This window comes from Companilactobacillus nuruki, assembly GCF_002872255.1.
GTDB lineage: Bacteria > Bacillota > Bacilli > Lactobacillales > Lactobacillaceae > Companilactobacillus > Companilactobacillus nuruki.
Genome location: NZ_NIPR01000005.1, coordinates 173,015 through 220,801 on the forward strand (window position 1 = coordinate 173,015; position 47,787 = coordinate 220,801).

Below are 47,787 nucleotides of genomic sequence, written 5' to 3' on the forward strand. Positions count from 1 at the left end.
TCCAATAGCTAAGAGGATCAATCCCATTATTGCTTGAACAGTTTTCAAAGCGCCGTTACGTTTAATTTTAACTGGCTGACTATCGCGCTTTAATAAAGTCAAAACCTTGCTGCGACGTAATGAAATAGAATTTCTAATAGCTGAGAACATGAAGATAATGATGAAGAATACGAAAGTCCAAATTAAAGCGGGTAAATAGAAACTGTTGAAATGCTTGACTTGCATATCTAGAGCACCAATCAACCAATGACCAACAAACCCTGTTGCAACTATTCCAATTGCACTACCAATTACAGTAGAAATGGCACCAATTGCAAATGTTTCAACGAAAATCATTCGTGAGATCTTACTACTTTTAGCACCGAGCATCATGAACATCCCATACTCTTTTTGTCTCATACTTAGTAAAAAGGTGTTGGCGTAATTCACATAAACGATAGTAATAATTGCTAGTAAAACAATTCCAAAACCAAAGATAAATGCCGTTGCTGCAGCTGGTGAGTTGGCACTTAAGAAGGATTTATTGGTAGCTAAAGACATGAACATATAGAAAATGGCTGAAGCAATCATCAATCCTGAGAACAACACACTATAGTCACGCAAACGATGTTTTATTCCACTTAAAGCTAATTTATTTAACATGTTGCTCCCCCTATTCTACAAATGTACCTAGTGAATCTAGGATTTCTTGATAATATTCTGAACGATTGGCATTTTCTTTTTTCAATTCTTGACCAATTTCACCATCTTTAATAAAGAGAATACGATCACAAAAACTAGCTGAAAAAGGATCATGTGTAACCAACAAGATTGAAACTTTATCTTCACGATTGATCTTAGTTAAAGTATCCATTAAAGCTCTGGCACTCTTAGAATCAAGTGCTCCAGTTGGTTCATCACCAAAAACAATTGAAGGTTCATGAACCAACGCACGGGCAGCGGCGACACGTTGCTTTTGCCCACCTGATAATTCTGTTGGATAATGATTCAAGATTTCTGTCAAACCAAGTTTCTCAGAAATACCCATAACCGCCGGTTTAATTTCCTTAGTAGGGCGATTTTGTAAAGCTAATGGTAAAGCAATATTTTCGTAAGCTGTTAAATTCTCTAAAAGATTGAAATCTTGGAAAATAAATCCGATCTTATTGGCTCTAAAGTCCGCCATTTGATTATTATTTAGTTTAGTAATATCTTGATTAGCAATTTTAACTTGTCCACTTGTTGGCGTATCAAGTGTCGATAAAATATTTAAAAGTGTCGTTTTACCAGAACCTGAAGCACCCATAATTCCTACGAATTCGCCGGGTTTAACTTCAAAATTAACATCTGACAAGGCCTTGAATTGTTTTTCTCCGGCCTTTCCATAAATTTTCTCAACATTTTGTACTTCGACGATTTTTTGCATCTGTTAATCCCTCCACGGAAACGAATACTTGCTTCGTTCCTAATTGATATATCAATCATAACTGGTTGATCATTTTGGGTCGTTGGATTCTCCTTACATTTTCTTACATTTTTGTAAGTCTTCGTTATATTAAGCGATATAATAAAATTTGGACATAAAATCACAAAGATGTCCTAATTTAATCACCAAGGGGTGTATTTCCGATGGGGAAAAATTTGCCAGATATTGACAGTAAAAAGTCATATATTAGTTGGCCTGTTGTTGCTTTAATGGATTTCGTTACCGTTATTGGTTTCGATGATATTGTTTACAATTTCCATAATCAAGGTTTGGGAATTGTATTCACTTGGATCGTTATGTTATTCGTATTCGTTGTGCCTTATGAGATGATGGTTGGTCATCTAGGTTCAACATTTGATACTGAAGGTGGTGGAGTTACCTCTTGGGTCCGTGCCACTGGTGGTAATGTTTGGGGATATATTTGTGCTTGGACTGTTTGGGTCTCAAGTCTTCCTTATATCGTTGATGTCGCTAACTCAACGTTGATTTCATTTGGTTGGTTGATCAACGGAAATAGCTCGATGTCAGATAAAATGAGCAATTCAATGTTTGCTTTATTGACAGCTGTTATTTTTACAATTTTTATTTTTATTCAGCACTATTTAAGAAATTCCTTACAAATTCTAAGTATTATTGGTGGTGGTGCAATGTTCATCGTCACGATCCTTTATGTGATTATGACCTTTGTTTACCTTGGAAAAGGCAACATGCCACATACACAACCATTCACTGTCAAATCATTTATTCCTAAATTTGACATGCATTATCTCTCCACATTTGGACTCGTTATCTTTGCTATGAACGGTTCTGAATTTGCCGCTCCATACGTTACAGAAATGAAGGATGGTAAACGTGACTTTCCTAAAGCTATGTGGATGTTAGCCATTATGACTGGTTTTCTAACCGTACTAGGCTCGTTTGCTTTGGGTGTCTTCTTCAATGCTCACCACTTACCTAATGATTTGAAAATGAATGGTTCCTATTATGCTTTCCAATATATGGGACAAGAATTTGGTATGGGAAAGTTCTACCTATATCTATTTGCCTTTACCCAGGCCATGTACATGATGGCTCAATTGGCGGTCTTACTTGATGCAGGTACTAGAATGTTCTTATCAGATACAGCTAAAGAATATCTACCAAAAGGGTTAACTAAGACTGATAAACGAGGACTACCAATCAACGGTTATTGGTTAACTACCGGAATTTGTACAATTATCATGGTCATGAGTGCCACATTGCCTAATATGAACTCGATTTTTAATCAACTATTGAATCTAAACGGAATTGTTTCACCTTATACAACTTGTTTCTTATTTAGTTCCTTTATTCTAGTCAGATTACATGATGATAAATTTAAATCTGATTTTGTTTACATTAAGAATAAGTATTTGGCTATTTTAGTTGGTGCTTGGTGTTTTGCAATTACTTTCGGAGCCGCTACACTAGGTATTTTCCCTACAGACGAAAAACCAGGTACAGCTGCTTGGACTCATGTTTTGAGTTTGAACATTATTGAGCCACTTTTAATGATTGCTATTGGAATAATCTTGCCATTAATTGCTCGTTATCAAAGACGAAAAGAACTCAATTAGTCCAAAAAAGCATTTTATATTGACTTATATAGGCTTTAACAGTTAATTTGATATTAATGACAAAACACTTGGGGGATTTGCTTATGCTTGAAGATATTCAAAAAGAGATCGAAAAATACGAAACAATTATTATTCTCAGACATCAAAATCCTGATCCTGATGCTATCGGCTCACAAGTTGGTTTGGCTACTATTCTTCAAGAAGCCTATCCTCAAAAGAAAATTTATGTTTCAGGTATCGACTTACCAGTTTTAGACTGGATCGGTCATATGCAAGATGTTTCACCTGAAACATACCGCAATTCTTTAGTGATCGCCGTTGATACAGCTAATATAGAAAGACTCGATAATCCCGGATTCTATAAACAAGCCGGTATGGTTATCAAAATAGATCATCATCCTGATGTTGATCCTTTTGGTGATATCAATTGGGTTGAAGATTCATTTTCTAGTTGTGCCGAAATGATCTACATAATGACTGAAAAAATCAATCATCTTAATATTTCTAAAAAGAGCGCTTATAGTCTTTATTCAGGGATCGTTGGCGATACCAATCGCTATCTGTATGGAGAAACAAGTTATTTTACTTTAGACGTGGCTGCTAAACTGGCAAAAACCGGTATTAATATTTCCGAAATCAGTTTACATGAAGATGAAATGTCTCTGCAGGTTGCACGACTAGAGGCATACATTTTAGATAACCTTCAAATTACCGAGTCAGGCTTTGGATCTATCGTTATCCGAAAAAATACTTTAGAAAAATTTCATTTAGCCGATGGTGAAATCGATCACGTCGTACCACTAATTGGTCGAATCAATACTGTCAATAACTGGATTGTTGTTAGTGAAAAGGTTCCAAACCGTTTCCGAATCAATCTCCGTTCTAAAAAAATTGCCATTAATGGCGTAGCCGAAAAATTTGGTGGTGGTGGACATCCGCTTGCCAGTGGCGTTTACGTTGGTAGTATGGATGAGGTTTTCGCTCTGATGAAGGATATGGATGCGTTGAATAAGCGTAACTAAATCAATATAAATTTGCGGCAAAACCCAAAAATATGTTTCACTTAAAAAGAAGGACCAGCAATCTATTTTGATTACTGGTCCTTCTTTATTTTAATTTTAGTTCTCTTTCAAATATCTTCTTCAATTTTTTCATTATAATAAACGATCTTAGGTTCAAACTTTTCACCATCAAAATGAACTTTAGTCAGCGATAAATTTCCTGGCTCAACCTTATCCAATAAAAATGGCGCATAAGTATTTACCAAAGCCGTTAGAATTGCACTATGCGTGACCACAATTACCGGTTTTGTTTCTTTTTGTAGTATCTGTTCTATCCCTTTAGAAAACCGATTCCAAAATTGTTTACTTGTTTCAGCCAAATGATTTGGATCTAGTTTAGCCAATTTATCTTGAATTTCATTTGCACTCATTTGTTTTAAAGTTTCTTCTTCTGATTTTCCAGAAATCTTACTATACGTTTCTTCTTTAGATTGCCCCTCAAAACTACCATAGAATTGTTCCCTTAATTCAGGCATAGTTACCATCTTAAAAGGTTTTCCGCCTGCAAATTTAAAACTACTATTCAATTCAGCGACTGTTTGGACTGAGCGATTCATATCACTACAGTAAATCGTTCCAGACAAATCCCCCAAATTACCTAAAGTTCTACCCATTTTGTAGGCTTCCTCATGACCAGATTTCGTTAGTGGAGTATCTGACCATCCCTGCATCTTGTTTAGTCGATTGAAATAAGTCTCACCATGTCGAATAAAGTAGATATCCATAATTTTCACTCCTTGTCGCTACACTTCATGAGAAGTGTAGGCTTATTGGGAATAAAAGACAATTTATCGGATTTATTTAACTATTTAGGCTATTATTAAAGTACTTTTATTAGATATCTATTTGGAGATTATATGGAATATACAATGAGTGAAGTATGCAAAAAATTTAACATTTCAGAATACACGATGAGATATTATGACAAAATTGATTTAATTCCTGGGGTTTACCGTAATGAACAAAATAGACGTATCTTTACTGATGATTCTGTTGGATGGATAAGATTTGTCATCGCACTTAGAAGTACCGGTATGCCTATCGCTGATGTAAAAAAGTACATCGATCTAACCGCTGTTAATAATAATACTAGTATCCAAGCACGTCTGGATATGTTAGAAAAACAGGCAAATAATGCCGACAAACAATTGGCAGACATTCAAAAACAGCATCAAATAATTGCTGATAAAATTGAGCATTATAAACAATCAATGCAGAAATCACCAGACTTAACAAAAAAGCCATACCAACGATGGGTATGACCTTTTTTACATATTGCCAGTTGATTCTGTTAATTTGCGGTTAAGCTCATCATTTTTGGCTAATTCTTTTGCATGTTGTTCGGCCGCTTGTTCAGCATCTTTACCAATCAATAAATGTACTGGTGCTTGTTTCATTTCACTCAAAGTATAAATTGCTTCTGCAACCTTTTCAGGCTCACTAATATATCTTTCACCATAAGCATGCCATTGATCGTGAATCATATCAATTGCCTGTCCGACAGTATCTTTATAAATATCACTTCGAGCAGCATCCATAGAGTCACCACCCCATTCGGTTCTCATACCTCCAGGTTCAACAGTTGTTACTTGAATACCGAATGGTTGGACTTCATGAGACAATACCTCACTAAGACCATTTACCGCGAATTTGGCACTCTGATAAGCCCCTAATCCAGGTCCACCTATACGACCACCTATAGAACTAATATTAATAATTCTTCCAGACTTTGCCTTTCTCATTGCTGGTAAAACGGCCTTGATTGTATAAAGTGTTCCGTAAAAATCAGTATCCATTTGTGATTTGAATGTATCCAATGACATTTCTTCAACTGAATCCATATCAGCAAATCCGGCATTATTAACCAATATATCAATTGAGCCAAAATGCTCAATGGCTCTTTGGATGGCTTCATTAACGTCTTTGACATCTGTTACATCTAACGAAATTGGATATATCTGATTACCATACTTTTCAAGTAAATCATCAAATCTTTTAGTATTTCTAGCAGTTGCTACTACATTGTCTCCATTGTTCAAAGCATTTTCAGCAATAGAGCGACCCAAGCCTCTAGAGCTACCTGTTATAAACCAAGTTCTTGTCATTATAAATGACCTCCTATTTCTTGTTCATGGGAGATTATAGTTTATTAGAGTAACTCTAGGTCAAGCAATTTTAAAAAAAATTATCTTACTCTAATAACTTTTAATTCATCTAAATCCACTTAAAAATAATATCAAAACACAGAAAAATCAACATTAATCCAAAGATAGAAGCATACCACATGGCAAAACTAATCAACTTAGGTATCTTCTTTTTTTTCATTTTTTTAAAGGCCTTAAATATAACAAAGATCTCTGTACATCCTAAAACAAACAGACTCACTGCAATTACATATGGCATAAGAATCACTTCTTCCTGTACAGCTTTTCTTAGCCATATAATACTTGCTTTAAGAGCAAATAAAAAAGGAATCAAGCACAGACATCCTGTCTACACTTAACTCCTCTATGAGAAATATTTTGAAAAATTAAAGATTGAACTTATTAACGAGACAACTCCAATAACGACTACTATTAAAGAAAAAATACCTTTAACCGTACAAATATTATTCCATGGTACATTTACCATAAATGAAATTCCTAAAATTCCTATCCAAAAATACTTTCCTTTATAAAAATCGTCATTAAACTTCACAAGTATTTCCTCTCTTTAATATTATTATTCTGATAATACTCCCAAAAGTCATATTTATGCCAACTCAATCATTAACGTCCATTTTTTGGTCATGAACGTAGAATTTCATTAACGAATCGTTTCAACCCATCTCTTTTGAAGATAAATATTGATAGCAGAAATAATTACTATCCAAGCAAAAATTACTCCTAAGCCTATCCAAGTTACTGCATTAAATTGACTCAAACTACTAATTCCTTGATTTAAGGTACTATTAATCATTTTAAAAATACTCTCGGTTATAATTCTGAAAACATATACTCCTGCCCATATTACGATCAAATACAAAATAAACTTAACAAATCTCTGACTACCAAATGGTAGAAAACCACTGATAAAACTAATTAATAAATGAACTAACGTTATTGCTGACCAAATTAAAAATGGTATTAAAACGATCAATAAGATCATTTGTACCAATGTTCCGAAATTAATTGAGCCGCTCATATTAAGATAAGATTCAATATCTTGTCCAGCTAATAAATAAATAATTGCATTAATGATACCCTCTAAAATTTGTAAATAAACAAAAACCAAGAAGGTCGTTAGAATATTACCTAAATACAATTTAGTATCTGTTGAAGGTATTAAACGATAATTGTTACTTGTCAAAATACGTTCATTAACACGTGATAACATAATAAAACTTATGAAATTAATAATAGAAAAGCTGATAAGTGTTGTTCCAATAGCGGTATTACTATCAAGATTACCTTTAATCAACATCCATAAACAAATTCCTATTAGGGCAATTAGATCAATACCCAAAATCCAATTTACCAACTTCCATTTTTCCCAAATCAGATTTTTACTCAATCCTACAAAATCACTCATTTGAAACACCTCCCTCATAAACTTGTTCGTAATACTCCTCTACACCTAAGTGATATTTCTCTTGAATACCTTCAACTGAACTAACTTGATAAATTGTCTTATCCTTAATAATAACGACGTCATCCAACAAACTAGCAATCTCAGTAACATAATGATCACTGATAATAATTGTTGAATCATCGCTCTTCCAACGAATAATACTGCTGATAATCTTCTTACGAGACATACTATCAATTCCGCTTAATGGTTCATCCAACAAATAAAGTTTTGTTTCTCTAGAAAGAGCCAGCGCAATTACTAATTTTCCTAATGTTCCGGTTGAAAGATTTGATAATCTTTGTTCTTTATCAAGGTCTAAATACTCGGATATTTCAGCATATTTTTTACTAGAAAAATCAGGATAAACGTTGAGATAAAATTTTTCAATATCCTTTATTTTTGTGTTTCTTCCAAAACCATTCAAATGATCACTAAAACTAATTTTTTCTTTAATTTCAGCTTTTTTTGCAGTTCCATCAACCGTTATAACGCCCTCTGGCAAAGAATTAATTCCAGCAATCAAACGCATTAAAGTCGTTTTACCTGCTCCGTTTTCACCTAATAATCCAATGATTTTGCCACTATCTAAAGATAGATCAATATTTGTTAAAATTTTTTTATTGTTCTTTTTATAATTCAAATTACTTATTTTTAGTATTTCCGCCATAATATTCTTCCTTTCTTACTTAGTTGTTTCTGACCATCGATTCATTATATATAAATTAGTACTTACAAAGACCAATATCCAAACTATAACAATGACGATTCCCATACTAAGCAAATGTATCTCATCAGTAAAAGTATTTCCTGCATTACCAGTGGTTAAAATATCAAAAATATTTTCTGTAATAATTTTAAATGGCACTGAAAGAATCCCAACTACTATAACTTCTAAAATGATTTTTCCAATACTCTGATTTTTAAAAGGAAGAAAACCATCAATCCAATCAATAACCAAATGTAATAAGCTGATACCCGCCCAAATCAATAAGACACCTAAAATGAAAGTAACCAAAATTTCAAATTTAAAAAAGTATTGTTGAACAGAATTAAAATGCCTTATCATAAAATCATCATACGGATTAGGAAAAATTTTCACGGCTACACTATAGATAATCAATTCACCAATTATTAAATAAATTAAAGAGATTAAGGCTGTCATCATGTTACTAAAGTAAAGTTGCGTATCACTAATTGGAATCAAACGATACTTATCACTGCTGTAGGTATTCTCAATTGCAATAGCCAACAAGATGATCCCAACAATCATTATTATTACAACGCCACCTGTGAAACTAGTAATATCTGAATTATGAAAAATAAAATCATAAATTTGTGCCGCCACAATTACGAAGATATGAAGGACCAATAGAATCGTAACTAGTCTCATACGATACTTGATTAAATTCTTACTAACACGTCCAAAACTACTCATTGGAAACTCCTCCTTCATAAATCTGTTCATAATATTCTTCAACACCCAAGTGATATTGAGTTTGAATATCCTCAACAGGAATTGTTTGATAAATCTGCTTATCTTTTAGAATGATCACCTCATCCAACAAACTAGAAATCTCTTTCACATAATGTGAACTAATGATAATGGTTGAATTATCATTCTTCCACTGCAAAACACTTTTAATAATTTTCTTACGTGTCATGATATCAATACCGTTCAATGGTTCATCTAACAAGTAGATTGGTACTTGCCGGGCCAAAGTCAAAGCTATCATTAGTTTTTCACCACTCCCAGTTGAAAGAGAGTTTAATTTATCATCACTATTTATCCCCAAGAACTTTGCCATTTCTTGATATTTTTCAAAAGAAAAATCAGGATAGATGTCCAGATAAAATTGAATAATATTTTTTACCTTAGTTCCTGCACTTATTCTGCTAGGGCTTTTTTTGAGACTATCTAAGGAATAAGTCATACTAACACAAGACTTAATACCAGCTTTGGTATCTATACCTGAAACAATTACTTTTCCAGAATTTTTAGCGTTCACTCCAGAAATCAAGCGCATTAAAGTTGTTTTACCTGCTCCATTTGCACCCAATAAACCAATAATTTTGCCACTATCCAGAGTTAAATTAATATTATTTAGTATTTGTTTGTTGTTCTTTTTGTAATTCAGATGACTTATCTCCAAGATTTTACTCATGGTTTACCTCCCGCTGTTTTACATAATTATTGAAGCTTTCCATTATCTCATTATCGTTCATATTAAGTGAATGTAATTTCTCATAAGTAGCATCAAACATTTCCGCCACAATATGGCTTTTTAGCTTTTTCACGATTGTCACATCCCCTGTCACAAAGTTTCCCTTACCCCGTTGTGGGATAATCACATTTTCGTCTGTCATTTCTTTTAATGCCTTTTGAACCGTATTGGAATTGGCCGAAAATTGAACAGCTAGTTGCCTAACTGAGGGTAATTGAGAATTCAATTCATATTCGTTACTGATAATCTTGCGATATAAAATGTCCTTTATTTGGAGATAAATTGGAATGTTATCAATATATTCCATCTTTTCACCTTCTTACTGTTCTAGTACACTAACACAGTAATATATATATCCTCAAAAAGCAACTTTTTTTGACATTATTAATAAAAAATCTTGTACTACAATGAAAGAAGAGAGAGGAAAAACATAACCCGTTTTTCCTCTCTCTTCTTTTTACCTACTGCCTATCTAACTGGCATCTTTTCAAAGATACTGTAAAACTGTGATTTGTCTACTGAATTGCCACGGTAGACTCCGTTCCAACCAGCTCGCTTAGCAGCATCTCCTAATTCATTTAAATTATCATTTTCATCTTTAGATAAATTAATATTACTAAAACCGACAATATAAATATAATTTACCATCCGATTGACTAGTGCTTCGGGATTCTTAGCTGTATCCAATTTTAAATAAACTTGCGATAAAACATCGGTAATATCTAATAGAGCCGAATTTTTATCAGAATGTTCCATCAATGAATCGTACAAGTTATGAATATAATTCTTAGTTTTTTCGATATCCATTTTGATCCTCCTAAAATGCGTTCAGTGTCAAGGCTATCCCTAATAGAGATATCCCTAATCCAAAGGCAAAACTATACCAGACTGCGTAGCCGACAAAACTAGATGTCGATTTGTTGCCATGCTTTTGAATCATTTTGACATATTTAAAAGAATTCACCATCTGATAAATACCAAAAAATATTCCTAAAACACCAAATACATATTTCCAGATCATCATTAACGCTTCCTTTCTAGCTTCTTGACCTTAATATAGCATCGGTCTATTTAACTAAAGTGAAAACATCCTCAATGATGGGATTTTTATTCCTGAACTAAAACCAAATTGAACCGGCAATTATTGCTGACAACGCAATGGCATCGTATTTCTCCCCTTTTCCTCTGGAGAAATAATATAAGTCGATTACACTTTTAGGAAAATCCTTCTTATTCTCTAAATATTCAATTGAAATCCTTTTACAGAGTCGTGATGATAATAGATCTACATCTTCTGTTTTCTCCAATTCAGTCGCATATTCTAAGATCATCTTCTTCAGATCTGGTCGCTTATTGATATTGATATCGTTATAGGCACTATCTAAATGGTCCATCATTTCTTTAACTTTTTCAGCACGATTTTTCATGAGTTTTCTCCTTATACCTTACTGTTCTTAATAATCATCATTATTCATTAATTTTTTGAAGGCAATTATTTAATTGTCATGTATTGAAAATAACACCATTCCATATTCTTCGAAAAAATTATCCTGAATTGAGGGTTTTTCTTTCCTAAATGATTATTCAAGACTGATTTTTCCTAATTCAAGATATCTATATTTTTATTGTTCATTTATATGTGATAATTAATATATCAATTTAAGTTATTAGGAGGTAATGACATGATCTATCTTGATCCAATCGCGAATATAGTTGGACAAATTCTCTCATGGATTATCTTTTTCTATGTTTTCGAAAAGGTATATAGACCTAATTTACTTTCCCTAACCATAATCTTTATTATTACTGTTTTACGAAGCTTGTTTTTTACTGATTTCGCCTATTTAATTGTCGTTATAACGGCTTATTTAATTTTAAACCCTCATAAAAAAAGAAATCTCCTCCTAATCAATTCTTTACTTATTAGTATTCTACTTCGATTATTATCAGAGACTCTAGCCAAAACTACAGTGGTTCTTTTTAACATTAATCACATTTCAACACATAGCTTATCAGGTAGTTGCATCTTTGTTGCCATAACTATTTTGATTGAGACATCTATTGCTCTAGCCTTTGTCTATCTCTATAAAAGATTCAATCTAACATCTGCCTGGCAACTGGAAAATTCAAGTCTTTTTAGTATTTTGATTACTTATCTTTTTCTCGTGATTTTCATTTTCATGCGTATTATTCAACATTATCAAGCTTACTCTGATCTATTATCGGGAATTTTATTATTTATTCTGATTCAATGTACTTTTATAGTTATCGTTTTTCTCAAAAGTAGTCAAATTCAAAAAGAATCTTATACTCGTGAATTAGGCAAAGAACAATTGAAGAATCTTAAAATGTACACCGACCAACTTGAACATGACCAATTAAAATTACGTAACTTTGAACATAACTATAAAAACCAAATTAAAGACTTACGATCAATTGCAGTTAATGGTGATTTTGAAAAAATGAAAGTATCCCTTGTAGAACTGGAAGATTATTCTAATAGTTATTTTGACAATATTTCGATGCAATTATTTAAAGACCTCAATAATGTCCAAAATCCTTATCTCAAAAGTCTTTTAATCAGTAAACTAACACTAATCCATCAAAACAAGACTACTTGTCATTTCGAATGCCGTAATATCGTTAATGACGTTACTATTAATATTTTTGACCTAGTTCGTTTGTTAGGAATTTCGATTGACAATGCGATTGAAGAAACAAAAGGCCAAAAGAATAGTGAGATTCAATTGGCTATTATTCAAGAATCCAAACAATTATCCTTTTTGATAATCAATACAACCCACACCAAAACCAAAATAAATCAAATGATGCAAGACGGATATTCTACTAAAAAGAATCACGCCGGCTTTGGATTAGCTAATGTTCAAGATATTAAAAAGAAATATCCTAACCTCTTCGTTCAATACCGCAATGACAATAGTTGGTTCAAATTAAATATCCAAATAATCAAATAATTGAGGAAAAGATAGATGTTACTAGCAAATACGGGACCACACATTTTAAGAGTCTTACTGACCTGGCTAATTTTTTACTATGTATTAAATTTAATTTATCAACCTAGAAAACTATCACTTCAACGAAAAAGTCTTACCCTAATTGGTCTTTATTCAATATCCGTTATTTTGGACTTTGTCCTACATGGTTATTCTTACTTTTTGATCTTAATGATAATTTACTTTAGCTTTAAAACAAATCAAAGAGTAAATTACTATCTAATCAATACCAGTCTACTAAGCTTTTTAGTCAAATTTCTTTCTGTGATTATTCCATCTCGTTTATTTATTTATCTTTTTCCAATTCAAGACGTTAAATCATATTCGTTTATTCTAGTAATACTTTTCTTTCAATTTCTCTTTTCGTTTGCATTCATTTATATCTATAAGTTCTTCGATCTTGATAAAAAATTCAAATTTCAAAGAACTCCCATGACCAGTATTTTATTAGGATATTTGTACATCGTCTTGTATGCAACTATGTTATTCGTTCGTCAATTCAAATACTATCTTAATTTGGTCACTGGTATCTTAATATTTGTTCTAATTCAATGTATCTTTATTGTTTTTATCTTTATTCGTGAGAGACGTCGACAAAAAAGAATCTATCAAGATAAACTGGCTCAGGAACAAGTCAAGAACCTTAAACTCTATACCGATCAATTGGAACATGACCAGCTAAAATTACGACATTTCAAACATGATTATAAGAATTTACTCTTTAGTTTAAAAACTGTAGCTGATGAAAAAAATTACGATGCTATGAATCAAGCACTAGATAAGTTAGAAAGTTATTCCGATGATTATCTAAATAATCTTTCTATGGAATTATATAAAGATCTTAATAACGTTCAAAATCCTTATCTTAAAAGTTTATTCATTAGCAAGTTAAATACCATTAATCAAAACAATATTATTTGTCATTTCACTTGTCATACCATTTTGGATCAGCTACCAATCAGCACAGTTGATTTGGTCAAATTACTAAATAGTTCAATTGATAACGCCATTAACTTTACCAAGGATCAACCTCATGGCGCAATTCAGTTGGCTATTACTAAGGAAGACCAACAATTAGCATTTTTGATCAATAATTCCTTAGCTGTCTTACCAACAACTGATCCAGAACAAGATCACTTAGATTTCCTCCATATCAAATATCTTAAGAAAAAATACGCTAACATTTTTATTCAATATAGTAAGAGCGATAAATGGTTCAGATTTCACATCACATTAATTACCAAAGGAGATTGATTATGTACCCAATTATTATGTGTGAAGACGATTCTATTCAATTACAACAATTAAACGATCTGATTAAAAATTACATCACCTTTCACAGTAATCTTCTTAAAATAGAATTGTCTGCTACTGGTCCAAAACAAGTGGTTGATTATCTAAATAAAAATAATCCCCAACATGGAATTTATCTTTTAGATATTGATTTACAAGCTGATATGAATGGTATTCAATTAGCCGAGATAATTCGGCAACAAGACGTTCAAGCTGAAATAATTTTCGTTACAACCCATGATGAAATGGCTCCATTGACTTTGAAGCATAAGGTTGCTGCTTTAGATTTTATTGAAAAAGATCAAGAATTGAATAACTTTAGACAAGAACTCTATGATGCCTTAGGTTATGCCAAAGAACTAATTGATAAAACTAGAACCGTTCAAAAAAAAGGCTTTTCCTTCGAGGTAGGTACACAAGTTTATAACCTTGATAAGTCTGAAGTTGTTCTGGTCGAAGCCTCCGATATTCCCCATCGTTTAAATCTTTCTTCAACTAATGGTCAATTTGAATTTTATGGTAAGTTGACTGAATTAGAAGAGAAATACTCTTTTCTATTTAGAATCAGTCGCTCATGTCTAATAAATCCTGAAAATATTCATCACGTTGATTTTTCAATTCGTGAAGTTGGACTAATAGATGGATCATCCAGAAAATTTTCAATTGGTAAATCAAAGAAACTCAAAAGAATCATTCAAGAAACGCTTTAGATTCATCGTTATAACGATGAATCTTTTTTGCAACTTCCAATTGCGTGCATTATTACTGACTTTGACCATATACTTCAGGTGTAAAGGGATCAATTAAATATTTATATTTTGGAGGTAAACATCATGTTCAAATTCGGTAAAAAAGTTAATTACAGACCTATTTTAGTCAGTCTTGCATTCGCCTTAATTCCTATCATTGGTATCGGTCATTTTTATCCTCTCAGAGGTATTTTAGCCGGTCTACTTGTCTTCTTACTCGTTGTTTTAATTTACTATCTTCCAAACCTATCAATTTTGTTTAGTTACTGGCAGGCAGATAATAATGAAATAAAATTCAATGACATGTCCAACCTATCTCATCGGTTAACAATGATTCTTCTTCCATTTAAAAATCAATTATCAACTATTAAAGAAAAGGATATTCACTCAATTACCGTACTTGGCAAACTAGAAGATCCAAAAGAAATGACCTACGCAATGCAAGTTGGTGCATATTATGCTATCTTGACACCAATTATTTCCATGATTAAAAATCCTGTTTCACTTGAACTCACTATGAACAATGGTCAAAAAGTTCAATTAAGCATTTCACGTGATTATGCTTATGATCATAAGAAAACTATCGCCAAACTCGATCAATTTTTTGGTAGTTTAGACAACACTCAAATCAAAGTTAATAATTATCATAAGATAAGTTTCAGCTAAATCTAATTCGGGAATTAAAAAACACATCCCTTATAATTTAAGAGATGTGTTTTTAGTACTTAAAATGTCTATCAATGAATAAGCTGTTTCAAAACTAGTAGTACGTTGCTTAATTTGTAATATTTGTTGCCACAATTGACCAGTGTAATCATTAAATACTAATTTCTTATTAGTACGACAATCATTCACCTTATCAATAATTTGATCAACTTTCTTATCAAAGAGTGAACCACGAAATTGTTTTTCTGATAATTCTCGAATTGACTGTTTTAAAAATTTTTCCATCTCTTGGTTAACTGCTGATTCATTGATTTGATGACTAAATGATTCCTCAAACTTTATTAAGATAGATAACAGTAACTTTTGTTTTGAATATTCCATTTGTCTTTTCACCCATATCTAATATACCCGATTTCTGATGCAATAGATACATTTTCGGACTAGTGTATAATGAAACCTATACGTTTTTAATGTAACTGATGGGGAATAAAAAATGAACAAACAATTCTATAAAACTATGAATTTCTGGTATGGCGTTATCATGTTAGTCGTTGGTATTATGTTTACCGCCCATTCAACAAAATCGACTTGGGTTCTAATTGACGCAATTTTTATTATTGCAGCAGTTGTCTTTTTGTTATTGAGCCTCTTCCGCAAGCCTAAACCCAAACAAGAGAAGGAAGATCAAACTCCATTATTATAGAGTTTGATCTTTTTTAATAGAACAAATTTGTTATGCCCGTCCCTTTCCAAAAACTATCGGAATCATTTTTCATGAATTTAATCAAATCTATTATCACTCTTGGTGCTTGATAACTATGAGTTATTAAATACATTGAAAGTATGTCATCTAATTTTCTCGTAACTATCTTTATTGATTTTCCATTATCTAGTTCTTTATATGCCCACATCAACCCAGATGATAAATCTTCATCAGTTTTTACCTTTTCATCATTAGCTGCCTTATCAATTAATTCCATCAAAACTTCAATCTTCATCTTAATCTCCCGCCTTTGTTGAAAATAATTCTATCATCTGTCGATTTATCTACCCTAAAAATATCCTAAAACCATCCTTTTTTGCTCTTAAAAGCTTCAAGAAATCGTTTTCTACCTATTATATAGCGTTTAAACAACTTAAATGTTATTATTTATAAAGATTATCGAAAGGATGGTACTTTCATCATGCGCTTGAGAACAGATATCATTACAACCAACAAATAAAAAAATGGCATTATTACCCTGGGGTAACTAGTGCCACCAGGAGGATTTATGACTGAATCTAAATTAACTTTTGAAAAAACACGTGTAATCGTTGCTGGAGTTAGCCACCTACAGCCTAACTTCGAATATACGATGCAAGAATTAGCCGCCTTAGTAGAAGCAAATAACATGGAGGTAGCTGATACAGTGATCCAAAATGTTAATACCGTTAGCGGTGCTACTTATTTTGGATCAGGTAAAGTAACTGAAATTAAAGAAATTGCTAACGCTGATGATGTTCAAATCATTGTTCTAAATGATGAATTAACACCATCACAAATAAGAAATCTCGAAAAAGAAACCAAATTAAGTTTTATGGATCGAACTGAACTGATCCTACAAGTTTTCTCCAACCGTGCTCAAACTAAACAGGCCAAACTACAAGTTGAAATTGCCAAATTACAATATCAACTACCAAGAATACATCCATCAGGTAATCCATTGGACCAACAATCCGCTTCTGGCGGTTTAGCTAACCGTGGTGCTGGTGAATCTAAATTGGAACTAGACAGACGTGTAATTAGAAAACGTATCACAGCTTTGAAAAATGAGCTTAAAACAGTTGATAAAACTATTAACGTCCAAAGTAGGCGTCGAACAAATACCTCATTGCCACTAGTATCATTAGTCGGTTATACCAATGCCGGTAAATCCACAACTATGAATGGAATTCTGAATTTCAATAAAGAAGATTCCACCGATCGTAAAGTATTCGAAAAGAATATGCTTTTCGCAACACTTGATACTAGTGTTAGAAGAATCGATTTAGAAGACAATACTAGCTTCCTATTATCTGATACAGTCGGTTTTGTCAGCAAGTTGCCTCATAATTTGGTTGAATCTTTCAAAACAACCTTAAAAGAAGCTCAAGATGCCGACATCCTAATCCAAGTCATTGATATATCTGATGAACATTGGCAAAATATGATTGAAGTAACTGAAAAAACTTTAAGGGAAGTTGGTGTTGTTGATAAACCAATGATTTATGCTTTCAACAAAGCAGATCTTAAACCTGGTCAACAATTCCCTTCAATCGAAGGCGATAATATTTATTATTCAGCTATTGATAAAAATTCGATTGAAAAATTAGTTCAATTAATTAAACAAAAAATCTTTATTAACTATAAAAAGACTGAATTGCTCATACCTTATAGTGATCAGAAGATTACTGAAGAAATTCTGAAAAATTCCCAAGTACTCAAAAAAGAGTTTACCAATGACGGTTCATTGATCAGTGCTAATTTAAGTCCTGAAGAATTAGAAAGATTTAATAAATATATTCAAACAGAGATATCTAATTAAGCAGATATCTCTGTTTTTCTTTGCAATTTTATCCATATTGTATTATTATTTTATAAACATTAGAAATTTTCTAATTAAGGGTATTCACTTTTAATAATTATTAGTGTATTCTAAGAATAATATTTTAGGGAGGTTGAACAATGAATTTCAAGAAGAAGTATTTACTTGCATTGTTACCGATATTTCTATTCGCCTTAGTTCTGAGTGGTTGTGGATCATCTACTGAAAAAGACAGTAATGACACGATTTCAATCAGTGCCAGTGATGTTATCGCAACAATGGATTCATCTATGAACACTGATGTTATCGGTGCGCAAAATATAACTAATACGATGGAGGGTCTTTACCGCTATGATGGTAAAACTTTAAAACCCGCTATTGCTAAGGAAATTGTTAAGCCAACAAACAATGGTAAAACATATACTTTCCATTTGAGACATACTAAATGGTCAAATGGTAAACCTGTTACTGCTAACGATTTCGTTTATGCATGGCGCAGAACAGTTGATCCTAAAACTGCATCACAATACGCCTACATTTACACTGGTGTCAAAAACGCTGACAAGATCAATGCCGGCAAGAAACCTGTCGATACCTTGGGGATTAAGGCGTTAGATAAATACACACTTGAAGTTACATTGGACAATGCAATTCCATACTTCAATACATTGATGGCTAGTTCAACATTCTACCCTCAATACAAACCAGCTGTAGAAAAAGCTGGTAAGCAATATGGATTAAAGAGTGACGGAATGGTCTTCAACGGACCATTCAAACTAGTTAACTGGTCTGTTTCTAATAACAGTTGGACTGAAGTTAAAAACAATTCATACTGGAATGCTAAGGCCGTTAAGTTAAAGAAAGTTAAATATTATGTAGTTAAGGATGCTAATACTGGTTTGAACCTATACGATACTAACCGTATTAACCGTCTTGAAAAACTTGGTGGAGATACAGCTAGACAAGTTTCTAACTATAAGACTTTCTCACTAGATAAAATGACATCTAATTTCTATCTTGAATTTAATCAAAAGAAATATAAATTCTTCCAAAACGCTAAGATCAGACAAGCTATCTCTATGGCTATCGATCGTAAACAATTAACTGACAATGTTCTTGGTAAGACCGGTGGTGTGGAACATACCCTTGTTCCCGTTGGTATGTCATACAATCCAACAACTAAGACTGACTTTACTAAAGAAAAGATTCTTCAAGATTCTAATAAGTACACCGAATACAACCCAACTGAAGCTAAGAAACTTTGGAAAGAAGGTATCGCAGAAACTGGTCAAAAAGACCTCAGCTTTACTCTTCTAGGTGATGATACGGATAATGCTAAGAAACAAAATGAGTTCATTCAAGGTCAACTTGAAAAGAACTTACCTGGCTTGAAGATTACTTTACAAAATGTTCCATTTAAGTCACGTCTAGATAAATCTACATCTGGTCAATTTGATATTGTTGTTACTGGTTGGAACGCCGATTATCCAGACCCTGTTACATTCTTGGATATCTTTACAACTGGCAACTCACAAAATAATGGTAAGTATTCTAATAAAGATTACGATGCCTTAATTGAAAAATCTAAGACAACAGACGCTACTAATGAAGAAGCTAGATGGCAAGATCTACTAGAAGCAACTAGGATCTTAACTGATGATCAAGGAGCTGTTCCTTTGTATCAATACTATCAAGCTAATTTAACTAGATCTAACGTTCATAACTACGTAATGGCTCCAAATGGTAGTTATAACTTAGTTACTGCTTACAAAAAATAATCATAGGTGAGGGAGATTAAATAATGGCTAAATATATTCTCAAAAGAATACTTTATTTATTCTTGACCCTATTCATTATTGCTTCGATAACATTCTTCTTAATGAAATTGCTTCCTGGTACACCGTTCTCTAACCAGAACCGTATGTCAGCTGATCAATTGAAGATCGTTAAAGCGCAATATGGATTGGATCAATCAGTAGGTGTTCAATATGTTCGTTATATGGTCGGTTTGTTACACGGTAATTTGGGGACATCATTCCAATTCAACAATGAACCTGTTACAGCATTAATCGGTCAAAGACTTGCTCCATCAATGCAAATTGGTGCTCAAGCAATGATTCTTGGTACAGTACTTGGTATTTTACTTGGTGCCGTAGCTGCCATTCGTAAAAATACATGGGTTGATACACTTGCAACATTTATTTCAATCCTTGGTCTTTCAATTCCATCTTTCGTTTTAGCTGTTCTATTACAATTCTACCTAGCCTACAAATGGAAGATCTACCCAGTTGCTCTTTGGGACAATTTCCAATCAAGTGTTCTACCAACATTAGCTCTAACGGCATTGCCATTAGGTACCGTCGCCCGATTTATGAGAACCGAAATGGTCGATGTCATGAGTAGTGACTATATTGAATTGGCCAAATCAAAAGGTAATCCAAATTGGCGAGTTGTTGCAAAACATGCTTTACGTAATTCATTGATTCCAGTTGTTACCATCATCGGTCCTATGGCCGTTTCAGTTATGACTGGTTCTATGGTTGTTGAGAATATCTTCTCAATTCCTGGTATTGGTGAACAATTCGTTAAATCAATCACAACAAATGATTATCCTACAATCATGGGTCTTACAATTTTCTATTCATTCTTATTAATCATAGTTTACTTGATCGTTGATATCCTTTATGGATTAATTGATCCAAGAATTAGACTAGGAAACGGAGGTAAAGAATAATGGATCAAATCCCTCAAATTCCGAAGGAAAAATTTAAATTAGTTCATGATGAAAACAATAAAGAACAAGAAAAAATCGGTACGCCTTCACTTACATACATGCAAGATGTTCGTCGCCGTTTGTTTAAGAATAAAGTTGCCGTTGTTTGTTTGACACTACTTTCAATTATTGTTTTAATCTCAATCTTTGCCCCTGTTATCGCACCACACGATCCAAATGCTCAACAAGTTACATTGTCCAACCTTCCCCCTAAATTAGGTAACTTGAATATCCCCGGTATGAATGGATATCAAAATATGGGCGGTCACATGGTTGATGCTTATAAACAAGCTGGCGCCCCCAAAGGAACATCATTTATTCTTGGTACTGATTACCTTGGACGTGACCTGCTCTCAAGAATTATCTATGGTACAAGACTTTCATTAATTGTTGCCGTATTAGCTACCTTAGTTGACCTTCTAATCGGTGTACCTTATGGTATTGTTTCTGGTTGGAAAGGCGGTAGAACCGATACAGTTATGCAACGTATCGTTGAAATTGTTTCATCAATTCCTAACTTGATCGTTGTTATCTTAATGATGATCGTTCTAAAACCCGGTTTGACATCAATCGTTATTGCGATTGCAATTACTGGTTGGGTTACAATGGCCCGGCTGATTCGTGCTCAAACCTTCCAATTGAAAGAACAGGAATATATTTTAGCGGCTAGAACTCTTGGTGAACCATCAATGAAAATTGCTACTAAACATTTAATCCCTAACCTTTCTTCAACAATTATTATTCAAACAATGTTTACAATTCCCAATGCCATCTTCTTTGAAGCCTTCTTGAGTTTCATTGGTATTGGTATCCCAGCACCAAACGCTTCTCTAGGTACACTTTTATCAGATGGTCAAAAAGCCTTCAGATTCCTACCATATCAAATGTGGGCTCCAGCTATTATCTTGAGTATCATCATGATTGCTACTAACCTTCTTGGTGACGGCTTACGTGATGCCTTTGACCCACAATCATCAGAACACTAACTAAGGAGAAATCGAAATGGATAAAATTCTAGAAGTAAAAGATTTACATGTAGATTTTGATACCTACAACGGTACCGTTCATGCGATCCGTGGTGTCAATTTCCATTTAAATGCCGGTGAAACCTTAGCTATTGTTGGTGAATCTGGTTCTGGTAAATCTATTACCGTTCGTTCAGTTCTACAATTATTGGCTTCAAATGCCACAATCTCTAAAGGAGAGGTCCTCTATCATGGGGATGATCTTCTTCAAAAAAGTGATAAGGAAATGGATAAATTACGTGGAAATAAAATTTCTATGATTTTCCAAGATCCTATGACATCACTTGATCCTACTATGACTATCGGGAAACAAGTTGCTGAACCACTCTTGATTCACAATAATATTTCTCAAAAAGATGCTTTAAAACGTGCTGAAGAGGTTCTACGTTTAGTTGGTATCCCTAATCCAGCAGCCAGAATGAAGGATTACCCTCACCAATTTTCTGGTGGACAAAGACAACGTATAGTTATCGCAATTGCCATCGTTGATTATCCAGAAATTCTAATCGCCGATGAGCCAACAACTGCTTTGGATGTTACAGTTCAAGCACAAATTATCGATCTGTTAAAAGAACTACAACAAAAGATCGGTACCTCAATCATTTTCATTACCCATGACCTTGGCGTTGTGGCTGGAATTGCCGACCGTGTAGCTGTTATGTATGCTGGTCGCTTCGTTGAATATGGTTCTGTTGACGATATTTTCTACAATCCTCAACACCCATACACTTGGGGCTTGTTGGATTCTATGCCTACCCTTGATACAAACGAAGATGCTCGTTTGAATTCAATTCCCGGAACTCCACCTAATCTTCTTGACCCACCAAAGGGTGATGCTTTCGCTCCAAGAAATGCTTATGCAATGCAAATCGATGAAGAACAACAACCACCATTCTTCAAAGTTTCTAAGAATCATTTTGCTGCTACTTGGTTATTACATCCAGATGCACCAAAAGTTACACCACCTGCAGCAATTCTCAACCGTTATAAGAAATTTGAAAAGTTAGGAGGCAATGCTAAATAATGGCAGATGAAAGAGAAGTAATTGTATCAGTTAAAAATCTCAAACAATATTTCAACATTGGCAAACCTAACATGGTTAAGGCGGTTGATGATGTCTCCTTTGATATCTATAAAGGTGAAACCTTTGGATTAGTTGGTGAGTCTGGTTCTGGTAAGAGTACTACTGGACGTAGTATCATCAGACTTTATGATCCTACTGATGGTCATATTTTCTTCAATGGTCAAGATATCAGTAAGATCAAGAGTCATGGTCCTAAGATGAAGGAATTCCGTCGTGAAATGCAAATGATTTTTCAAGATCCATACGCTTCATTGAACCCACGTATGAAGGTTAAAGATATTATTGCTGAAGGCCTGGATGTTCACGGTTTAGTTAAAGATGAGCAAGAACGTGACAAGCGTGTTCGCAAATTACTTGATATGGTCAATTTGAATCCTGAACACATGACTCGTTACCCTTATGAGTTTTCAGGTGGTCAAAGACAACGTATCGGTATTGCCCGTGCTTTGGCAGTTGATCCTCAATTCATCATTGCTGATGAACCTATCTCAGCACTTGATGTTTCTATTCAAGCCCAAGTTGTTAACTTGATGCAAGATATTCAAAAACAACAAGGTTTAACTTACCTATTTATCGCCCATGATCTTTCAATGGTTAAATATATCTCTGATCGTATTGCTGTTATGTATCGTGGTAAGATCGTTGAGTTGGCTGCTTCTGATGAAATTTATAACAATCCATTGCATGCCTACACGCAAAGCCTCTTGTCCGCTATTCCAGTACCTGATCCTGAGGTCGAAACTAAGCGTACAAGAATTGATTTTGATCATAAGAGTCCCTTTAAAGATGATCAAAGATTGCAAGAAGTTCTTCCTGGTCATTTCCTCTATTGCAGCAATGAGGAAGCCAAGAAATATCAAAATTAGTTAAAGATGCGTGCAGACATCTTTAACCAATACATCTGACAAAAACCAAATCCAATACCAAACAAATATTATTTTAAAAATAAAACACAAAAAGCCAGTAATTAAATGATTACTGGTTTTTTTGTGTTTTTAGTAGTTAAATTTTTTTATTTTTTACCACAAAATATATAGTTACCAAAATAAGAAAAATCGGAGAAAACTTACTAAAGTAAGACATATTATAAAATAGAAAAAATATTTGCAAGATAAGCATAATTAAGAAAAAAACTCTTATTATTAAATCAAGTTTTTTATTCATTTCAATATCTCCTTATGTATAAATCAATTCACTAATAAAGAACCAAAAGGACCTCTTTACACGGAGCGGCTTCTATTAAAATATAGAATTTACATACCTATTGAGCTTCTACACTCTTATACTGACCCCTTATGCAAAAGAATTAAAGAGTTGAAATCTAAATGTATATAGCCAACTAGTATTCATTCTTTCATCCCGAACGCAAAAAGAAAGGAGCTAGCCTTACGGCCAGCTCCGATTGTATTTTTATTATTTTTCATAAGCTTTTCTTCTTTCTATTTTGTTAATTCTTCTATATCAGGGGGGAGGAGATATATTTGAAAAAATCTATTTTTATTATTTATTAATTAAATTTTCTAGTTAAGTAAAACTTTATAGTCGATTGAGTCACCTCTTTGTTAATTGACTATGCTTATATAATAGCGGGATTTTGTGAATATACGGTTAGTAATTTTAGAAATAAATCGGAATTAAATGTGAAGAAAAATCGACATATTGATTATAAGAGCCACAAAAAAACTGCCGGGGAAGGCAGTTTTTTCTTTTTGTAATATTTACGGGGAATAAATATCAAATTGTTTTTAGGAAATTAACTTTATTATCTTAGGGGGGAGATATCTAAAGTTTTTTCATATATGTGTTTATTAAGGGGATTAAACTTTTTAAAAAATAGAGTATTTATTATATAGGGGTTTATTTCTATTCATGTGTAAAGTGAGTTATTTAAGAAAATAATATTTTACAGGGGTTTTCCAATTTCATCCGGTCACCTCTCGTCTTTGTTATTTGACTATGCTTAAATAATAACGGTAATTTATGAACATACAGTTGCTAAAGTACGAATTAATTTATAACAATATATGAAGAATTTGTGATCAAAGACTTATATTTGTCGTATTGTCTGAATTTATCCTTTAATTGGAGACTAATTACCTGAATTAGATCCTAGCCTGCTTTATACTTTAAATGATTGAAATATTTATAAAGAGAGGGTTTAAAAATGAAATTAACTAAAGAACAAAAAGTCGATTTGAAAGCTGCAATAATTGCTGGAACCGCAGCCGGTATCATTTCCGGTTTTGTTAAACTAGGCTGGGAAAATGTTTTGCCACCTCGTACCCCCGCTCGTGACGCCGTTAATCCACCCCAAACCTTAATGGAACAAGCTGGATTGCCTAAGAAAATCACTCGTGGAACTTATACTTACTCTGAACATCAAATGCCTTGGGCTAGTTTTTTGATGCATTTTGGTTTCTCAACCTCTTTTGCTATCATCTATGAGGTTCTATCAGAATATAAACCTTTCATTAGAAAGGGATCAGGTGCTATTTTCGGTTTAGCAATTTGGGTCGCTTTTCATATCGGAATTATGCCAATGATGAAAACTGTCCCTTCTCCAAAGGATCAACCAACTCAGGAACATATATCTGAAGCTCTCGGTCATATCGCTTGGATGTGGACAAATGATATTGTCGGCCGCGAACTCTATCGTCGTCTGACAGAAAAATAGGAACTTTTCTTGAATAGATGGAGAACCTCCTTAACTGAACGAATCAGTTATGGCTTAAGTGATGCAGCGGATAATTTAGTTTTCCAAATGATGACTACTTACCTACTTTTCTTTTACACCGATGTTTTCGGTCTTAATGCTAGTGAGGTAGCAATTTTGTTTGTCGTAGCTAGAACTGCAGACGTCTTTGAGAGTTTAATTATCGGTATTATGATTGATAACACTCACTCAAAATGGGGTAAAAGTAGACCATTTTTTCTTTGGTACTCATTTCCCTACGTTATATTCGCTGTTTTAACTTTTGTCACTCCTAATTTCCTACCACATACTGGGAAATTAATTTGGGCTTATGTGACTTATCTAGGCCTTGGTTTCTTCTATACTGCCGTCAATCTTCCTATTACCTCTATTCTGCCAACTATGACTGACAACGAACAGGAGACAACTCTCTTAGGCGTTATCAGGCAATTTTTTGGCAGTTCGGTTCAAATTATCGTAGCCGTATTCACCATCCCACTAGTTAGTTTCTTTGGTAAAGGTGATCAGCAAAAAGGATTCTTAGGTACGATTGTTTTGTTTGGAATCATTTCTTTAGTTCTAATTCTAAATACTTTCTTCCATGTACGAGAACGCTACACTAACAAGGAAATCAGTCATCAACCTTTATCTGAGGTTTGGAATATGCTAAAACAAAACAAACCTTGGATCATCATTTCTATTGTTATTTTCTTGTATTGGCTAACAACCGCCATTAAGAATCAAACTACGATTTATTATTTCAAATATATTATTCACAATGAGAATTTAGTTTCCATTGCTAATAGCTTCACCTTCACAGCTCTCATTGGTGTTGTGGCAATTTATTTCATTTCCGCTAAATTGGGCAAGAAGAATACTATGCTTTTAGGTATCGTAACTGCCTTTATCGGTCAAGTCATTATTACCTTTGGTACTTATTCTGAAAATTTGGCTACCCTCTTTACCGGTATCTTCATCAATTGTATCGGTGGTGGCTTTATCATCGGATTGGTTTCGATCATGATTGCCGACACCATTCGCTATGGTACTGCAATGGGAATTCAAGCCGAAGGTGTTTTAGCTTCGACAGATGATTTTGGTGTCAACCTTGGTTTAGGATTGGGTGGATTAATCACTGCTGAATCCTTACAAATGTCTGGTTATGTTTCAAATAAAGCTCAAACTGCATCTACAATTTCTGCAATCAATTTAAATTATGCTCTGATTCCTTTAGCTCTGTATGTCATTATGTTCATAATTTTACTGGGATATAATGAAAGTAAGATCAAAGAGGCAATCAATTAAAGAAGGTCAACATGCAACAAGAATCGCTTTTCTCTAATCAAAATAATGATGACAATACTCCTCTAGCAAACCGGGTTCGTCCCACGACACTAGAGGATTTTGTCGGTCAAAAACATTTAATCGGCAATGGCAAAATTTTACGTGATATTATCAATCAAGATAAAATTCCTTCATTGATCTTTTGGGGACCACCTGGGGTCGGAAAAACCACCTTGGCCGAGATAATCGCTAAAAAAACTGAAGCTAATTTTATTACCTTTAGCGCCGTAACTAGTGGTATTAACGATATCAAAAAAGTTATGAAAGAAGCCGAACTCAATCGCGAGATGGGACAAAAGACAATTGTCTTCATTGATGAAATTCATCGCTTTAATAAGGCTCAACAAGATGCCTTTTTACCTTTCGTTGAAAAAGGCAGCATAACTTTAATCGGTGCTACAACCGAAAATCCATCCTTTGAAATTAATTCAGCGCTATTGTCTAGGTGTAAAGTCTTCGTTCTTAAATCTTTAACCAAAGATGATTTAGTCCAATTATTAAACAATACTTTGAATAATCCTAAAGCCTTTCCTGGATTAAAAGTTGAAATCGATAAAGATACACTGGAACTAATTGCTTCCTATGCCAATGGTGACGCCAGAATATCCTTGAATACTTTAGAAATGGCTGTTATCAACTCCGAAACTAATGACAAAACCGTTCAAGTGAATCAAGAGAACATTCGCCAATTATTGAACACCAAATCACTACGTTACGACAAAAATGGCGAGGAACATTATAATATTATTTCTGCCTTACACAAATCAATGCGTAATAGTGATACCGATGCAGCGATTTATTGGGCCATGCGCATGCTTGATGGTGGCGAAGATCCTTTGTACATTGCCAGAAGATTAGTTAGATTTGCCAGTGAAGATATCGGATTGGCCGACACTAATGCATTGAATGTGGCAATCAACGCATTTCAAGCTTGCCAATTTTTAGGAATGCCTGAATGTAACGTACATATAATCGAAACGGTTATCTACTTATCTGTAGCTCCCAAGTCTAATGCCGTTTACCAAGCGACTCTTAAAGCTCAAAAAGATATTAAAAAATATGGTAACCTTCCCGTCCCACTTCAAATCAGGAATGCACCTACTAAACTGATGAAGAAACTTGATTATGGAAAAGATTATCAATATGCTCACGATACCAAAGATAAATTAACAAATATGAAAACTATGCCTGATGAAATTCAAAATAATCAATATTATTTACCTACTGAAGAAGGCAAAGAGAGACTATTTAAGCAACGTTTAGAATATATTAAAAAGTGGCATCAAGAACATAATACTGAAAAATAGCCTGTATTGACGCAACCATGTTTTTTTAACACGGTTGATCATCAAATACAGGCTATTTATTTTGATCAACTAAAACTTACACCTTAACTAAAAACCATATTCTAGTTACTAAGTAACTTTTCCTTAATTGATTGGTATGTTTTTACTATTCAAAAGGATATTTCATACCCCATTCATTTCTAACATCATTCAAGATATGTGCTACGTCATGTGACAAGTCCAATTGACCATCATCCTGACCATTATCGATATATCTTTGCATATCTGCCACCTCATATTGAAGGGCTTTTGTGTCATCGCCTAGTTTTATTTTATCAGTAGCTTGGGTATGAGCATCGGCCGTATAAGTAATATCAGCCTCAGTTGCACGCGGATAATTACTAATTTCAATATAACCTTTAGTACCTGAGATTACGCCTCGTTTGGGCTGTTTAGCACGCATAGAGAGTGCCATAACTGCCATTTGTTCGTCATCATTCTTCAAAATAATCCCTGACTGCTCATCTACCCCAGTTTCAAAGTATTTAACAGTTGTTAAAATATTGGTTGGTTGCTTATCTAGGAAACTTCTAGCAAAAGCAGTTGCATAACCACCAATATCTAGTAATGCTCCTCCCGCTAATTCTTTGTTAAAGAATCTATTCTTAGGATCGTAATCCTTTAAACTACCAAAATTAACTTGAACTAACTTAACTTGACCGATCTTACCCTCAGCAATCAACTTTTTAACCTGAGTGTAAAGAGGCATATGTAACAAAGTAAAACCTTCTGTCAAAATTAAATGTTTTTCTTTAGCAATTTTTTGAACCTCATCAAATTGTTGTGCATTTACCGTAATTGCTTTCTCACAAAAAACATTCTTGCCAGCATTTAAAGCTTGCTTGATATATTGATAATGATAAGTATGCGGTGTAGCAATATAAATTATATTTATTTCTGGATCATTGATCATATCCGTTGGATCTTTAAATTGATGTTTAATTCCTTTTTCCTGAGCAAATTTGGCCATTTGTTCTTCATTCATATCAGAAACACCATAAATTTCTCCATTAACAGCATTTAAAGCATCAGCCATTTCATGTGCAATCCAACCTGTACCAATCATTCCCCAATTATATTTCATAATTACATTTCTTCTTTCTTAATATGTTTAACATCATTTTCCGTCGCTAATAATGCATCGGTTACTTGGTTCTTAAAGTAAGATGTTCCTATGACTCCAGTCATTTTCGATACACTCTCATCAATTTCGTCAATCATTGACCAATCATCAAAATAACAATCAAGTAAACCATTACCATTTGTTGTTCGAACCATTCCTGCCATGTCCGTTGATTGACGAATCTTAGCAATTCCGCCTAATGTCTTTATTTGACTGATCACCTGTGGAATCGCCAAATCTAAAACCTCAAGAGTTAATTGAACTTTTGGATTCAAAACTTCAGTAAATTTTTCCTGAGGAGCCAAAATAATATATCGATCTGCCAAATTAGCATACAATTTTTCAAAAGTATGAATCCCACCATTACTCTTTAATGCTCTTAAATGATGATCCAAACTGTCACAACCATCAAAAGCTAGATCAAACTTAGTAACCTGTTCTAAGGGAACAACAGATATATTTAATTCCTGACAAAGAGTTCGGGTTGCTTCTGAAGGACTAGATACTTTGACTCCGGAAATATTTAAAGCTTTGACCAATCTACCAACCGTTCTACCTCCACCAAAGCTAACTGACATACCTGGTTTTATCATACTTTTGGCCGTTTCAATTAATTGTTCCATTTTAGCTCCTTTTAGAAATAAATTTTCATATAAATATATTATCTGAAATTCATTTTCATAATAAGATAAAAAAAATACCCTGTCAAGCAGGATATTAAATTTTTCGATCAGAAATTAATTCTTCATGTTTTGTTATTCTATCCAGTGTTCCTTTATCTTGTCCAATTAATAACAAAAAGATAGCTTCTATTACAGTTGAAGCAGCGATTCTTGAGAAATAGTATTCAGATTGGAAAACCTGTTCACGGACATAAGTTTTTAAATGGATATCGGCTTTTTGTGCAATAGGTGAATCATCCCGATTAGTAATAGCAATCACCTTAATATTACGCTTACGTGCCACATCAATTTGCTTTATCAGAGACCTTGATTCACCTGAATTAGAAATGACAATTAAACTATCCTTCGAATTCATATTTAAGGTTTGAGCAATTGACGTTTCAAAGGCTGGATCACTAATTGCTAATAATCCTATTTGATTGAACTTATAAACTGCATCAATTGCGACTGGATAGGTATTACCTTCAGCAACCACTTGAATTAACTGTGATTTCTTTATAATATCCAATAATTCATTAATCATTTTAGTAGATAGATTCTTTAAAGTATTGTTTATTTCTATATTTTTATTGTCAGCAATGTTTTTTAATGAAGATTGAATGTCATCATCAATCGTTCCCGATACATTCTCCGCCTCTGATACTTGTGCTAAACGAGTTTTTAACTGATGAAATCCGTCAATATTAAGATTTTTACAGAATCTAGAAACAGATGCCTCACTTACCAGTGACTTTTTTGCTAATTGAGAAATTGTATAATCAATTACTGCTTTGGATTGTTGCAATATAATTTGAGCAATCTTCTTATCTGTAGCTGACATATTTGGTAACTTATTATAAATAACATCGATTATATTTTGCATTTAAATTTACCTCTATCTACATTCTATCAAATTTAGACAGCAAAAAAGCCTGCTAATAAACAGGCTGCTGCGATATTTATAAGTATGATAAATATCAACTTCTTTCTTTTTTAATTGAGCTACGGGGAATAGCTCTTTTAATTTAACTTTATATCTTTTAGGGGGGAGATATATTAAAGTTTTTTATTTGTGTTATAGGGGATTAAATTTTCTAAATTATATATATGTTTTAAGGGTTTTATTTCTATTCATTGTTTTCAATAATTATCTATTTAAAGGGTTATTTCCATTTGGAAATTTATCTAACCATCCTGTCACCTCTTCGTCTTTGACTATGTTTAAATAATAACTTCCAAATACGAATATATTTATAACAATATATGAAGAATATTTGAAGATTCCACAAATGCAAAAAAAGAACCATCCCGAAGGATGATTCTACGTGAATGATTTTAATTTTGAATTTATACTATAGAACCTTAACAGCGAATGAAGGCATGAAGTAACCTGAGATTGTTGAAATCTTAACTGATTCGCCAGGTTGTGGTGCAGCAATATATTGGTTGTTACCTAAGTAGATACCTACATGGTAAGTTGAACCTTTGCTACCCCAGAACAACAAGTCTCCAGCTGATGCTTGAGAAACAGCTTCTTGTGTACCAGCACCTTCTTGAGCTACAGTGTATGAACCAATACTCTTACCAGTTGCTTGTTGGTATACGTATGATGTGAAACCTGAGCAGTCGAAACCTGAAGGAGTCTTACCACCCCATACATATGGTGTACCTAAATATTGTTTAGCAGTACTGATAACACTGTCGGCTGTTGCAGTTGTATCTGATGATTCTGCAGCTGCTTGTGTAGTTGCTGACATATCTGTAACATCATTAGCATTAACCCATTCGTTTGTACTTACTTGATACCATGTATTACCTTGATCATCTTTAACAGCTTGTCCAACAGCCCATGGTGTATTTGCGGCTAAAGCACGGCCAGTACTTTTTGCATCTGCTGATGGTGTTGAATACAAAGCTGACAATGTCTTTGTACGTACGGCAGTAGGTGCATCTGATAAAATTTGTGTAGCAGCTTTTGTAGTTGTAGCATTTGATAGACCTAAGCCTGTAACTGCTAAAGCAGCAGCAGCTGTAAATGAAACAAGACTCTTTTTAACATTAGTATTCAAAATTGAAATCCCCCGTAATGGTTTGTTTTTTTTATTTTTTAAATTTTTATTAATTTCTTATCACTCAACGATGACTATATTACTCTCTGAACATTGCAGAAATGTTACAACAATTGTATAAGAATGTTACACTTTATTATTCACAATCATAAAAAGCTCTAACCACAGCATTACCAATGGTTAGAGCTTCCTTGTGAAAAAACAATTTAGTTGATTTTTTCTTTTTTTAGTATTTTGTTAACGTTTTCTTTAGTTATTTCTATATTATTATTAATAATTTTATAGCATTTTCCTTCTAACTCCATCGGCATTTGTAAATCCCGATGGAATTCTTCACTGTTAATTCGTGCTTTTAACCGTGAAATCTCATCACCACGTTTTGTTAATCTTCTGGTAACGGTATCTAGGTCAACTTCTAGAAAGATAACAACGGCTTTCTCCCCATATTTCTTTTTATAAGAAACTGCTCCCTTTGTATCAACAACAATACTTGCCGAGTCATATTCTTTCCAAGTTTTATTTAGACTTTCTTCTGAAGAACCATACCAATTTCCACTATATTCCACTTTTTCCAAATAATGATTTTTCAAAAAGCTTTCTTTTGTCTCAAAATAATAATCTACGCCGTCTTTTTCTCCTGCACGTGGTAATCTAGTAGTGTGAGTTATAACACTAGGTATATGATAGGTATTTTGTAAATATTTGCTAATTGTTGTTTTCCCAGTTCCACTCGCTCCAGTGATAACAATAATTTTTTTATTCATTATGGGGCTCCTATATTTGAAATATTTCTTCTACTATATTATTATACTAGTCTGTTAAGTAATTAATCCGAGGAGAATTGACATATGAAAATTGAAGATTTAAAAGTTGGCACTGTTTACGATTGCTCCGTTGATGAAGATATGGATTATCCTTTCCAAGGTAAAGTTGAAAAGATTTACGAACATTCAGCTTTGATGGAAATTGTTAAAAATGATCCTAAAGATAATTCTAATAAGATGGAATTAAATAATAAGATCGTTGTAAGTATCAAAAAGATCAAGAAAGCTAAATAATTATTATTACAGCAGAAATTCCTTTTGGAATTCTGCTTTTTTTTATTTTATCATTGGAAAAAGTCCTTAAGCTACCAATATTATCATTTATATCAAGAAATAATATCCTTATATAAAAAAACAGTCTGTATTGCTATCAATTTTGTCTTTTCAAACAGGATTGACAATCAATACAGACTATTTTAATTAAATAATATATAACAGGTATTTATTCTAGAACAAAAGTCGAATTACTTTTCAACATTAATAAACGATCTTGCTGGCACTCTCAATACACGATATTCCATTGCATAGCGATTAGCTTTTAATCCTAAACCATTTTTAAAGTTATTTTTATATTTAGCGTGTACCGTAATAACATAGGCATCTTGATATCTATTATCCATTTTACGAATTTTCTTCATTGGCCAATCCAAATGAACTCCTGATACGGTAAAAGGTAATGTCGCATCTGAGATAACTGCATTACGGCTAGAAACAGTATATTTCGAATTATTCAACCAATATTGATATACATCATTGGGTGAATTTGATTCTTTTTTGTCTATTTTAACGTAATATCCCTGTCCATCCATAGTTGTTTGAACGATCATTGGATCATATTTATATGTAACCGCAACCTCATTTTTATCTGTTAAATCAACCTTTGTGAATAAACTTGTATATAACAAACCACTTACAGCTAAAATCACAACTACGATTTCTAATAGGTCAGTTAAAATTGTACCCCAAGTAATTTTAGCTTTTTCTACAACCAAAATTTTTAAATGACGATTTCTAATATTAAATACTACAAAGATCAATAGTGCTATTACAATAATCCATGCAATAATTCCCACAAAATTCCAAGAACTCATAGTTTTCTCCCAACTAAAATTAATTGTCTTAAACACTTAATAACTCTATAATAGTCATTACGCTAATTTTACCACGAATCGAAAAATTATTTAAAATTGTAATACGAAACGATACAAAATGTGCGGGTACATACGTTTGCAGGTGATTTATAATGACGACATAACCACGCTATATCGTGTATCATTCGTTATATCAGACACAATATATTGTGTTTATTATTTTAAATGATTATACTAATTGAGAATAGATCGAGAGGAAGTAATCTTATGAACAACGTAATCGTATATAGTAAAAATAATTGCATGCAATGCCGCATGACAAAGAGATATTTGAAAGAACATCATGTTTCTTTTGAAGAAAGAAATATCAATCAAGATCCTCAATATCTTGATACACTCAAACAACAAGGTTTCCAAAGTGTTCCCGTCGTTATGAACGGTGAAATGGACCCAATCGTGGGCTTTAGACCAGACAGTCTAAAGGAGCTTGCTGACTAATGAAAGAAATAGCTTATTATTCAATCACTGGTCAGACAAAACGTTTTGTTAATAAGCTTGGAATAGAAGGTTACGAAATAACAGATGCCGATCCTTTTTATCAGATGGAGCGGCCTTTTATTCTTATTGTGCCTGCTTATGATGATGACATGATGGATCCAGTTATTGATTTTCTACAATATAAAGATAATGCTAAAAATTGTGTCGGCATAGCTGGCGGTGGTAATCGTAATTTCAATACACTATACAATCACACCGCTAAAGACATAGCTGCTGCACTAAATGTACCTGTTGTTTTCCAATTCGAGTTCAACGGTACCCAAAAAGATGTCGAAAAATTTAAGAAAGTAGTGAATGAAATTGGGATTAAATAATCTAGATGTAACTAAGCTTAATTACTTCAAATTAAATAATGAAATTAACATCCCTATTGACGATAAAATTCCTTTAAATAAAGACAAGGAAGCCGTTGAGGCCTTCTTTAAAGAAAACGTTGAACCAAATACCATGAAATTTGATACCTTTAAGGATCATATCGACTATCTTATTAATGGTGATTTTATTGAAAAATCAGTTATCGATAAATATCCTCATGAATTTATCGAAAATCTTTATCAAGAATTGTTAGATCAACATTTTCAATTCCAATCATTCATGGCTGCGTATAAGTTTTATAACCAATACGCCTTAAAAACAAATGATGGTGACTTTTATCTCGAAAATTACGAAATGAGAATTCTTTTTAATGCCCTTTTATATGCCAATGGAGCTCAAGATTTAGCCAAGAGCTTAGCTACTGAAATGATTGCTCAGCGCTATCAACCAGCTACCCCATCATTTTTGAATGCTGGTCGTAAACGCCGTGGTGAATACGTTTCCTGCTTCCTACTTCAAGTTACTGACGACATGAATAGTATTGGACGCACCGTTAACAGTGCTCTTCAACTATCCAGAATTGGTGGTGGCGTGGGTATTACTCTATCAAACCTTCGTGAATCTGGATCACCAATTAAAGGTGTAGACAACTCTTCTTCCGGTGTTTTACCTGTTATGAAATTACTAGAAGATAGCTTCAGCTATAGTAATCAATTAGGTCAAAGACAAGGTGCTGGTGCTGTCTATCTAAATGTTTTCCATCCCGATATTATTGAATTCTTATCCGCAAAAAAAGAAAATGCCGACGAAAAAATCCGTGTTAAGACTCTATCTCTTGGTGTAATTGTTCCTGACAAATACTATGAATTAGTTCGTAATAACCAAGATATGTACTTATTCAGCCCTTATTCAGTTGAAAAAGTATATGGCGTTCCTTTTTCATATATTGATATTACTGAAAAGTATGACGAAATGGTCCAAGACGATCGTATTAAGAAATATAAGATTTCAGCTCGTGAATTAGAAGATGAAATCAGTAAACTACAACAAGAATCAGGCTATCCGTACGTTCTAAATATCGATACTGTTAATCGTGCTAATCCAATTGATGGTAAAGTAATCATGAGTAATTTATGTACTGAAATTCAACAAGTTCAAGTACCTTCAGAGTTAAACGATGCTCAAGAATATACTAAATTGGGAACTGACGTTAGTTGTAATCTAGGTTCAACCAATATTCTAAATATGATGCAAAGTCCTGATTTTGGTAAGTCTATTCGCTCAATGACTCGCGCTTTGACTTTTGTTAGTGATGCCTCAAATATTACCGCTGTTCCGCCTGTTGCTAATGGTAATAAAAAGAGCCATTCAATCGGTCTAGGTGCCATGGGATTACATACATATTTGGCTTGTCATCATCTTGAATATGGTTCTCCTGAAGCAATCGAATTTATTAATGTCTACTTTATGCTCTTAAATTATTGGACACTTGTAGAAAGTAACAATATTGCAAAAGACAGACATGAAACTTTTGACAACTTTGAGAAATCAACTTATGCAGATGGTTCTTATTTTGATAAATATGTAAAAAATAGTTTTGCTCCAAAACTTGATGCAGTTAAAAACCTATTTGATGATATTTTTATCCCCGAACCTAGTGATTGGGAAGAACTAAAAGAGAAGGTTATGAATGACGGCCTTTACAACGCCTACAGAATGGCTGTAGCACCAACTGGTTCTATCTCATATATCAATAACACAAGTGCTAGTTTACAACCTGTAACACGCTTAGTTGAAGAAAGACAAGAAAAGAAAAATGGTAAATTATATTTTCCTGCACCATTTTTAAGTAACGATACTATTAAATACTACAAGTCAGCCTATGACACTGATATGAGAAAAGTTATCGATACTTACGCTTCAGCTCAAGAACATATTGATCAAGGAATGAGCTTAACCTTATTCATGCGTTCCGAAATCCCAGCTGGTTTATATGACTGGAAAGCTGCTGACGATACTAAACAAACTACTCGTGATCTAAGTATCTTGCGTAACTATGCTTACTATAAGGGTATTAAATCACTTTACTATGTCAGAACATTTACCGAGAACAATGATGAGATCGGTAGCAACGAATGTGAAAGCTGCTCAATCTAGGAGGAAATTTTTATAATGGTTGAAACGTATTATAAATCAATGAACTGGAATAAATTGGAAGATCAAATTGATAAGGAGACTTGGGAAAAACTAACTTCTCAGTTTTGGTTAGATACACGTATTCCACTTTCAAACGACTTGGATGATTGGCGCACCTTAAGTCCTGCAGAACAAACCGTTGTTGGACATGTTTTTGGTGGTTTGACATTATTAGATACACTCCAATCACAAGATGGTATCCAAGCCATGTTAAAAGATGTTCGAACTCAAGCCGAAACAGCAGTTTTCAATAACATTGAATTCATGGAATCAGTTCACGCCAAGAGTTATTCATCAATCTTTAGTACTTTAAATACAGCTGAAGAAATTGATGAAATCTTTGACTGGACTGACCATAATGAATACCTTCAAAACAAAGCTAAATATATTAATGATATTTATCAAGGCGATGATCCTCTTAAGAAGAAAGTGGCTAGTGTATTTCTTGAAAGTTTTCTTTTCTATTCAGGCTTTTATACTCCTCTTTATTATCTTGGTAACAATAAATTAGCTAATGTGGCTGAAATAATTAAATTAATTATTCGCGATGAATCCGTCCACGGAACTTATATTGGTTATAAATTTCAACTAGGCTTCAATGAACTTAGCGATGACAAAAAGTCGGAATTAAAGGATTGGATGTATGATCTTCTTTACTCGCTTTATGATAATGAAGAAAAATACACTAAGACTTTATATAAAGAAGTTGGTTGGGTCGATGAAGTTATGGTATTTCTTCGTTATAACGCCAACAAGGCTCTGATGAATCTTGGTCAAGAGCCACTCTTCCCTGATGGCAATGCTGAAGATGTCAATCCCATCGTTATGAACGGTATCTCAACTGGAACAAGTAATCACGATTTCTTCTCTCAAGTTGGTAATGGTTACTTAATGGGTAAAGTTGAAGCTATGAAAGATTCTGATTACGATATTGGACGTACTGGTGACAATAAAACTCCTGATGACAAATCATTATTTGATAAGGTTAAAAAGTTAAAATAATATACAAAAAGGCGCTAGTTCGAATGAACTAACGTCTTTTTTGTATGCTGATTATTCGGTTATATTAATAAAAAGTTTTTTAGAAAGATTTTCTAAAGTATCCCATTCTTCTTTAGTGAATCCACTTTTTTCAACCATAATTTCTGGTAAGCTGTTAATCGCTTCTCTTTTTTTCTTGCCTTTTTCGGTCAGACAAACATTAACTACCCTCTCATCCGACTTACTTCGCTGACGAATAACTAAATTATCACTTTCCATTCGTTTCAATAAGGGTGTTAAAGTACCCGAATCAAGCGATAACTGGGCCCCTAAATCTTTTACAGAGAGTTCTTTATATTGATAAAGCGAAACAAGTACCAAATATTGTGGATAGGTTAATCCATTTTTACTTAATCCATCATGATATAACTTTTGAATTGCACGTGATGTAGCATAAAGAGAAAAACACAAATGATCATCTAATGGAATTGGTTTACTAGTATCTACAAGCATTTTAATTCCTCCTATCCATGTAATTACTTTGTATTCTAATCCTATTATAAAAAATTGTAAATCATTCTATTTTACACAACTTAATAATTATTTTTATTTATAATTATGTAATTTTGTTGTTTATAATATATAAAAATACAATACTTTTTAAATCATTATTACGTGTTTGTAATCGTTTTATTTGTTAAACTGGCTTTGAGAAGCGAAGTCTACGAGGGGAATTAGTTTAACTATGAAACGAATAAGTATCTTTAGACATATCCTACTATCCTTATTTGGATTTATAATCCTAATAAACTTTACCAATTCACAATTTATCCAAATAACTAAAGCTGACAATGCTGATTTCCAAACAGCATTAGCTAAGACTCCCAAAGGATTGAATTGGTCTAATAACGCCTTTGTCTTAGCTGATTTTCAAAAAGCAGCTTATCAAAGAGGGAAAGAATTCACACCAATAATTGATGTCTTAAATTCTTCTGCAGAACCTAGTTTAATTAATAATGCCAAAATAATTCAATCGACTAATCCTAATGCCCCTAACACAAGTGTCATTCAAATGACAAACAACATTAACCAAACTGGAGCTGTTTGGAGCAATATGGAAAATAGTAATTATTTTGATATTAGAGAGAAGCAAAAAGCCTCTATGTGGATTTACTTTGGATCAGTAAATCCACAAGATAGGTATAATGCTGATGGTATGGCATTTGTCCTACATAATGATCAAAACAAAGAAAATTCAATTGCAATTTCGGCTGACGGTTTCCCAGTTAACGGACAATCTCTTGGTGTTTGGGGAGCCGATTGGAATCCTCAAAATATGGATAAACCTGAAGCTTTAGCTAAAACTGCTATTCAAAACAGCTGGGCTTTAGAATTTGATACATATGTTAACTATACTAAACCAACCTCTACTGCTCAAAACCATGAAGGTCGTGCCTTTGATTACGATAAAATCGGAGATATTGGTGCCACGGCTAAGCATATTGCTGGTAACTACCCTGCCTTAAAAAGTACTTATATCAGTGATTATAGCTTCCCTAATTTCTTCAAACTAGATCATGGTAATAACTACAAAATAAGACCGAATCTTGTTGACAGTAACTGGCACCATGTCACAATTACTTGGGATCCCGACATTAATTATCCATTCGTTCAAAAGGGTACATTGAAATATGTTTACAATGATAAAGATCCCGATACTGGTTTACCGATTACCGATGACGTTGTAACTGCTTCTTTTCCACTTGATACAACTAAATTTGGATTAACTGATGTCAATAATAAATTATATTGGGGATTCACCGGTTCAACTGGTTCATCTTCTGAAAATAATTTAATAGCTTTCGAATCGATTCCATCATTTGTTGGTGCTGATGTAGATTCAAAAATCTATGATGACACAAATGGTGGTAAGGAGATCAGCGACAGCTATAATACAGTTGATCCAAATGCTAATATCAGGTATCAATACACTTTAAAATATAATGGTTGGTCAAGAGATTGGAACAACATCAATGCAATCATGGGGGTTCCTAATTATGTTCACTTTACCAGTGGTACCGTAACCTACCCAAATTCTCCTACTAACAAAGAACCTCGTCCTATTCCCTCAGAACTTTTCTCGGATAATGCCACTAATATTACTCATTTATTGCCTGAAGGACTTAATTCTACTAATACTGAGGCGATTATTGATCTGAAAGGCTATACTGAAAAAACAGCCACAACTACCTTGACTGTTCCTTCAGCTCACACTTCTTTTGAAGGCGACAATCTTATTACTGATGCTAATACGAAATCATTTAAAATTCATCCCAGATTATTAAGTCTAGATAGTAGTTCAACTGATCCTATAAAAGTTCGAGAAAAAGAAAACGCAATTGTTCCTGGTCAAGTTACCTACATTGGCAATACTACTAATCCAAATTATACTTCAATGGTAGTTCACCAAACATTAAACGGAAAGACTACAACCTTAGGAAATATTATCAATAGTTCTGGCAAATTTAATTTAAATATTGATAGCAGTTTGCTAGATAAAATCAATACACTTTCTTTCTATGTAACTGATAGTAGTGGAAATACCAGCAACACAGTAACAAGGCAAATTTTAGTTGGTGGTTCAGTTACCTTCGGAACGGTTCAGCCAAGTGTCTCTTTTAAACCAACTAACGGTTCTTATACCGATAAGGTTCTTCCACGATTAGATCAATGGCAAATTGACGTAGTCGATAGTAGGGAAAAGGGCAGTCAATGGACCGTTCAAGCTAACGCAACCAACTTGATAAACAAAGATAAAGTACCATTAAAGGGTAATCTGTTCTACCGGGATCATAGTGGAAAAGACTATAATCTCGCTAGTAATATCAATGTTGCCAATAATACAAAAGATACCGATGCTATTGAAACAAAAAATATTACCGATTCTTGGAAAAATAATAACGGTATACTTTTATTAATGAAAAAGGGAAACAAAGCTGGTCAATACGAAGGAACAATAAATTGGTCACTTGTAGATTCTCTACAAAATAACTAAGATCCATGCGTATAGGCTATTGCAGGCCATATTAGTTTATCTAAATTCTTAAATACATTAAAAATAGTCTGTATTGATATGAAACTGTGTTCTTTATTAAACACAGTCGATAATCAATACAGACTATTTATTTGATTAACTAATTAACTAATTAACTACGATATCCCATGAACATCGCAAACATTAAAATAACTAAAACTATAGTAGTAATTACGACATAAAGCGTATCGTGTTCTTTGTAAAAAGCATAAATTGAAACAACAACTCGTAATACTGGTGTCAAAATCAACAAAAAGACACCAGACATAATAACCGCATATGATTTACCAGCTGCTAATCCATTAAAAATGGCTGAGAATCTTCTAGGAAAACTATTTCCAACATAACCACTACCATTCATGAAATACAAAGCAACCCCAATCAAAATAACAATTGCCGAGATACTAACACCAATACGTAAAATTTTACCAATGATTAATTCAACTTTTCGAGTTTCTTCATGTGATTGCATTAGATATTCACCCCAAATCCTTTAAGAGCCATCTGTAATCCCATGTAAAGAATAATAGGAATAAAGATCATTCTAATAATTCTAGGCTTCAAGAATTGCATCAAACGGGCACCAATTGTGGCACCAACTAAAACTCCAATTGCCAATGGTCCAGCAATATCAGGACGAATTGAACCATTAAAGAAGTAAACCGTTGCACTAGCTGCGGCAGTAACTCCCATCATCAAATTACTTGTAGCACTTGATGGTTTTAAAGGCATTTTCATAATTGTATCCATAGCGATAACCTTAAATGCACCACTACCAATACCAAGCAGTCCACTAGCTAACCCTGCTGCCCACATCATGACAAAACCACCAGGAACATTTTTCATAGAATAATCAATTTGCTTTTGTTCAGCTTTGTCATAATAAGTGCTTGCTAACTTAAATTTTTCAACTACCGGGTCAGATCCAGTATAAACACCTTCACCTTTTTTACTAAAAAGTTTTCTTATCATATTATAAGTTGAATACAATAAGAAAAATCCGAATAAGACATATAAAAAGCTACTTGAAAACACTCCAACCAGTAAAGCACCCATAATAGCACCAACAGTTGTAGCAATTTCCAAAAACATAGCAACACGCAAGTTCAACATATCATCTTTCAAATAGGCAATCGTAGAACCAGAACTTGTTGCAATAACGGAAATGATACTAGCACCGATCGCATACTTAATATCTAATCCCATCATGATGGTTAGTACCGGAGTAATAATCATTCCGCCACCAATCCCCAAAATTGCACCAAGACATCCAGCCACTACACCCATAACTAAAAGCAGTAGCATTGAATTCATTATTTTTCCTCTTTCTCTACGTCTTCTTTATTAGAAAAGTTCTCTAAAGAAACTTCGTAGTTACTCTTCATTATATCCATTGTATGTTTTATTTCATCATTTTCTAAGTCATTTTCTGAAATTAGATCAATATGAAACTTAGAAGCATTCAAATAATCACAATTAGTTGAAAGATAAATTTTAGTATCTGTCTCTGCATCATCATCAAAAAAATGAGTAACTTTCTTTGCATCATCAAAAGGCAAATTAATAATACCTGTTTCTAAGTAAAAATTAATTTCAAATTCAGCGTCGGCTACATGAATCATAATTTGTGAAAGTTTATTATCAGCAGTATCCTTTTCGATTTGTTCCTTAGCTTTATTTATTGACCAGAGGTCCTCCTGAAGCAAATCATCTTTACTAATTTCTAGACTAGTTTGGTTGAATTTTCCTTCTTGAATATTTTCAATAAAATCAGCAACTTTAATTTTCATATTTCTCTCCTAAAGATATTTTTTTAAAAAGTTTTCCACAGTGTTTCGATAATTCTTGGAATCTATATAATAGCTTCTTATATGTACCCCAAGGCTTTCATAGCTCATTTCAGGGAATTTTCCACATGTGGATAACTTATTTTTCATTTCAAATGGTACTGTAAAATCATTTTTCCCATGCATAAATAGCACAGGTAATTTATTCTTGCTTAATGCTTTTTGACAATCAGCTTTCTTATAAGAAAACCCTGCACGGATTTTCGACACCAGTGAAATACCAGCTATCAACCAGGTACCTTTAATATGATACCTCTTTTGACAATGATAACTTAAAATATCAGTAGCACTGGTATAGCCGGAATCTTCAATTATTAGTTTAACATTCTTTGGCAACTCATAACCTGAAGCAAGCATTACAGTTGCCGCTCCCATCGAAGCACCAAATAAAATTATTTTATCATGTGGATGAAATGATTGGACTTTTTTTATCCAATCTATTAAATCCAAACTTTCAATGTAACCAAATCCTAAATAATTTCCTTCACTTTTGCCTGCTGCTTGATTGTCAATTTGCAGAACATTGCACCCCAACTGATCGAACAATTGAGCATGAACATTAAGTGAATTATGATCGACTCCAAAACCATGAACCATAATAACTGTCACTGGTTTTTTATTGTTAGTAAACCATCCAAATAATTTACTCCCGTTATAAGTGGAATTAATTGTCCATTCTTCTTTGGACTTCTTTAAAAACTCAACCGTTTTACTTTCTAGTCCTTCATCCATCTTTACTTTAGGTGCTTCTGATCCTAAAGCCTTTGAACCCCTCTTTTGAATATATAAAAAAAAGGCGTTCAGAATTAGAACGACTAGTAATAACAATATCAACAAAATAATTATCATGATATTCCCTCACTTATGCTAATTCTTTAACGCCTATCATTGCAACAGCAACGATAATCATTGAAATTGTGATACTAACAAACAATGTTGAAAAGGATAATGCAGTAATAATCAAACTACCCGCATATGGACCAATAGCACGTCCCAATGAACCGAAAATACTATAGAAACTTTGAAAAGCTCCCCGATTTTTATTAGTAGACATCTTACTTAACAACGCCGGAATCGTTGGGAAAACCATTGATTCACCAACTGTCAAAATCAACATACTTATAACATAGGCCAAATATGATTTAGCAGATGGCAACAATAGAAATGATGATCCCATAATTACGGTTCCTAAAAAGATTTGATATTTCAATAGTTTGAAGACTTTAGATACTACTCGATTCATCACTGGCTGGATAATCAATAGTGATGCCGCATTAATTGTAAATACCAGTCCATATTCTCGTGTTGTATAGCCTTGATCTAACATATAGGCAGATAAATTACTATCCCATTGTGAATATCCCAACCATACAATAAAGATTGATGCACAAATGATTACTAAATTTACATTAAATCGGCTTGAACCAATTGCAATCTTAGGATCAAGTGTATCACTGCTTTTCACATAATTAGACTCATTGACGGGACTTTCATGTTCTTCAACATGATCCAAAACATCGGCCTTTAATAATAAAATTACGGCACTTAAAACAAATAATAACATTGGAATGAAGAAAGTGAAAAAGATACTCCATTTGAATATGAAACCAACTGCTGTGGATCCAATTGCAATACCAATATTAGCTGCTAAGTACATATTATTGAATATTACTCGACTATTGCCCGACATTTGTTCAGCAATAAAGGCTGTATAGGCATTAACAGCCGTATACACTAATCCCATTCCAAATCCTAAAATGAACAACATAATTGCATATGTTGGCCATACATGATGTACAGACATACCTAATAACGATATGATCGATATTCCATAACCAATGTATAACGTTCCACGTTTTGAAAAACGATCAAACATTATACCTCCTAAAGCATTACCAATCATCATAAATGCTGAATAAACCATCAACGCAAAACCAGCTGTCACTAGTGATTCATGCAAGTTTTTATGAATAAAAATCGTATTAACTGGCAATATAAATCCCATTACCAAATTGAATGTGATATTTAAAATCAATAACCATATTCTTTGAGCGCGCATCTTTCTCACCTCTTCTTTATATTTTTTTCAATAAAAAAACCATGGCTCAAATCACCATGGTTTTAGCGGTAGTACTCAAGATGAGTAAATAGATTCCGGTTCACATCCAGTTTCTATAGATATCCCTCACAAATCCGGTGAGTAGTGCTTGATACCCTACCATCATAAGTGCCGTCCAAATTCGACGGCTCTCGACTCATCGCACAACCTGTATCATAATATATTCTGAAAATAGTTGCAACACTTTTCATTAAAGATTTGGATTCTCTCTTACTTTTTCTTCGGTCCAAATCTTATAAATTAGATTCAATAAGCCTCCCATTTGACCATCGACTCCATTGTACATCCAACGATAAATGCAGACATCTTTTTTCATTTCATCTTTTGGCGGGTTAGCACTGTTAGCCGTTACGATAATATCGGCATCTTTAGGATCACTGACAATTTTAGCATATGGCAATGATTGTAACGTCACAGAAAGATCCGAATAGACCAAGAAGAATGACTCTAACTCTAGATATACCTTAACTTGAATGTTCTTATTGTATAGTGAGAAGAAACGATAAGCTATTGCATAAATAGCCTCAGAAATTTGCTTAGATTTACCCGTTAATGATTGATACTTGTCACGCAACATTAAATGTTGAACGGTTGAATAGATTTTACTTTCAAGACCTTCATCATTTAACTTGCTGATAGCATCTCCAAAACCTGAATATAAATTCAGAATTTCAATATAATTATGGTCAAGTGCTAAAACACCGATAATACATGTTGTTAAATTATATTTATATCTCAAAAATTCCTTATGTGACATAGCCATATCTGAAATCGTTTGTTCAACATCAATTGGAATCAGCTCCAAGAAATCATCAATGAAATTGGCAAACAATGGATTATATCTAACCAATTGTTTAGAAACTGATTGTAGATAATCATTTGATACTTCAAATGTTGCTGGCACACACATCAATAGAATATAAAAATCAGCTGACTGGAACATTTGCTCTTCATAGCTAACGTCCTCTTTAATAGCGCGCTTTAATTCTCGCACTTTCTTGCTGCCTGTATCTCCTTCGAGCATAGATCCAGCACTCTCAAAAATATTAGGAAACGGATAATTGATAACATTTAAAGCATCCATGTTCTGTACATGATTACCTTCTATTATCCGATATAAATGTGCCATAACAACATAAGCATAAAACATCTTAGTAATATAATTAGTTGGCTTTAAACGATACTTATCCAAAGCAATGTCGACTACTTTAAATGCAACTTTTTGTGTGAAATCTTCAAAAGGCCACATATATCCCCTAGTAGCATTCCAATACAAGGCAGCAACAGCCAAACGGATAGATTCCTCGTCTCCAACGAAGCGCATAGGTTCGTAGGCAATCCTGACACCAAAACGCTTTAGATACCCTCTCATTGGCTTTAAATGACGTAGAACCGTAGCCTTGCTACTTTCCAATGATTCATAAAAATGTTTAAATGAATCTTCCTTATTTTTGACGATTGCATCTAGGAACAAATAACCATCCGAATTGGTCGTCAAATAAGCATGATAAGCATCTCTAGTTATACCAAACATTTCTTCAGTAGAATATTTTTCTTTACCAAGAATTTTTTTAAAGTCATCTTGGATTCCCAAAAAAGTATTATAGATACTACCATAACTTTTATTCATTTGATAAGCAGCCTTACGTAGGTTGATATCTTTAACCTTAATATCACGGTTACGATAAGTACCTATAAGATCCGCACTAGCTAACTGTGTAGTTCTAATTAATTTAATCTTATTAAATAGTTGTATTTTTTCTATTTCCGATTTTGATAGAAATAAGTCAGTAAAGCTATCCAAAAACTCCACCCCCGTAGATGAGATTAACTCTATTATAATAGAATCCATTCAATTTATTTTAAAATATTTGTATTATTATAAACAACTTTTTGTCGTGACAATCGAATAAAATAAATTACTCGATTAATTAGATAAGATATTTATAGAAATATGAATATATTTTGTTCTATCTATACCAATAAGTTATTTTACGCCTTATTTTCAATAAGTATAGCCCTTGAACGGTACTCAATTGGCAAAAAAAACAAATTTCATAAAAAAGAAAAGGATAATTGAATAATATTCAAAATTGTTTTTAAATCCTATATAAAAAATTATATATTTAGTTTTATTCATTCCTATATCTCTACTAAAGTATAAGCATAATTTATTGGTTCCTTTCTTTCATAGTTTTCATAAATATATATTCTTTCATTATTTATTTGGAAATTAAATGCACAAAAAAAGGACTGAATCTCTTCAGTCCTTTCATCGTTAGCGTGGCAGCTCCCTATCCTCGCGGGTAGTTTCCCACCAACTACTTTCGGCGCGGAGAAGCTTAACTTCTGTGTTCGGCATGGGAACAGGTGTATCCTTCTCACTATCGCCACCACACGCTAATT

52 protein-coding genes and 1 rRNA gene (1 of these 53 running past the window's edge) are annotated in these 47,787 nt (G+C 33.3%); 23 read left to right on the forward strand and 30 right to left on the reverse strand.

Going from position 1 to position 47,787, the window contains the following annotated elements:
• Window positions 1-642, reverse strand: the beginning of a protein-coding gene (locus CBP76_RS03015) for an FtsX-like permease family protein (protein WP_102195452.1). The gene continues 1,143 nt to the left of window position 1, outside the view; the window shows 642 of its 1,785 coding nt (coding positions 1-642); the start codon lies at window positions 640-642; its stop codon lies off the left edge, out of view.
• Window positions 643-652: 10 nt separating this feature from the next.
• A complete protein-coding gene (locus CBP76_RS03020) occupies window positions 653-1,405 on the reverse strand; it encodes an ABC transporter ATP-binding protein (protein ID WP_102195453.1) in 753 nt (250 codons plus the stop codon).
• Window positions 1,406-1,608: 203 nt separating this feature from the next.
• Here CBP76_RS03020 and CBP76_RS03025 point away from each other — a divergent pair, with 203 nt between their 5' ends.
• A complete protein-coding gene (locus CBP76_RS03025; RefSeq protein WP_102195454.1) occupies window positions 1,609-3,060 on the forward strand; it encodes an APC family permease in 1,452 nt (483 codons plus the stop codon).
• An 83-nt stretch (window positions 3,061-3,143) separates the two neighbouring features.
• Window positions 3,144-4,082 (forward strand): DHH family phosphoesterase, encoded by a 939-nt coding sequence (locus CBP76_RS03030; protein ID WP_102195455.1) that lies wholly within the window; start codon window positions 3,144-3,146, stop codon window positions 4,080-4,082.
• 107 nt (window positions 4,083-4,189) lie between these two features.
• On the opposite strand, the gene CBP76_RS03035 is transcribed toward CBP76_RS03030, so the two are convergent.
• Window positions 4,190-4,846 (reverse strand): histidine phosphatase family protein, encoded by a 657-nt coding sequence (locus CBP76_RS03035; protein WP_102195456.1) that lies wholly within the window; start codon window positions 4,844-4,846, stop codon window positions 4,190-4,192.
• Window positions 4,847-4,978: 132 nt separating this feature from the next.
• Between CBP76_RS03035 and CBP76_RS03040 the strand changes: the two genes are divergently transcribed.
• Window positions 4,979-5,383 carry a MerR family transcriptional regulator gene (locus CBP76_RS03040; protein WP_102195457.1) on the forward strand — a complete coding sequence of 135 codons (405 nt, stop codon included), beginning with the start codon at window positions 4,979-4,981 and terminating at the stop codon, window positions 5,381-5,383.
• Window positions 5,384-5,389: 6 nt separating this feature from the next.
• On the opposite strand, the gene CBP76_RS03045 is transcribed toward CBP76_RS03040, so the two are convergent.
• The 11 genes from CBP76_RS03045 to CBP76_RS03095 all read right to left on the reverse strand — a co-directional run bounded on the left by CBP76_RS03045 (window position 5,390) and on the right by CBP76_RS03095 (window position 11,379).
• The gene (locus CBP76_RS03045) at window positions 5,390-6,226 is read right to left on the reverse strand and encodes an SDR family NAD(P)-dependent oxidoreductase (protein ID WP_102195458.1); all 837 of its coding nucleotides are present in this window, start codon (window positions 6,224-6,226) and stop codon (window positions 5,390-5,392) included.
• 109 nt (window positions 6,227-6,335) lie between these two features.
• Window positions 6,336-6,524 (reverse strand): hypothetical protein, encoded by a 189-nt coding sequence (locus tag CBP76_RS03050; protein WP_133120374.1) that lies wholly within the window; start codon window positions 6,522-6,524, stop codon window positions 6,336-6,338.
• A 105-nt stretch (window positions 6,525-6,629) separates the two neighbouring features.
• Window positions 6,630-6,818, reverse strand: a complete 189-nt coding sequence (locus CBP76_RS13100) for a hypothetical protein (RefSeq protein WP_102195460.1) — start codon at window positions 6,816-6,818, stop codon at window positions 6,630-6,632.
• 108 nt (window positions 6,819-6,926) lie between these two features.
• Window positions 6,927-7,691, reverse strand: coding sequence for a hypothetical protein (locus tag CBP76_RS03060; protein ID WP_102195461.1), 765 nt, complete (start codon window positions 7,689-7,691; stop codon window positions 6,927-6,929).
• Window positions 7,684-8,397 carry an ATP-binding cassette domain-containing protein gene (locus tag CBP76_RS03065; RefSeq protein ID WP_102195462.1) on the reverse strand — a complete coding sequence of 238 codons (714 nt, stop codon included), beginning with the start codon at window positions 8,395-8,397 and terminating at the stop codon, window positions 7,684-7,686. The genes CBP76_RS03060 and CBP76_RS03065 overlap by 8 nt, the downstream gene beginning before the upstream one ends.
• Window positions 8,398-8,412: 15 nt before the next feature.
• Window positions 8,413-9,165 carry a hypothetical protein gene (locus CBP76_RS03070; RefSeq protein WP_102195463.1) on the reverse strand — a complete coding sequence of 251 codons (753 nt, stop codon included), beginning with the start codon at window positions 9,163-9,165 and terminating at the stop codon, window positions 8,413-8,415.
• A complete protein-coding gene (locus tag CBP76_RS03075; protein WP_102195464.1) occupies window positions 9,158-9,892 on the reverse strand; it encodes an ATP-binding cassette domain-containing protein in 735 nt (244 codons plus the stop codon). Before CBP76_RS03075 ends, CBP76_RS03070 begins: the two co-directional genes overlap by 8 nt.
• Entirely contained in the window at window positions 9,885-10,259 is a 375-nt protein-coding gene (locus CBP76_RS03080; protein ID WP_102195465.1) for a GntR family transcriptional regulator, read from the reverse strand. The genes CBP76_RS03075 and CBP76_RS03080 overlap by 8 nt, the downstream gene beginning before the upstream one ends.
• Window positions 10,260-10,420: 161 nt before the next feature.
• Window positions 10,421-10,759 carry a bacteriocin immunity protein gene (locus tag CBP76_RS03085; RefSeq protein WP_102195466.1) on the reverse strand — a complete coding sequence of 113 codons (339 nt, stop codon included), beginning with the start codon at window positions 10,757-10,759 and terminating at the stop codon, window positions 10,421-10,423.
• Between the two features lie 10 nt (window positions 10,760-10,769).
• Complete coding sequence (locus CBP76_RS03090) at window positions 10,770-10,976, reverse strand: hypothetical protein (RefSeq protein WP_133120375.1); 207 nt, start codon at window positions 10,974-10,976, stop codon at window positions 10,770-10,772.
• Window positions 10,977-11,070: 94 nt separating this feature from the next.
• Entirely contained in the window at window positions 11,071-11,379 is a 309-nt protein-coding gene (locus CBP76_RS03095) for a bacteriocin immunity protein (protein WP_102195468.1), read from the reverse strand.
• A gap of 255 nt (window positions 11,380-11,634) precedes the next feature.
• Here CBP76_RS03095 and CBP76_RS03100 point away from each other — a divergent pair, with 255 nt between their 5' ends.
• The 4 genes from CBP76_RS03100 to CBP76_RS03115 all read left to right on the forward strand — a co-directional run bounded on the left by CBP76_RS03100 (window position 11,635) and on the right by CBP76_RS03115 (window position 15,674).
• The gene (locus CBP76_RS03100) at window positions 11,635-12,927 is read left to right on the forward strand and encodes a GHKL domain-containing protein (protein WP_102195469.1); all 1,293 of its coding nucleotides are present in this window, start codon (window positions 11,635-11,637) and stop codon (window positions 12,925-12,927) included.
• A 471-nt stretch (window positions 12,928-13,398) separates the two neighbouring features.
• Window positions 13,399-14,220, forward strand: coding sequence for a GHKL domain-containing protein (locus CBP76_RS13105; protein ID WP_166667158.1), 822 nt, complete (start codon window positions 13,399-13,401; stop codon window positions 14,218-14,220).
• 2 nt (window positions 14,221-14,222) lie between these two features.
• Entirely contained in the window at window positions 14,223-14,969 is a 747-nt protein-coding gene (locus tag CBP76_RS03110) for a response regulator transcription factor (protein ID WP_245865559.1), read from the forward strand.
• Window positions 14,970-15,092: 123 nt separating this feature from the next.
• A complete protein-coding gene (locus CBP76_RS03115) occupies window positions 15,093-15,674 on the forward strand; it encodes a hypothetical protein (protein ID WP_102195471.1) in 582 nt (193 codons plus the stop codon).
• Window positions 15,675-15,704: 30 nt separating this feature from the next.
• On the opposite strand, the gene CBP76_RS03120 is transcribed toward CBP76_RS03115, so the two are convergent.
• Complete coding sequence (locus CBP76_RS03120; RefSeq protein WP_102195472.1) at window positions 15,705-16,055, reverse strand: hypothetical protein; 351 nt, start codon at window positions 16,053-16,055, stop codon at window positions 15,705-15,707.
• A gap of 112 nt (window positions 16,056-16,167) precedes the next feature.
• On the opposite strand from CBP76_RS03120, the gene CBP76_RS03125 reads away from it, so the two are divergent.
• Complete coding sequence (locus CBP76_RS03125; protein WP_102195473.1) at window positions 16,168-16,377, forward strand: hypothetical protein; 210 nt, start codon at window positions 16,168-16,170, stop codon at window positions 16,375-16,377.
• 13 nt (window positions 16,378-16,390) lie between these two features.
• Here CBP76_RS03125 and CBP76_RS03130 read toward each other — a convergent pair whose 3' ends face one another.
• Window positions 16,391-16,672 carry a bacteriocin immunity protein gene (locus CBP76_RS03130; RefSeq protein WP_102195474.1) on the reverse strand — a complete coding sequence of 94 codons (282 nt, stop codon included), beginning with the start codon at window positions 16,670-16,672 and terminating at the stop codon, window positions 16,391-16,393.
• A gap of 273 nt (window positions 16,673-16,945) precedes the next feature.
• On the opposite strand from CBP76_RS03130, the gene hflX reads away from it, so the two are divergent.
• From hflX to CBP76_RS03175, 9 genes are all read left to right on the forward strand, one after another.
• On the forward strand, window positions 16,946-18,238 hold the full coding sequence (gene hflX, locus CBP76_RS03135) for a GTPase HflX (protein ID WP_102195475.1): 1,293 nt from the start codon (window positions 16,946-16,948) through the stop codon (window positions 18,236-18,238).
• A gap of 140 nt (window positions 18,239-18,378) precedes the next feature.
• Window positions 18,379-20,016, forward strand: a complete 1,638-nt coding sequence (locus tag CBP76_RS03140) for a peptide ABC transporter substrate-binding protein (RefSeq protein ID WP_102195476.1) — start codon at window positions 18,379-18,381, stop codon at window positions 20,014-20,016.
• 23 nt (window positions 20,017-20,039) lie between these two features.
• Window positions 20,040-20,972 carry an oligopeptide ABC transporter permease gene (opp3b, locus tag CBP76_RS03145; protein WP_102195477.1) on the forward strand — a complete coding sequence of 311 codons (933 nt, stop codon included), beginning with the start codon at window positions 20,040-20,042 and terminating at the stop codon, window positions 20,970-20,972.
• Window positions 20,972-21,997: an ABC transporter permease gene (locus tag CBP76_RS03150; RefSeq protein ID WP_102195478.1), complete on the forward strand. Its 1,026-nt coding sequence runs from the start codon at window positions 20,972-20,974 to the stop codon at window positions 21,995-21,997. The genes opp3b and CBP76_RS03150 overlap by 1 nt, the downstream gene beginning before the upstream one ends.
• Window positions 21,998-22,013: 16 nt before the next feature.
• Window positions 22,014-23,060: an ABC transporter ATP-binding protein gene (locus CBP76_RS03155; RefSeq protein WP_102195479.1), complete on the forward strand. Its 1,047-nt coding sequence runs from the start codon at window positions 22,014-22,016 to the stop codon at window positions 23,058-23,060.
• The gene (locus tag CBP76_RS03160) at window positions 23,060-23,986 is read left to right on the forward strand and encodes an ABC transporter ATP-binding protein (RefSeq protein ID WP_102195480.1); all 927 of its coding nucleotides are present in this window, start codon (window positions 23,060-23,062) and stop codon (window positions 23,984-23,986) included. Before CBP76_RS03155 ends, CBP76_RS03160 begins: the two co-directional genes overlap by 1 nt.
• A 1,298-nt stretch (window positions 23,987-25,284) precedes the next feature.
• Window positions 25,285-25,794, forward strand: a complete 510-nt coding sequence (locus CBP76_RS03165) for a DUF1440 domain-containing protein (protein ID WP_102195481.1) — start codon at window positions 25,285-25,287, stop codon at window positions 25,792-25,794.
• A gap of 9 nt (window positions 25,795-25,803) precedes the next feature.
• Entirely contained in the window at window positions 25,804-27,117 is a 1,314-nt protein-coding gene (locus tag CBP76_RS03170) for an MFS transporter (protein ID WP_102195482.1), read from the forward strand.
• An 11-nt stretch (window positions 27,118-27,128) separates the two neighbouring features.
• On the forward strand, window positions 27,129-28,463 hold the full coding sequence (locus CBP76_RS03175; RefSeq protein WP_102195483.1) for a replication-associated recombination protein A: 1,335 nt from the start codon (window positions 27,129-27,131) through the stop codon (window positions 28,461-28,463).
• Window positions 28,464-28,608: 145 nt separating this feature from the next.
• On the opposite strand, the gene CBP76_RS03180 is transcribed toward CBP76_RS03175, so the two are convergent.
• From CBP76_RS03180 to CBP76_RS03200, 5 genes are all read right to left on the reverse strand, one after another.
• Window positions 28,609-29,589 (reverse strand): Gfo/Idh/MocA family protein, encoded by a 981-nt coding sequence (locus tag CBP76_RS03180; RefSeq protein WP_102195484.1) that lies wholly within the window; start codon window positions 29,587-29,589, stop codon window positions 28,609-28,611.
• On the reverse strand, window positions 29,589-30,248 hold the full coding sequence (locus tag CBP76_RS03185; RefSeq protein WP_102195485.1) for a ribose-5-phosphate isomerase A: 660 nt from the start codon (window positions 30,246-30,248) through the stop codon (window positions 29,589-29,591). The genes CBP76_RS03180 and CBP76_RS03185 overlap by 1 nt, the downstream gene beginning before the upstream one ends.
• A 94-nt stretch (window positions 30,249-30,342) precedes the next feature.
• Window positions 30,343-31,170 carry a MurR/RpiR family transcriptional regulator gene (locus tag CBP76_RS03190; protein WP_102195486.1) on the reverse strand — a complete coding sequence of 276 codons (828 nt, stop codon included), beginning with the start codon at window positions 31,168-31,170 and terminating at the stop codon, window positions 30,343-30,345.
• Window positions 31,171-31,639: 469 nt separating this feature from the next.
• Window positions 31,640-32,356: a C40 family peptidase gene (locus CBP76_RS03195; protein WP_102195487.1), complete on the reverse strand. Its 717-nt coding sequence runs from the start codon at window positions 32,354-32,356 to the stop codon at window positions 31,640-31,642.
• A gap of 206 nt (window positions 32,357-32,562) precedes the next feature.
• Window positions 32,563-33,120, reverse strand: coding sequence for a guanylate kinase (locus CBP76_RS03200; RefSeq protein WP_102195488.1), 558 nt, complete (start codon window positions 33,118-33,120; stop codon window positions 32,563-32,565).
• Window positions 33,121-33,204: 84 nt separating this feature from the next.
• On the opposite strand from CBP76_RS03200, the gene CBP76_RS03205 reads away from it, so the two are divergent.
• Window positions 33,205-33,414 (forward strand): DUF2187 domain-containing protein, encoded by a 210-nt coding sequence (locus CBP76_RS03205; protein ID WP_102195489.1) that lies wholly within the window; start codon window positions 33,205-33,207, stop codon window positions 33,412-33,414.
• Between the two features lie 230 nt (window positions 33,415-33,644).
• Here the strand turns inward: CBP76_RS03205 and CBP76_RS03210 are convergent, their stop codons facing one another.
• Window positions 33,645-34,271 carry an LVIS_2131 family protein gene (locus tag CBP76_RS03210; protein ID WP_102195490.1) on the reverse strand — a complete coding sequence of 209 codons (627 nt, stop codon included), beginning with the start codon at window positions 34,269-34,271 and terminating at the stop codon, window positions 33,645-33,647.
• A gap of 267 nt (window positions 34,272-34,538) precedes the next feature.
• Between CBP76_RS03210 and nrdH the strand changes: the two genes are divergently transcribed.
• Genes nrdH through nrdF form a run of 4 tightly spaced genes read left to right on the forward strand, consistent with a single transcriptional unit; the run spans window position 34,539 to window position 38,342 of the window.
• Window positions 34,539-34,769, forward strand: coding sequence for a glutaredoxin-like protein NrdH (gene nrdH / locus CBP76_RS03215; protein ID WP_102195491.1), 231 nt, complete (start codon window positions 34,539-34,541; stop codon window positions 34,767-34,769).
• Entirely contained in the window at window positions 34,769-35,143 is a 375-nt protein-coding gene (nrdI, locus tag CBP76_RS03220; RefSeq protein WP_102195492.1) for a class Ib ribonucleoside-diphosphate reductase assembly flavoprotein NrdI, read from the forward strand. Before nrdH ends, nrdI begins: the two co-directional genes overlap by 1 nt.
• Window positions 35,124-37,301 (forward strand): class 1b ribonucleoside-diphosphate reductase subunit alpha, encoded by a 2,178-nt coding sequence (gene nrdE, locus CBP76_RS03225; RefSeq protein WP_166667159.1) that lies wholly within the window; start codon window positions 35,124-35,126, stop codon window positions 37,299-37,301. The genes nrdI and nrdE overlap by 20 nt, the downstream gene beginning before the upstream one ends.
• 15 nt (window positions 37,302-37,316) lie before the next feature.
• Window positions 37,317-38,342 carry a class 1b ribonucleoside-diphosphate reductase subunit beta gene (gene nrdF / locus CBP76_RS03230; RefSeq protein ID WP_102195493.1) on the forward strand — a complete coding sequence of 342 codons (1,026 nt, stop codon included), beginning with the start codon at window positions 37,317-37,319 and terminating at the stop codon, window positions 38,340-38,342.
• A 51-nt stretch (window positions 38,343-38,393) separates the two neighbouring features.
• Here nrdF and CBP76_RS03235 read toward each other — a convergent pair whose 3' ends face one another.
• Window positions 38,394-38,834, reverse strand: a complete 441-nt coding sequence (locus CBP76_RS03235; RefSeq protein WP_102195494.1) for a MarR family winged helix-turn-helix transcriptional regulator — start codon at window positions 38,832-38,834, stop codon at window positions 38,394-38,396.
• A gap of 232 nt (window positions 38,835-39,066) precedes the next feature.
• On the opposite strand from CBP76_RS03235, the gene CBP76_RS03240 reads away from it, so the two are divergent.
• Complete coding sequence (locus tag CBP76_RS03240) at window positions 39,067-41,376, forward strand: L-type lectin family protein (RefSeq protein WP_102195495.1); 2,310 nt, start codon at window positions 39,067-39,069, stop codon at window positions 41,374-41,376.
• 151 nt (window positions 41,377-41,527) lie between these two features.
• Here CBP76_RS03240 and CBP76_RS03245 read toward each other — a convergent pair whose 3' ends face one another.
• The 7 genes from CBP76_RS03245 to rrf all read right to left on the reverse strand — a co-directional run bounded on the left by CBP76_RS03245 (window position 41,528) and on the right by rrf (window position 47,779).
• Window positions 41,528-41,887 carry a DUF1634 domain-containing protein gene (locus tag CBP76_RS03245; RefSeq protein WP_102195496.1) on the reverse strand — a complete coding sequence of 120 codons (360 nt, stop codon included), beginning with the start codon at window positions 41,885-41,887 and terminating at the stop codon, window positions 41,528-41,530.
• Window positions 41,887-42,729, reverse strand: a complete 843-nt coding sequence (locus CBP76_RS03250) for a sulfite exporter TauE/SafE family protein (RefSeq protein ID WP_102195497.1) — start codon at window positions 42,727-42,729, stop codon at window positions 41,887-41,889. Before CBP76_RS03250 ends, CBP76_RS03245 begins: the two co-directional genes overlap by 1 nt.
• Window positions 42,729-43,205, reverse strand: a complete 477-nt coding sequence (locus CBP76_RS03255; protein ID WP_102195498.1) for a hypothetical protein — start codon at window positions 43,203-43,205, stop codon at window positions 42,729-42,731. The genes CBP76_RS03250 and CBP76_RS03255 overlap by 1 nt, the downstream gene beginning before the upstream one ends.
• A 9-nt stretch (window positions 43,206-43,214) precedes the next feature.
• Window positions 43,215-44,111, reverse strand: coding sequence for an alpha/beta hydrolase (locus CBP76_RS03260; RefSeq protein ID WP_102195499.1), 897 nt, complete (start codon window positions 44,109-44,111; stop codon window positions 43,215-43,217).
• Window positions 44,112-44,124: 13 nt separating this feature from the next.
• Complete coding sequence (locus tag CBP76_RS03265; protein ID WP_102195500.1) at window positions 44,125-45,321, reverse strand: MFS transporter; 1,197 nt, start codon at window positions 45,319-45,321, stop codon at window positions 44,125-44,127.
• Between the two features lie 250 nt (window positions 45,322-45,571).
• Complete coding sequence (locus CBP76_RS03270; protein WP_102195501.1) at window positions 45,572-47,185, reverse strand: helix-turn-helix domain-containing protein; 1,614 nt, start codon at window positions 47,183-47,185, stop codon at window positions 45,572-45,574.
• A 477-nt stretch (window positions 47,186-47,662) separates the two neighbouring features.
• Window positions 47,663-47,779: ribosomal RNA gene (gene rrf, locus CBP76_RS03275) — 5S ribosomal RNA — on the reverse strand.
• Window positions 47,780-47,787 lie beyond the last annotated feature (8 nt).

What these genes read in the sequence shown, in the direction of transcription:
- CBP76_RS03020 (WP_102195453.1), bottom strand. Translation starts at nt 1,405, where the DNA reads ATGCAAAAAATCGTCGAAGTACAAAATGTTGAGAAAATTTATGGAAAG.
- CBP76_RS03025 (WP_102195454.1), top strand. Translation starts at nt 1,609, where the DNA reads ATGGGGAAAAATTTGCCAGATATTGACAGTAAAAAGTCATATATTAGT.
- CBP76_RS03030 (WP_102195455.1), top strand. Translation starts at nt 3,144, where the DNA reads ATGCTTGAAGATATTCAAAAAGAGATCGAAAAATACGAAACAATTATT.
- CBP76_RS03035 (WP_102195456.1), bottom strand. Translation starts at nt 4,846, where the DNA reads ATGGATATCTACTTTATTCGACATGGTGAGACTTATTTCAATCGACTA.
- CBP76_RS03040 (WP_102195457.1), top strand. Translation starts at nt 4,979, where the DNA reads ATGGAATATACAATGAGTGAAGTATGCAAAAAATTTAACATTTCAGAA.
- CBP76_RS03045 (WP_102195458.1), bottom strand. Translation starts at nt 6,226, where the DNA reads ATGACAAGAACTTGGTTTATAACAGGTAGCTCTAGAGGCTTGGGTCGC.
- CBP76_RS03050 (WP_133120374.1), bottom strand. Translation starts at nt 6,524, where the DNA reads ATGCCATATGTAATTGCAGTGAGTCTGTTTGTTTTAGGATGTACAGAG.
- CBP76_RS03060 (WP_102195461.1), bottom strand. Translation starts at nt 7,691, where the DNA reads ATGAGTGATTTTGTAGGATTGAGTAAAAATCTGATTTGGGAAAAATGG.
- CBP76_RS03065 (WP_102195462.1), bottom strand. Translation starts at nt 8,397, where the DNA reads ATGGCGGAAATACTAAAAATAAGTAATTTGAATTATAAAAAGAACAAT.
- CBP76_RS03070 (WP_102195463.1), bottom strand. Translation starts at nt 9,165, where the DNA reads ATGAGTAGTTTTGGACGTGTTAGTAAGAATTTAATCAAGTATCGTATG.
- CBP76_RS03075 (WP_102195464.1), bottom strand. Translation starts at nt 9,892, where the DNA reads ATGAGTAAAATCTTGGAGATAAGTCATCTGAATTACAAAAAGAACAAC.
- CBP76_RS03080 (WP_102195465.1), bottom strand. Translation starts at nt 10,259, where the DNA reads ATGGAATATATTGATAACATTCCAATTTATCTCCAAATAAAGGACATT.
- CBP76_RS03085 (WP_102195466.1), bottom strand. Translation starts at nt 10,759, where the DNA reads ATGGATATCGAAAAAACTAAGAATTATATTCATAACTTGTACGATTCA.
- CBP76_RS03090 (WP_133120375.1), bottom strand. Translation starts at nt 10,976, where the DNA reads ATGATGATCTGGAAATATGTATTTGGTGTTTTAGGAATATTTTTTGGT.
- CBP76_RS03095 (WP_102195468.1), bottom strand. Translation starts at nt 11,379, where the DNA reads ATGAAAAATCGTGCTGAAAAAGTTAAAGAAATGATGGACCATTTAGAT.
- CBP76_RS03100 (WP_102195469.1), top strand. Translation starts at nt 11,635, where the DNA reads ATGATCTATCTTGATCCAATCGCGAATATAGTTGGACAAATTCTCTCA.
- CBP76_RS13105 (WP_166667158.1), top strand. Translation starts at nt 13,399, where the DNA reads ATGACCAGTATTTTATTAGGATATTTGTACATCGTCTTGTATGCAACT.
- CBP76_RS03110 (WP_245865559.1), top strand. Translation starts at nt 14,223, where the DNA reads ATGTACCCAATTATTATGTGTGAAGACGATTCTATTCAATTACAACAA.
- CBP76_RS03115 (WP_102195471.1), top strand. Translation starts at nt 15,093, where the DNA reads ATGTTCAAATTCGGTAAAAAAGTTAATTACAGACCTATTTTAGTCAGT.
- CBP76_RS03120 (WP_102195472.1), bottom strand. Translation starts at nt 16,055, where the DNA reads ATGGAATATTCAAAACAAAAGTTACTGTTATCTATCTTAATAAAGTTT.
- CBP76_RS03125 (WP_102195473.1), top strand. Translation starts at nt 16,168, where the DNA reads ATGAACAAACAATTCTATAAAACTATGAATTTCTGGTATGGCGTTATC.
- CBP76_RS03130 (WP_102195474.1), bottom strand. Translation starts at nt 16,672, where the DNA reads ATGAAGATTGAAGTTTTGATGGAATTAATTGATAAGGCAGCTAATGAT.
- hflX (WP_102195475.1), top strand. Translation starts at nt 16,946, where the DNA reads ATGACTGAATCTAAATTAACTTTTGAAAAAACACGTGTAATCGTTGCT.
- CBP76_RS03140 (WP_102195476.1), top strand. Translation starts at nt 18,379, where the DNA reads ATGAATTTCAAGAAGAAGTATTTACTTGCATTGTTACCGATATTTCTA.
- opp3b (WP_102195477.1), top strand. Translation starts at nt 20,040, where the DNA reads ATGGCTAAATATATTCTCAAAAGAATACTTTATTTATTCTTGACCCTA.
- CBP76_RS03150 (WP_102195478.1), top strand. Translation starts at nt 20,972, where the DNA reads ATGGATCAAATCCCTCAAATTCCGAAGGAAAAATTTAAATTAGTTCAT.
- CBP76_RS03155 (WP_102195479.1), top strand. Translation starts at nt 22,014, where the DNA reads ATGGATAAAATTCTAGAAGTAAAAGATTTACATGTAGATTTTGATACC.
- CBP76_RS03160 (WP_102195480.1), top strand. Translation starts at nt 23,060, where the DNA reads ATGGCAGATGAAAGAGAAGTAATTGTATCAGTTAAAAATCTCAAACAA.
- CBP76_RS03165 (WP_102195481.1), top strand. Translation starts at nt 25,285, where the DNA reads ATGAAATTAACTAAAGAACAAAAAGTCGATTTGAAAGCTGCAATAATT.
- CBP76_RS03175 (WP_102195483.1), top strand. Translation starts at nt 27,129, where the DNA reads ATGCAACAAGAATCGCTTTTCTCTAATCAAAATAATGATGACAATACT.
- CBP76_RS03185 (WP_102195485.1), bottom strand. Translation starts at nt 30,248, where the DNA reads ATGGAACAATTAATTGAAACGGCCAAAAGTATGATAAAACCAGGTATG.
- CBP76_RS03190 (WP_102195486.1), bottom strand. Translation starts at nt 31,170, where the DNA reads ATGCAAAATATAATCGATGTTATTTATAATAAGTTACCAAATATGTCA.
- CBP76_RS03200 (WP_102195488.1), bottom strand. Translation starts at nt 33,120, where the DNA reads ATGAATAAAAAAATTATTGTTATCACTGGAGCGAGTGGAACTGGGAAA.
- CBP76_RS03205 (WP_102195489.1), top strand. Translation starts at nt 33,205, where the DNA reads ATGAAAATTGAAGATTTAAAAGTTGGCACTGTTTACGATTGCTCCGTT.
- CBP76_RS03210 (WP_102195490.1), bottom strand. Translation starts at nt 34,271, where the DNA reads ATGAGTTCTTGGAATTTTGTGGGAATTATTGCATGGATTATTGTAATA.
- nrdH (WP_102195491.1), top strand. Translation starts at nt 34,539, where the DNA reads ATGAACAACGTAATCGTATATAGTAAAAATAATTGCATGCAATGCCGC.
- nrdI (WP_102195492.1), top strand. Translation starts at nt 34,769, where the DNA reads ATGAAAGAAATAGCTTATTATTCAATCACTGGTCAGACAAAACGTTTT.
- nrdE (WP_166667159.1), top strand. Translation starts at nt 35,124, where the DNA reads ATGAAATTGGGATTAAATAATCTAGATGTAACTAAGCTTAATTACTTC.
- nrdF (WP_102195493.1), top strand. Translation starts at nt 37,317, where the DNA reads ATGGTTGAAACGTATTATAAATCAATGAACTGGAATAAATTGGAAGAT.
- CBP76_RS03235 (WP_102195494.1), bottom strand. Translation starts at nt 38,834, where the DNA reads ATGCTTGTAGATACTAGTAAACCAATTCCATTAGATGATCATTTGTGT.
- CBP76_RS03240 (WP_102195495.1), top strand. Translation starts at nt 39,067, where the DNA reads ATGAAACGAATAAGTATCTTTAGACATATCCTACTATCCTTATTTGGA.
- CBP76_RS03245 (WP_102195496.1), bottom strand. Translation starts at nt 41,887, where the DNA reads ATGCAATCACATGAAGAAACTCGAAAAGTTGAATTAATCATTGGTAAA.
- CBP76_RS03250 (WP_102195497.1), bottom strand. Translation starts at nt 42,729, where the DNA reads ATGAATTCAATGCTACTGCTTTTAGTTATGGGTGTAGTGGCTGGATGT.
- CBP76_RS03255 (WP_102195498.1), bottom strand. Translation starts at nt 43,205, where the DNA reads ATGAAAATTAAAGTTGCTGATTTTATTGAAAATATTCAAGAAGGAAAA.
- CBP76_RS03260 (WP_102195499.1), bottom strand. Translation starts at nt 44,111, where the DNA reads ATGATAATTATTTTGTTGATATTGTTATTACTAGTCGTTCTAATTCTG.
- CBP76_RS03265 (WP_102195500.1), bottom strand. Translation starts at nt 45,321, where the DNA reads ATGCGCGCTCAAAGAATATGGTTATTGATTTTAAATATCACATTCAAT.